We start from the raw sequence: 55,308 nt of genomic DNA, 5'->3' as shown, positions 1-55,308 counted from the left end.
GGATCAGCAGCGTGCACCTTTTCGCGGCTCGTCGGTGCGACAACGCCGCGGGCCTGTTGGCGTTGGCGGGCTTCGACGACGCCGCGTCCCGTGCCCGCCGTGTCCGCGACGCCGTGCTGCGCGCCGACGGTACCGCGCACGCGTCGCAGCAGCTGCGTCGGTTGACGCGGATGGCGCGACGCTCGTGGCTATTGCGATGGTCCATGCGACGTCTCGGTCCCCTCACCGAGCAGGACCTGGCGCGGTGGCACCTTCCCGAGCACCTTCGCGGTGATACTCGGGACCGGCTGCTGAGCATGCTGGATCGCGCCGCCCAGGGACTAGCCCAGGCGGACGGTCAACCAGCGCACGAGCGGCCGGCGGTGCTGATCGAGGCGGTAGCCGATCTCGTGCGGGGCTGGGACCTCGCCACCGCGCGGCTCATCGTCGCCAGTCTCGACCTGGACGCGTTGACGGCGGACCGCGAGGTGAGCCGTGTCTGACCCGTCCGTGACGGTCGTAGCCCCGCTCTGGGCGCTGGCAGCGGCCGGTCTCCTGGGTCTGCTCATGCTCGCCGCCGCGGTCCTCAACGGTGCTCTGTCCGCCCGAGCCGCCGGCGCTGATGTCCGTACCGGCCTGACCCGCCCAATCGGCGAGGTGGCCCGGCTGATGCGGCAGCGGCGCCGTGTCACCGTCGCCGCGGATACCCTGCTGTGGCGCATCGGTGGCGCCGGCCTACTGGTGATGGCCATGATGATCATCACCGTCGTGCCGTTAGGCGATTGGACCTTGTTCGACCTCGACGTCGGGGTGGTGTGGTTCAACGCCATGGACGTCCTGGCGTGGGCGTTTGTGTGGCTGACCGGTTGGGGCGCCAACTCGGCGCACTCACTGGTCGGCGGTTACCGCTTCCTGGCTCACGGACTCGGCTACGAGCTGCCGCTGATGTTCGCGCTGGTAGCGCCGGCGGTGGCCGCGTCGAGCCTGAATGTCGGCACGATCGCGGCCGCCCAACAAGGTCTGTGGTTCGTGGTGTGGATGCCGGTGGCATTCCTCGTCTTTTGTATGGGCGTGTTGGCCATAGCCGTCTGGGGGCCATTCTCCCCGGCCTTGGGCCCTGACGTAGCCGGTGGGGTTGGCGTGGAGTTGTCGGGTGTTGACCGGCTGCTGTTCCTCAGCGGCCGGTATGCCCTGCTGGCCGCCGGTGCGGCGTTCGCGGTGCCGATGTTCCTCGGCGGCGGCGCCGGTCCGCTGCTGCCCGCCTGGATGTGGGTGCTGGTCAAAACCCTCGCCCTGCTCGCCGCGTTCGTGTGGCTGCGCCGCCACCTCCCGGCGGCGCGACCGGACCTGTTCATGGAAGTCGGCTGGGTCGTGTTACTGCCCGCCGTGCTGCTGCAGGACCTACTCGTCGCCGGCATCGCCCTCGGTAGGAGCTGACCATGATCACCCACGTGGCGTTCTGGGCACTGGCGGTTATCGCTGTGCTCGCCGGGGCGGCCGTGTTCATCGTGAACTCGATGGCCCGAGCGAGCTACTCCCTCGCCGTCTCCTTCATCTGCGTCGGCCTGCAGGTACTGCTCCTACAGCAGAACTACGTCGGTGTGGTGACGATCCTCATGATGATCATGGAGATGGCCATCATGGCCGTCTACATGGTCATGTTCATGGGCATGAACCCGGCGCTGATGCCGATGAGCATGGTCCACGACAAACGCCACGCCCTGGCTGTGTCGATCGCAGTGTTCGTCCTGCTGGCTACGGGGGTTCTCCTCGAGCCCTGGCCGGCGCGCCGCGGAACTGCGCCGGACGACGTCACGGCGGCGTTGGGGGAGGAGTTGATGAGCCCCAAGATGCTGGTCATGGCCGCTGTTGGCATGGTCATGGCAGTCACCATCGTCGCCGGTGTCGTGCTGGCCGCCCATCGCGGCCGCTACGACCGGTTCGGCGACGACCTGCGCCGTCGGCCCGCCCGCGACCCGCAGCCGGGAGGTGTCGGGCGGTGACCCTGCAGACCGTGTTGCTCGTAGCCGCAGCGCTGTTCAGCGTCGGCCTCTACGGCGCCCTGTCCCAGCAGGTGGTGGTCATGGTCATGATGGGCCTCGAGTTGATGCTCAACGGGCTCATCCTCGCCGCCGCCGGCTTCTGGTGGTTCCTCGCCCCGGACCCGTCCGGACAGGTGCTGTTGCTGGTCATCATCGTCGCGATGACCGTGGAGATGGCGATGGGTTTCGCTGTGGCGACCGCGTTGCACCGGGTACGACGCGTGGACATGACCGACATGGCTGCGGACCTGTCCCGATGACCACCCTCGGCCAGGCGGCGCTGTGGTCGCTTGTCGCCGTGCCGGCGGTGGCGGGGACACTGCTGGCCCTGGCCAGGCGAGCCGAGCGGGCCGCCGCGCCGGCCTCGCTTGCCGTCACCTCGGCGTCGGTGGTGCTGTCGCTGGTAGTTGCGGTCACGAGGCCCGCCGTGTCGGTGCCGTTCCTGGCCGGCGCCCGTTTCGGGCTCACCGTCGATGGGCTTGCCGCCGTGGTGCTGCCGATGCTGACGGTAGTCACCCTGCTCGTGCTGCTCGCCGCTGCCGGCGAGATCCACCGCTCCCAAGCCCGTTTCCACGGACTGATGCTGCTGTTCGCCGCATCCGTGGCACTTACCGTCACCGCAGGCACATTGCCGACGCTGCTGTTCGCCTGGGAGATCATGGGTGCCGCTTCATACGCCCTGATCGGCTTCTGGTGGCGCGACGCCGACCGGGTGTCGGCCGGCCTGACCGCGTTCGTCACCACCCGCGCCGCGGACCTGGGCGTCTACCTCGCCGCTGGGGCGGCCCTCGCGGGCGGCGCCGGTCTGGCCCTGGCCGACCTACCCGCCAGCAGCCCCGGCTGGCGGCACCTGGCCGCCGCGGGGATCATGGCCGCGGCGCTCGGTAAGGCCGCGCAGCTGCCGGTGTCGTTCTGGCTGTCCCGGGCGATGGCCGGCCCAAGCCCGGTCAGCGCCCTGCTGCACTCGGCGGCGATGGTGGCCATGGGTGGCTACCTGCTGCTGCGAGTGCAACCGCTGCTCGCCGTCACCGGCTGGGCTGCTCCGACGACCATGTGGGTGGGCGCGGCTACCGCGCTGCTGCTCGGTGCGGTAGCGGTCGCCCAACGCGACCTCAAGCAACTCCTCGCCGCCTCGACCGCGGCCCAACTCGGATTCGTGGTGTTGGCCGCCGGTGCTGGCGCGGTTGCCGGTGGCGCCGCCCACCTGGTCGCTCACGCCGCCACCAAGGCGCTGCTGTTCCTCGCCGCCGGCGCGTGGCTGAGCGCGCTTGGCACCAAGCAACTCGCCGGCCTACGGGCAGTCGTGGCGCGGTGGCGGGTGGTCGGCTGGTCGGCCACCGTCGGCGCGCTCGCGCTGGCCGGGATCCCGCCGCTGTCGCTGTGGGCGACCAAGGACGTCATCCTCGCCCGGACCCTCGATCAATCGCCGTGGCTCTACGCCGTGGGCCTGGCCGCGTCGGCGCTGTCGGCGGCCTACGCCGGGAAGATGCTTGTCATCATCTGGCAGCGGGTGCCCGCCGACGAGCAGGCCGACGTTGACGCGCACCAGCACGGGGAGCAGAAGGGCAGCGGCCGGATCAGCGGCCTTGAGCAGGTGCCGCTGGTCGTGCTCGCGGTCGGCGCTGCCTACTCCGGGCTGCTGGCTCTCCCACCGCTTGGCGCGACGGTCGCGGCAGCAGTTGGGCGTCCAGGAGCCTTCCATATCTCGCTACTCGAGCTGGCGGTGTCGGGGGCGATCGCCCTCGCCATCGTCCTAGCGGTCGCCCGCCGCCCGGTTCCTGAGCCGCGGTGGGCGCTGCGCTGGCTCGGGATGGAGACCGCGGCACGGGTCCTGGTCGTCCGGCCGACGCTGCGCTGCGCCGAGGCGCTGGCCCGTTTCGACGACCGGGTGCTGGACCGGGCCGTGACGGGCCTAGCCGGGGCGGTGCTGAAGCTGTCCCGCCACGCCGGTCCGTTCGACGACCGGATCCTTGACCGGGGCGTCGAGCTCGCCTCGACCGGGGTGGTACACGTCGCCCAGCGTGCCGGCCGGGTCGACGACCGTTGGCTCGACGGTGCGGTGGAGGCGCTCGCCTCCGCAATGCGCCGGCTGGGGCAGCTCGCGCGTCGGCCGCAGAGCGGCCAGCTGCACCAGTACTACCGGCAGGCCGTAGTCGTGCTCGTCGTCGCTGTCGTCGTCGTCGTGGTGTTGGGGTAACTGGTGCTCAGTGTGATCGTCTTCTTGCCCCTGGCCGCTGCGGCGGCGCTGGTCGCCGTGCCCCGCCTGGGTGACACGCTCGCACGCTGGGCCTGGGTCGCGGTGACCGCCGTCGACCTCGCCCTGATCGTGATCCTCTGGGCGCGATACGACACCCCACCGGCCGGCGGGCTGGCCTTCGCCCAACAGGTGGATTGGATCCCGGGCGTGAACAGCAGCTACCACATCGGGGTGGACGGCCTGTCACTGCCGCTGGTGGCGATGACCGCGGTGATCTTCCTGGCCTGCGCGGTATACGCGCTGCGCGAGCGGCACCGGCCGCGAGGGCAGGCCGCGTTGTTTCTGTTCCTGCAGTCCGTCAGCCTCGGCCTGTTCGTGTCCGCCGACCTGATCCTGTTCTTCGTCTTTTTCGACCTGTCCATCGTCGGCATGTACTTCGTCATCGCCGGCTGGGGACACGGCAACCGCGCCCACTCGGCGCTGAAGTTCTTCCTGTACACCTTCCTCGGGTCGCTCGCATTGCTGGTCGGTTTCATCGGCCTCTACGTCGCCGCCGACCCGCACACCTTCGACATGCCGACGCTCGCCGCCGCCACCCCGCTGGCCGCCCGGCCCCTCGCCGGCGGGCTGGTGCTCGCCGCGATCCTGCTCGGCCTGGCGGTCAAGACACCCACCGTGCCGTTTCACACCTGGCTACCGCCCGCGCACACCGACGCACCGGCCGTCGGCTCCGCGATCCTCGCCGGCGTGCTGCTGAAGATGGGCACCTACGGCTTCGTCCGCATCGCCATGCCGATGCTGCCCCAGGCGTGGCGCGCCTGGGCCTGGGTGATCATCGCCGTCGGGGTGGTCTCGGTCATCTACGGCGCCCTCGTGGCCCTCGCCCAGACCAACCTGAAACGGATGGTCGCCTACACGTCGGTCAATCACATGGGCTACATCGTCCTCGCCGTCGGTGTCGCCGGCCTGGTGGCCGGCGACACCACGCAGGCCCGGACGGTGGCGGTCACCGGCGCGGTCACCCAGATGGTCAGCCACGGATTGATCACCGCCGCGCTGTTCCTGCTCGCCGGGGTCCTGCGCGAGCGGGCGGGCACCTACGACATGCACGACTACGGCGGCCTCGCCGCTCCCGCACCGGTCTTCGCGACCCTCTTCGCCGTCGGTGCCTTCGCCGCCCTCGGCCTGCCCGCCTTCTCCGGGTTCATCGCCGAGTTTCAAATCTTCACCGGCAGCATCGCCGCCGCCCCCGCCACCGCCGTCGCCCTGCTCGGCATCCTCATCACCGCGGCGCTGTTCCTGCGCGCGCTGCAACGCGTCTTCACCGGCGAGACCCGCGGAAAGTCGATTGGTTTCACCGACCTGCGTGCGGGCGAGCGGTGGTCCATCGGGCCGCTGCTGCTGCTCTCACTCGTGATCGGCGTCCTGCCCCGACCCCTGCTCCAGGTCATCGAACCTGCGGCACGCACGGTCATCGGCCTGCTTGGGCGCTGAACCATGGAAACGGAGATGATGCGCCCGGCGCTGCTGCTACCCGAGATGCTGCTCGCCGCAGGCGCCCTCGCGGCACTGATCGGGGGCTCCTTCGTTGCCCGTGACCGGCAGTGGTTCATCCGCGCCGTCACCATCGCCGTGCTGGTGGCCACGATCGTGGCCGCGGCGATACAGCTGCGCGAACCGGCGACGAGCGCGTTCGACGACTCGTTCGCCGTCGACACCGCCACCGGATTCGCCCGCATCCTTGCCGCGACCGGCACCCTGCTCATCCTCGCGATCGCCGCCGACGAGATCTCCGGCAGCCCGAGGGAGAGCGAGATGTACGCCCTGCTGCTCTTCTCCACCGTCGGCGCGGTGCTCCTCGCCGGCGCCAACGACCTGCTCGTTCTGGCCGTCGGCTCCCTGCTCGCCAGCATCCCGCTCTACGCGCTGATAGGTCTCGCCGCCACTGCCGCGGGCGCCGAGGCGGCTATGAAGACGTACCTGATGGGCGCGCTCTTCGGCATCCTGCTCCTGCTCGGCGTGACCATCCTGTCTGGGCTGGCCGGCACCACCGGATACACCGAGCTCGCCGAGCGGCTGCCCGACGCGCCGCGGGCCGGCGCCACCGTCGCAGTCCTCGCCCTGATCGCCGGCCTGATGTTCAAGGCCGGCGGCGTACCGGCCCACTTTTGGGTGCCCGACGCCGCCCAGGGGGCCACGGCCACGGCGGCGACGTTCCTGACCACCGTGCCCAAGATCGGTGCACTGGTCGCCGTCTACCGGCTCGCCACTGTGCTGCCGACGTCGACCTCGTGGCCGATTGTGGTGGCCGCCATCGCGGTGGCCAGCATGACCCTGGGCAACCTCGCCGCCTACTGGCAGTCCGACCCCCGCCGGCTGCTTGGCTGGTCGACGGTCAGCCAGGTCGGCTTCGTCCTCGTCCCTGTCGTGGCCGTCGACCGCAGTAATCTCGCGCTGCCCTCACTGCTGGTGTACCTCGCCGGTTACACGGTGACCAACATTGCCGCGTTCGCTGTCAGCGCGGCCCTGCCGCAGCATCGCGACCTCACCCACTACCGCGGCCTGGCCGCCCGGCGCGGCGGCCTTGCCGCGGCCCTGCTGGTGGCGCTGCTCGGTCTCGTCGGCACCCCGCCCACGGCGGTGTTCGTCGGCAAGCTCACCACCGCGAGCGCCGCCTGGGACGGCGGGTACGCCTGGCTCGCCGTCGTGGTGTTCGTCAACACCGTGATCAGTCTCTTCTACTACCTGCGCTGGATCGTCCCGGCCTACCGCGACCCCGCGCTGGCGTCATCCGGCGGCGATCACCGCGCCCCGTGGCCCGATCATCCGACGCGGCGGTGGTCGGCGAGGCTCGCGGTGACAGCTGCCGCGCTCAGCCTCGTGGTGGGTCTCGCCGCAGGCCTGCTCTGGAACGTGGCGGCTGGCATCTGAGCATCGAACGTCGGTCCGGCAAACAGCAGGGGAACCGGCCATGATCACAATTTCTTAACCGGCGACAGATACGGGCGAATCCGCTGATCTGCCACGGGTGCACCCCAAGCGGGGGAATCCGACATCACCCGAAAGGGCGAGTTAGTGGATCACCTGACGAGGGGTGTCCGCGCGCGCCGTTCGTGCCCTGCGCTAGCGGGCGGCAGCGGGACGGGCGGTATGCCCGGATGGCGTAAATCACTACCGGCGCCGCCGGACTGGCGTGGAGGATCCCGTTGCGCAGGGGCGAAGTGTGAGCACCGCCACCCGATCACCGTGGGTGACCATGGTTTCTCCTGCCTAGCCTCGGCGGATGCGTAACGACGGCAACCTCGACCACCCGCGCGGCCTCGGCGGCCCGGCTGACCGTTCGGACGATATCCCCTCCACCGAACAGCCGGCTAGCACGTCCCAGCCGCGACTCTCCACCGCATGGTGGCGTACCCGCCTCGGCGGCCTCGGTAACCCCTTCGCCGCCCGGCCGGGCCGGACCCGCATGGCGGTGGCCACCGGGGCCGTGTGCTGCCTCGGTCTCGTGGGCGCCACCTTCATCGGCGCCAACCCCGCCGGGGAGTCACTCAGCCCCAACCAGCGTGCCGAGATCGCCCAGCGGGCCGAGGCCGACCCGGCCTCCCGCGGGCAGGCCCGCCAGCCCGCCGCCCCGGTCACCGAAGCCCCCACCCCGGAAAGCTCCCCGTCAACGACAATGCCCGCACCCAAGCCGACGGCGAAGCCCAAGCCCAAGCGGATCGTTCCGGTCGCTGGGCTGGACCAGGCGCAGATGGACAACGCCAAGACGATCGTGCGTACCGGCCGGGAGATGGGCGTGCCGCGCCGCGGGCTGGTGATCGCGGTGGCCACCGCGATGCAGGAGAGCACCCTCTACAACTACGCCAGTGGCGTGCTGCCGGAGTCGCAGAACTACCCGCACCAGGCGATCGGCTGGGACCACGACTCGGTCGGGCTCTTCCAGCAGCGGCCCAGCACCGGTTGGGGCAGCGTGCGCGACCTGATGAAGCCGGAGTTCGCGACACGCCAGTTCCTCACCGCCCTGCAGGCGATCCCCGGCTGGCAGGACCTTCCCCTGACCGTCGCGGCCCAGGCCGTGCAGGTGTCGGCGTTCGGTTGGCTGTACGCCCAGCACGAGTGGCGGGCTACCGAGGTCGTGAACGCCGTCCTCTCCTGACCACGAGCAACCGACGCCGCGCTCCTCGGGCCGCCTCCGGAGGGCTCGCCGTCGGCCTGCTTGTCTGTGGCCGGTTGGTAAGGCTTCGTCGGTCGTCTCTTGCCCGTTCCCGCCTTGTCAACTGCCGTCAGTGGACGAACGCTCGCCGCGGCGGAGTGCCTCAGGCGCGGTAGGCGAGCGTGGCCATCATGCCCGTCTCCGCGTGGTAGGCGTTGTGGCAGTGCACCATCCAAAGGCCGGGATTGCCGGCGTCGAAATCAACGCTCACGCTCTGGTGGGGAACGACCACGACGGTGTCCTTGCGGGCACCACCGCCGGTCAGAGCGAAGGTGTGCCCGTGCAGGTGCATCGGATGGAACATCTCGCTGCGGTTGACGAATTCCAGCCGCACGCGCTCGCCCTGCTCCACCGGCAGTGGGTCAGCGTCGTGGAAGGTCGCGCCGTTGATGGTCCACCGGTAGGGGTTCATCGATCCGCCGAGCTCCAACCGGTGCACCCGGTCCGGACGTCGGTCGACCAGCGTCACGCTGCTGGCTGCGTGCAGCGTTGCGGTGTCGAGCACCCGTCCTTCCAGTTCGGTCAGACGGACATCGGCAGGTGGTGTGGCGCCGGAACCCGTTCGTACCAGAGCCAGACCGCGTCCGGTCTTGCCCTCCGCGTCGGCGATCAGCGGAAAGACCCCATCGCCTAGCTCGACCATGACGTCGACGCGCTCACCCATACCGAGCAGGAGGGCGTCCGTGTCCACCGGGTGGACCGGGAATCCGTCGGTGTGCGTGACCGTGAGCCGGTGTCCCGCGAGCGCCACCCGGTACGCAGTATCCGAGCCGGCGTTGATGATCCTCACCCGCGCCCGCTCACCGGACCGCGCACGGAATACCCTCGGGGCCGCCGGGACTCGACCGTTGACCAGATGGTGCGGGTACGAAACATCGCCAGCGCCGCCGAGCAGGGGAGAGGTCATCATCTCCATTCCGCCCATGTCCCCGTGACCAGCGGAAGCCGGGCCGCCGTCGCCACTCGTGTCGGGCCCCTCGTCGTGGTGCGAGTCGGGCTCGCCGCCCTCCCCGTGCGCGCCCGCCGGATCCATACCCTGCATGTCTGCATGGCCGCCCGTCTCGCGCAGGGCGGCGAGCACGTCATCGGGAGTGCGGCCGGTACCGTCGATCCAATCGTCGAGCACCACGATCCACTCGTGGTCGTACCGGCCGGCCTCCTGCGGGTCATCGACAATGAGGACGCCGTACAGCGCCCGGTCGAGCTGAACACCGGAGTGCGGGTGGTAGAAGTACGTGCCAGGGTGGGGCAGGGTGAACTCGTAGGTGTACCGGCAGCCCGGACGGATGGGTGGTTGAGTCAGGCCGGGAACCCCGTCCATGTTGTTGGGCAGCGCGATCCCGTGCCAGTGAACGCTGGTATGCGTCGGCAAGCCGTTGACCAACTCCACCCGCAGCATGTCGCCGGCGCGGGCCCGGATAATTGGGCCGGGCAGATCGTCGGCGTATCCCCAGGTGGTCACCTGCGGCCCACCTAAGTCGACTGTGACGGGACGGGGGCGAAGCGTGGCCGTCACCCGGCTACGGGTGCCGCCTGTGTCTCCGCCACGGACGCGGTTCGTGCCCACCGCTCTCAATCCCGCTGGGAATGCCAGCCCACCCGAGACGTCGCTGGTGCCGACGAGGCCCACCGCGCCCGCGACGCCGGCCAGCAACCGGCGGCGACTGATCTCCGGTTTCATGGCTGCTCCTCGAAGGGTCCGCTTGTCGACGGCCGTGCTATCCGCCGCCCTTCGTGGATTTTGTTCGCAAAACGTGCCGCATGGGGGCTTCTTCGTGCACTGTTGCCCCTTCGAGTGGCCCAAGTGGCGCCCTGCACGCTTGCCGGCCGGGGCCGCCGGTCTGCGGTGGTGGCTTGCCGGCCATTGCGCGGACGCATACCCATCAGGGGTATTTGCCTTCGTACCCCCGGGGGGTATATGGTGCTCGGCGGAGGTGGACGGCATGACTCGAGAACACATGGCGCATCACGACGCGGCCAACATCGATGAGCTCGGACGTGGCCAGCACAGCCACGGCCACGTGGACGCGACGCAGCACAGCACGCGAACACCGCACCCGCGAGGCGCGCACCACGAACACGACTCGCCCCACTCCGCGTCATCCCAACCACAGGGCGCCAGCGGCGCCCATGGGCACCACGGCGGGCATGGGGGGCACGGAGGGCATGACAAGCACGCCGGTCACGACCCGGAGCAGTTCCGCCGGAAGTTCTGGCTGAGCCTCGCGCTGACTCTGCCGATCGTGATCACCAGTCACATGGTGATGGACTGGTTCGGCTACTCCCTGGACTTTCCCGGCATGACTCTGGTCGGTCCGGTCCTCGGGTCGGTGGTCTTCCTCTACGGCGGGTGGCCGTTCCTGGTCGGTGGTTTCCGCGAGGTCCGGGACCGGGCCCCGGGGATGATGCTGCTGATCACGATGGCGATCACGGTGGCGTACGTGGCGTCGCTGGCCACCAGCCTCGGCACATTCGACCTGGACTTCTGGTGGGAGCTCGCCGCGCTGGTGACGATCATGCTGCTGGGCCACTGGCAGGAGATGAAGGCGATCGGCCAGGCGCAGGGCGCGCTCACGGCGCTGGCCGCGCTCCTGCCCGACGACGCCGAGCGGATCGACGACAACGGTGAGCTGCACCGCGTGCAGGCCGCCGAGCTGCGGGTGGGCGACCTGGTCCTGGTGCGCTCCGGTAGCCGGGTGCCGGCCGATGGCCGGATCATCGACGGCTCGGCCGAGCTGGACGAGTCGATGATCACGGGGGAGTCCCGACCGGTCCCGCGTGGGGTCGGAGACCGGGTGGTGGCCGGCACCGTGGCGACAGATTCCGCCCTGCGGGTACGCGTCGACGCGGTCGGCGAGGACACGGCTTTGGCCGGCATCGGACGGCTCGTCGCCCAGGCGCAGGCGTCCAACGGCCGCGCCCAGGCGCTCGCCGACCGGTTCGCCGCAATGCTGTTCTACGTCGCCGCCGCCGCCGCGCTGGTCACCTTCGGCGCCTGGTGGGCGCTGGGTGACCTCGACCAGGCGGTCGTCCGCACCGTGACGGTCCTCGTGATCGCCTGCCCGCACGCCCTCGGGCTGGCCATCCCGCTGGTGATCGCGCTGTCCACCGCCGTGTCGGCCAAGGCGGGCATCCTGGTCAAGGACCGCCTCGCCCTGGAGCGAATGCGTACCGTCGACGCGGTGCTGTTCGACAAGACCGGCACCTTGACCAAGGGAGCGCACACCGTCACCGCCACGGCCGCCGCGACCGGCGTCACCGAAGATGAGGTGCTGCGCATCGCCGGCGCGGTCGAGGCCGACAGTGAGCACCCCCTCGCTAAGGCGCTGGTGGGCGTCGCACAGGAGCGGGGACTGCGGGCGAGCGCCAGCGACTTCCGGTCGCTGACCGGCCGAGGTGTGCAGGCCGTGGTCGACGGCACCACCTATGCGGTGGGCGGTCCGGCTCTGCTGCGGGAACTGGCGGCCAGGGTGCCCGACGAGCTGGTTCGGGTCGCGCAGGTCTGGTCGGCGCGCGGGGCTGCCGTGCTGCACCTGGTCCGACTACCCGACGGCGGTCAGGCGGAGGCGGTGGGGGCGTTCGCCCTGGAGGACGAGATCCGTCCCGAAGCCCGCGAGGCCATCGCGGAGCTGCGCGAGCAGGGCGTGCGGAAGATCGTGATGATCACCGGAGACGCTCGGCCGGTCGCCGAGGCCGTCGCCGTGGACCTGGGATTCCGCCCCGGCGTCGACGAGGTCTTCGCCGAGGTGCTGCCCGCCGACAAGGACCGGGCGGTCGCCGACCTGCAGTCCCGAGGGCTGACGGTGGCGATGGTCGGGGACGGCGTGAATGACGCGCCCGCCCTGGCTCGCGCCGACGTCGGACTCGCCATCGGCGCCGGAACCGACGTCGCGATCGAGTCCGCTGGCGTCATCCTCGCCTCGTCCGATCCGCGCGGCGTCACCGGTGTGATCCGCCTGTCCCGGGTGTCGTACCGGAAGATGATCCAGAACCTGGTTTGGGCGGCCGGTTACAACGTCGTGGCGATCCCGCTCGCCGCCGGCGTCCTCGCCTGGGCCGGGGTCAGCCTCAGCCCGGCCGTCGGCGCGGTGCTGATGTCCGTCTCCACGATCGTGGTGGCGCTCAACGCCCAGCTGCTGAGGCGAGTCCGCCTGACTCCGCAGGGGCGATAGGGATGTGGTGGCGGCCCGCGATGGGCCGCCACCACATCGCTGCCGGCCTCATCATGGACCGGACTTCGACCGCGATACCCGGTCGGCGGGGAATGGCAGGGGACGGGCGAAGATCACGACATCGATGTCTGCATGGGTTGCCATGTCGCACCCGCGTCCCCGCTGCGAAGGACTCGACCATCACGGGTGGCGACGAAGAGCAGATCACCGTGGGCGGTGACGGCGGCCGGCGCATCGGGAACGTGACCGCCGGTACCCGACCACGTCACGGCTGCGTCAGGGGACACGAGGATCTGGCCGTCTGCCGTAATTCCCAGCAGCCGGTCGCGGCCGGCCCAGTGCAACAGCACGAAGGGCGGTCCTGCGGCGGGCGCCCAGGTGCGGCCGCCGTCGGCCGAACGTTGCAGGCCCTGCGCTGTTGTGGCCAGAAGGCTGTCAGGCTGTCCTGGTTCGACCGCCAGGTCGTACGCCTCGATTCTTGACCGGGCCTGCCAGGTGACCCGGTCGGTGCTTGCCAGCAGGGAACCAGTGGTGGAGTCGACACCGTAGGTGACCCCGTCGGCGCTTCGAAGGGCGTGGAAGTCTGCCTTCCCGGCGAGCGACACCGATCGCCAGGTGCGCCCACCATCGGTGCTTTCGATCAGGCCCAGATGCGTCGGCCCGGCTTCCCCGGGCGCGGGATGTCCCGAGGCGAGGAAGTGGTCCGGTCCGATCACCGTGAAGCCCATCGTGTCCTGTCGACCGTCACCCACGTGGGCGGCCCCGCTGTCGAAGACCCGAACGACTCCGTGGTGTGTGGCGACGTAGAGCTGTTGGTCCGACGGGTTCACGGCCATGCCGTGCACGTGACTCAGGGCGCTTGCGGTGGAGACGTCAGAGCTGCGAGATTCGTCACGCCAGTTCGCGAAGGCGATGACGGCCGCGATCAGCAGAGCGACACCAAGCGCCGTGCCCGCCCACGTCATTCGGTTGGACCGTTCGCCGGGCACCTGGCCTCCTCCTGTGTGACCCCACGAACCGGGGCTCTGTCACCGATGGCGCCAATCTACTATGAGGTGTTAGTAGTATTGGCGGTCAGCCCGTCGCCGCCGCTACCGAGCGAGAAGGATCTCTACCTCATGAAGCGCACCACTCTGCGGCGCACCGCTCGGGCCGGAGCGGCACTGTCCGCCCTGCTCGTCACCGCGGCCTGCGGCGGCAACGACATGGCGGGCATGGACCACGGCAGCGGCAGCCCGGCGGTCAGCTCCTCGGCCTCCGACAGCGCCGCCTTCAACGACGCGGATGTCATGTTCGCGCAGATGATGATCCCGCACCACGAGCAGGCGGTGGGGATGGCGGATCTGGCGTCCACGCGGGCCAGCGACCCGGAGCTGAAGGACCTGGCCGCCAAGATCAAGGCGGCACAGGACCCGGAGATCAGCACCATGAAGGGCTGGCTGACGGCCTGGGGTAAGCCGACCTCGGCTCCGGCCGACCACAGCATGCCGGGGATGAGTTCCGCTCCCGGGCACAACATGTCCGATATGAGCTCTCCCACGCCCGGCGAGTCTGGCATGCCGGGCATGATGTCTGACCAGGAAATGGCGGACCTCAAGGCGACTCAAGGCACCGAGTTCGACAAGATGTTCGCCCAGATGATGATCGCCCACCACAACGGCGCGATCGACATGGCCAAGACCGAGCAGGCCCAGGGCAGCAACGCCGACGCCAAGGTCCTGGCAACGCAGATCGCCTCGGACCAGGCAGCCGAGGTGCAGACCCTGCAGAAGATCCTCAACCGCCTGTAATCACACACCCAGTAGCGCTGGCCGGGCCCGACTGATCGGGCCCGGCCAGCGCGTGCTGCCGCGCAACCGAGGTCACAGGTCTTCGGTGTCCGCGCCGAACCAGACCGCCCGGGATGCCCGAGCCTTCAGCCGCAGTTGTGTTTCCCAACGCCGGAGCCCGACGCCCGGCGTTGGCGTTCTCCGGCGCGCAAGCGCGTGCCAACCCGAACCCCGAGACGAACAGAGGCAGCCATCGGTCGCTCTGTTCACCCCGAGGAAAGGCGAAGCAATGAACAACCTCGCACGGTGCCTTCCCGCCATCACCAACACCGTTTCCTACGTTCGCGGAACCGTTGCCAGGACCGCGCTCGGCGTCGCCGGTCTCGCGTGCCTCAGCGGTGTCGCGGTCGGCCCCGCCGCCGCTGCACAGGCCGTCCCCGCCTCGGCAGCAGGATCCACCGCTGCCGCACAACAGGCTGACCAGCGCTCCACGAAGAGCCTGGAGGACTACACCTTCCAGGCGCAGCCGAACATCTACTACTGCGGACCGGCGTCGACCCGGATCGCCCTGAGCGCCAAGGGCGAGATTAAGAGCCAGGACGAACTGGCGGGCAAGCTCGGCACGACCGTTGCTGGCACCGCCTCCGCGTTCGACGTCACCCGCGTTCTCAACAGTGAGCTGGGCAAGGACGTTTACAAGACCGATGAGATGCCGACCGACACGGCCCGCCCCGACGAGGTGCAGCGGCTGAAGACCGACCTGCGCAAGGCGATCGACGAGGACCGTATCCCGGTGGTGAACGTCATCGGTTCCGCGGTTGACGCCGACGGCGTCCAGCGGTCGTTCCCCGTCGGGCAATACCTCACAGTCGTCGGTTACGAAGACGACGGCGACATGGTGAAGCTCGCCGACCCGTGGCAGCCGGTGGGCGACGGCTACCGGATCCAGGTCGACGAACTAGCGAACTGGGCCGCTTCCCGCGGCTACTCCGCCTGACCATTTCACGACAGGCGGCCCTCGACGTTCAGTCGAGGGCCGCCTGTCGCCAAACCAGACAGTCCACGGCCAACGCCGTCAGTCCTGGCGAGGGGACGGATTGAAGGTGCTTCCGCACAGCCGCGGTGCTGGATGTTCGGAGCTAGTTTCGCCAAGCGATGATGGTGGGATCGCTGCCGGCAGCCGCAGCGCTTCGCGGCGTGGGCGTAGGCTGGCGCGGACGTGGGAGGCGGTGTTCGGTGAACGGGTTGGGCGAGCTGGAAGCCACCGTCATGGACGTGCTGTGGCAGTCAGGCGAGCCGTTGCGGGTGCGGGAAGTCCTTGATCGGCTGACCGGCCGAACCCTGGCTTACACCACAGTGATGACGGTGCTGGACAACCTGCACCGCAAGCAGTGGGTCCTGCGTGACAAGAGTGGCAAGGCCTATGAGTACCGGCCGGCCGGCAGCCGGGAGGAGCTTGTCGCACGCACACTGCGCCGCGTGCTGGAAACCAGCCGCCAGCCGGACGTCGTGCTATTGCACTTCGCTCGTTCCGCGTCCGAGCGGGAGCTGGCGGTGCTGCAGCAGGTTATCGATGAAAGGTCGAAGAGGCGGTGAGCGAGGGTGTCGCGCTCCTCGTCGGGTCGCTCGTCGTTGCCTGGCTGGCGCCGCCGCTGCTGGAACGTGTCACCGGTCGCCAGGATCCCTTCGCGGTGCTTCTGTCCTGGGGTGGTGCGATTGTCGCCGTCCTCGTCTCCTTCGCCCTCGGCGTGGTGCTGCTCTTCGTACCCCGCGCAGGTGCGCACGGATGGACCGAGACCCTCGCGCATCACTGCTGGATTGCCATGCGTCACGGGCATCTGCCCGCACAGCATGAGCTGGTAGGGGCCCTTGGCGCCCTGACAGCCGGTGTGCTCATCACGCGCACGGTCGTCTCCGCGGTGCGTCAGCGCCGCGCCCAGCGCGCGTCCCATCAGGCTCATCGAGATCTTATGGCTCTACTGGGTGGTCCGCCGACGGCGCTTGCGCGATCCGTGCTGAGCGTGCCGCAGACCACCCCCATCGCCTACAGCATCGGCGGCCGCGACGGTCTGGTCGTGCTTTCCACCGGTGTCCAGCAGCTACCACCAGCGCAACGTGCGGCGGTGCTGTCTCACGAGCGGGCTCACCTTCGTGGACGCCACCACGCGCTCGTCGCCGCCGCTGAGATCCTTGCGGCAGCCATGCCGTGGGTGCCGATCACCCGTCAGGCGCCCCGTGCGGTCCGGGTCCTGGTGGAACTGTGCGCCGACGCGGCCGCGGTTCGCGCGTGCGGCGCCTCCGCTGTCCGTGGTGCCCTGATCGCCCTCGCGGGATCACCCAGTCCCGCGCGCACCCTGTCGATGGCGGGCGGTGATGTTCCGCTGCGGCTACACCACCTGCGGGACGGCCGTCGCACTCACAAAGTGTCGTCGCGCCTGCTGCTCCCACTCGTGGCGACCGCCGCGCCGGCCTTCGTCGGTCTCCTCGCGGTCCTCACGTTCTGCCCCTGAGCGTTGCCGGGACGCGTCACCGGGTCGGTCTCGCAGGTACCCCCGGACGTCCCCACAAGCGCCACGATGCAGGGACCTGCGGATCCCGGATATGTGTTCAGCCAGCCAACATCAGGCGCGTGACCGTGTGGTTGTCCTGGCCCAGTTCGGGATGTAGGTCCCTACCGCGTGCCTGTTCACACCGCGGACACGCTCACCCCGGCTCGGGCTCGCGTTGCCGGCGAGCCCAGATTCGGCGCCAGAGGGTTGAAGCGCCGTGGGGCGGCCGCGCCCGCTCCGTTTTGCCGGGCGGGCGCGGCCGACCCTGCGGTCAGCTCACAAGTTGGTAGCCGGCCTTCTCGACGGCCGCGCGGACGTCGGCGATCGCCAATGGGGCGTGACTGGTGACCGTAACGCCGCCGGTGGCCGCGTCGATCTCGACGCTGGTGACGCCCTCGACGGTGCTCACCTCCTGGCGCACGTTGCTGGCGCAGCCGGTGCACGTCATCCCCGACACCGTGTAGGTGACCCGCACGCCGTCGACGGTGTCAACGGTGGCCGGTGCGTTGTCGGCGGTCGCGGTGGCGCAGCCGCAACTGGATCCACTGGTGCACATGGCTTTCTCCTGTCCGAGAAGGTGGGGCGCCGGCTTGCCGCCGTTCGATGCGGGCAACTGGCAACCGTTGAGCCGCGAAAACGGCGCCCCCTGACGAACGATCAATATACCCATAGGGGGTACAGGGATCAATCGGATGCGCGGGAGGCGGTAAAACACGAGTTCGTGGACGGCCGCCGCTTGACATCTCATACCCCCTGGGGGTACACATTCACCACTTACCCATACCCCCTAGGGGCATAAGGAGTGGTGGAGATGTCACACGGATCCAAGCGTTGGTGGGGCCTCGGGCTCATCGCGCTCGCCCAGTTCATGGTCATCATGGACACCTCGATCATCGGCGTCGCCTTACCGCGCATGCAGGACGATCTCGGCTTCTCGCCGGAGAACCTGTCGTGGGTGTTCAACGCCTACGTCGTAGCCTTCGGTGGCCTGCTGCTGCTCGGCGGCCGGCTGTCGGACCTGTTCGGCGCGCGGCGCATGTTCACAGCCGGCTGGCTGATCCTGCTGGTCGGGTCGGCGGCCGCAGGGCTGGCCGACAGCGTCGCAGTGGAACTGGCCGCCCGTGCCACCCAGGGTGTTGGCGCCGCCCTGATCGCACCGTCGGCGCTGACGATGCTGATGATGCTCTTCGGCGCCCAGCCCCGAGAACTCACCAAGGCGCTTGCGCTCTACGGCGCGGCCGCGCCGGCGGGCGGCACCGCGGGCGTCTTCCTCGGCGGGGTCATCACCGAGTACCTCAGCTGGCAGTGGGTGTTCTACATCAACATTCCGATCGCCCTGATCGCGGTGCTCGCCACCCCGGCGCTCATGCCCGCCGGTGGCGCCCGCCGCGGCTCGCTTGACATCGCTGGGGCGCTCACCGTCACCGCTGGTCTCGGCGCCACGGTGTATACGATCGTCCGGGCGCCCGAGGTCGGGTGGACCTCCGGGCAAACCTGGCTGGCCCTCGCCGGCGCGGTCGCCTCGCTGGTGGCGTTCGTGGCCATCCAGGCCGCCCGCCGGCAGCCGCTGATGCGGCTGTCAATCTTCCGCGTCCCGAACCTCGCCGCCGCAAATGTGGCGCAACTCCTGCTGGGCGCGGCGTGGATTCCGATGTGGTTCTATCTCAACCTCTACCTGCAGCAGGTCCTCGGCTACAGCGCCTTCCCCAGCGGTGCGGCGCTGCTTCCCATGACCATCCTCATCATGGTCGGGATGGTCGCTGTGGCACCGCGGGCCATCAACCGGTTCGGCCCGAAGCCGATGGTGATTGCAGGCCTGGCGGTACTGGCCATCGGGCTCGGGTGGCTCGCCCTCGTTCGCGCGGACGGCAGCTATGCGGTGGACGTTCTGCCCGCCTCACTGGTCGCGGCGTTGGGTATGTCGTTGGCGTTCATCCCGTCGCTCGGCACGGCGATCTCCAGCGCGCCGCCCCAGGAGGGTGGCCTCGCCTCAGGGATCGTCAACACCAGTTACCAGGTCGGCTCGGCTCTCGGTCTGGCCGCGATGACGGCGGTCGCCGCGTCCTACGGCGCGGACCGGGTGGGTGACCTGTCGGCTCTCACCGACGGGTACTCGGCCGCCTTCGCCGGCGCCGGTGTCATCGCCCTCGTCGGAGCCGTTGTCGCGGCGGTCACCCTGCGGACCCGCGCTGCTCGTCCCCAGCCTGTCGCCGAAACCGAGACCGCGCAGGTCCGCTGAGCCGAGTGGCGCGGACCCGACATGTCAAAGTCACACCCATCGAGCGGAGATCATCATGACGACCTGGAAGCCACCGTGATGGCAACGAGTGCGGTCGGGGCGTGACGAGGCCTGACAAGAGACGCGATCTGGTGCATCTCGCAACAGTGGGCGGCCGGCGGGGCAGCCGGCCGCCCCTGTTGCTCGCGAGCAGCACTGCCAGCCAATGCATGGTCGGCCGGCATCTCGTCGTTTGGGCAGTGCCCGGGGGCAACGTGCTGGTGCATTTGCGCCGACTGCCTCGGCCAACGGAACGGCGGAGCTTCTCCGGTGGTCTAATGGCCGGCTTGTCACGCCGATCCGAGCTGGGGTCACCGATCGCTAGAGATCAGCCGCGCTTCATGAGCCGGCCAACGGCGGCCATCATCTCGGTGGCCATTTCGTCGGCACGGCCGTCGGCGGCGCCCTCGTGCATGCAGTGCCGGGCGTGCCCGTCCAGCAGGCCGAGGGCGACCTTGTCGAGGGCAGCTTGGATCGCGGAGATCTGCGTGAGCACGTCGATGCAGTAGCGGTCGTCGTCGACCATCTTCTCGATGCCCCGGACCTGCCCCTCGACGCGGCGGAGCCGCGCGAGCAGCTGATCCTTGCTGGCGGTGTATCCGCGGATCGGAGTGGGTGTGGTCATGGAACCCAGGATACCTTACCCCTCGGGGGTATGCTACGGTGCGTAGAGGGCCATACCCCCTCTAGGTATCCCGGCGGTCGGCGCCCCAAGCCCAACTGTGAGGCGCTACTACCCCCCGGGGGTATCGTGTGAGGGTGTTGAGAGGAGCGTTCTGATGACCACCGCCACGTACCAGGTAAACGGCATGACCTGCGGGCACTGCGTCAACTCGGTCAGCACCGAGATCAGCGCCATCGCCGGCGTCCGCGACGTCCAGGTCGACCTCGCCTCCGGGCAGGTCACCGTCGCCAGCGAGGCGCCCCTGGACCCAGCGGCCGTCCGGGCCGCGGTCGACGAGGCCGGCTACGACCTCGTCGACGCCTGACAGTCCCTAACCGAGAGAACCCGAGGTGCCAGTCATGAACACGGCGACGAAGCTGAGCGGTTTCGCGCTCGGTCTCGCGGCGGTGTTCGGCGCGGCGTACGGGGTCGGCCAACTGGCCGATCCCGTCGCCCCGGCCGCCGAAACCCGCCACGACACCACCGCCGAGCACGGCAGTGCGGGCCATGACGAAGCTGGGACCGAAGCCGCCGCGCAGATCCCCGGTGGCCTGCTGGTCTCCGACCGCGGGTACACCCTGACCCCGGTTCCCGCCTCAAGCGGTGAGTTCGCCTTCCGGATCACCGGTCCGGGCGGTCGGACCGTCACGACCTTCGACGAAGCGCACGACAAGCGGATGCACCTCATCGTCACCCGCCGGGACCTGTCCGGCTTCCGGCACGTGCACCCCGACATGGCCCCCGACGGCACCTGGCAGGTGGCCTCACCCTTCGGGGACCCCGGAAGTTGGCGCGCCTTCGCCGATTTCACCCCCACCGGTGGCCAGCCACTCACCCTCGGCACGGACGTCGCCCTACCCGGCGCGTTCACCCCACGTCCGGTACCCGCACCCGCACGCACCACCACCGTCGACGGTTACACCGTCGCCCTCGACGGTGACCTGCGGCCGGGCAGTACCGCGAAGCTGACCCTGACCATCAACCGGAACGGCGCACCGGTCACCGACCTGCAGCCCTACCTCGGCGCGTACGGCCACCTGGTCGCCCTGCGCCAGGGCGATCTGGCCTACCTGCACGTGCACCCCGACGGAGAACCCGGTGACGGGCGCACCCAGCCCGGCCCGCAGGTCACCTTCTACGCCGAGGTTCCCTCGGCCGGCACGTACCGCCTCTACCTCGACTTCCAGCACACCGGAACCGTGCGGACCGCCGAATTCACCCTCGTCGCCGGCACCTCCGCCGAGCCCGGCCCAGCGACGCCGTCAACGCCGTCGACGCCGAACAGCCCGACCCCAGCCGCCACCGATGGGCACGGCGAACCCGGCCACGGCCACAACTGATTGGCGGATGCGATGACGTCCACTGCGAAACCCCTGCAGCTCGCCCCGAACCAGATCGAGCTGTCCATCGGGGGGATGACCTGCGCCTCCTGCGCCGCCCGGATCGAGAAGAAGCTCAACCGGATGGACGGTGTGTCCGCCACGGTCAACTACGCCACCGAGAAGGCCACCGTCCGGTACGCCGGCGAGGTCACCCCGGACGACCTGATCGCCACCGTGGAGAAGACCGGCTACACCGCCGCCCTGCCACCCCCAGCCTCCGCCGCGACAGCCGAGCCGTCAGAGCCAGTCGATGAGCTGCGCAGCCTGCGCACCCGGCTGTGGGTCTCGGTTGCATTGAGCGTGCCGGTGGTCCTGTTGGCGATGGTGCCGGCCATGCAGTTCGAGTACTGGCAATGGCTGTCGCTGACCCTCGCCGCCCCGGTCGTGGTCTGGGGTGCCCTGCCGTTCCACCGTGCCGCTTTGATCAACCTGCGGCACGGCGCTGCGACCATGGACACCCTGATCTCGCTGGGCACCCTCGCCGCGTTCGGCTGGTCGCTGTGGGCGCTGTTCCTCGGCGACGCAGGCATGCCGGGCATGACCCACCCGTTCAGCTTCGACATCACCCGCTCCGACGGCGCCGGCAACATTTACCTGGAAGCCGCAGCCGGCGTCACGACATTCCTCCTCACCGGCCGGTACTTCGAGGCCCGCTCCAAGCGCACCGCCGGAGCGGCCCTACGCGCCCTGCTGGAACTCGGCGCGAAGGACGTCGCCGTCCTCCGGGACGGCGCCGAAACTCGCATCCCTATCGACCAGCTCGCGGTCGGGGACCGATTCGTGGTCCGGCCCGGGGAGAAGATCGCCACCGACGGGGTGGTCGACGAGGGCACCTCGGCGGTCGACGCCAGCATGCTGACCGGCGAGTCCGTCCCGGTCGAGGTCAGCCCGGGCGACGCCGTGGTCGGCGCCACCGTCAACGCAGGCGGTCGGCTCGTCGTCACTGCCACACGCATCGGCGGAGACACGCAGCTCGCCCAGATGGCGAAGCTCGTCGAGCAGGCGCAGACCGGTAAGGCCGCGGTGCAGCGGCTGGCCGACCGGATCTCCGGCGTCTTCGTCCCCATCGTGATCGCCCTCGCGGTCGGCACGCTCGGCTTCTGGATCGGCAACGGCAGCGGCCTGGCGGCCGCGTTCACCGCCACGGTCGCCGTACTGATCATCGCCTGCCCCTGCGCCCTCGGGCTGGCCACCCCAACAGCGCTGCTGGTCGGCACCGGCCGCGGCGCCCAGCTCGGCATCCTCATCAAGGGACCCGAGGTGCTCGAGTCCACCCGGCGGGTCGACACGGTCGTGCTGGACAAGACCGGCACCGTGACCACCGGAAAGATGACACTGGTCGACGTGCTGCCGGCCGACGGCCAGGACGCCGATGACCTGCTTCGGCTCGCCGGAGCGCTTGAGGTCGCCAGCGAACACCCGATCGCCCAAGCGATCGCCACCGGCGCCGCCGCCGCCGGGACGCTACCGACGGTCAATGACTTCGCCAACGTCGAAGGGCTCGGCGTCACCGGCACCGTCGAGGGCCGCGACCTCATGGTCGGCCGGGCCCGCCTGCTGCGCGAACGTGGCCTGCAGGTATCCGCCGAGGTCGAGCGGGCGGCCAGCGAGGCCGAAACCGCCGGCCGGACGGCCGTGCTGGCCGGCTGGGACGGACAGGCCCGCGGCGTCCTCGCCGTGGCCGACGTGGTCAAACCAACCAGCCGAACCGCAGTCGACCAGCTGCGGGCACTGGGCCTGAACCCGGTGCTGCTCACCGGCGACAACACCACCGTCGCGAACGCCGTCGCCGCCGAGGTCGGCATCGACCAGGTGATCGCTGAGGTGCTGCCCGCCGACAAGGTCGACGTGGTCAAGCGCCTGCAGGCCGACGGAAAGGTCGTGGCCATGGTCGGCGACGGGATCAACGACGCCGCCGCGCTCGCCCAAGCCGACCTCGGCCTGGCTATGGGCACCGGCACCGACGTGGCCATCGAGGCCTCGGACCTGACACTCGTCCGCGGCGACCTGACCGCCGCCGTGGACGCCATTCGCCTGTCCCGGCGAACCCTGAGGATCATCAAAAGCAACCTGTTCTGGGCCTTCGCCTACAACCTGGCTGCCCTGCCGCTGGCCGCGGCGGGAATGCTCAATCCGATGATCGCCGGCGCAGCGATGGCGTTCTCCTCGGTGTTCGTGGTCGCTAACAGCCTCCGCCTGCGCCGCTTCCACGCCACCAACGCGTAGCGGTGCGCAGGCCGCACCCGAAGGGACCCCTCACGGTCATGACATACGTCTTACGAGCAGAAACGCCATCGGTCGAGGTCTACCGACACCTGCGGGTCGCCGCCGGTCTGAGCGCCAAGTCAGCCGCCGCAGCGGCCGCGGGTTTGGACGGCACATGGCACGCCGTCGTCGCCTATCAGGGTGACCAACCCATAGGCATGGGCCGCGTCATCGGTGACGGCGGCACCGCCTTCCAGATCATTGACATGTGCGTATTGCCCGAGCATCAGGGCCGAGGAGTCGGCAAGAGGATCATGGCTGCACTGATGGAGCGACTCCTGGATCGCGCGCCTAGCACCGCCTACATCTCACTCATCGCGGACGGTGCCGCGCGCCACCTCTACGCACAGTACGGCTTCGCGGAGACCGCGCCAGAGTCGGTCGGCATGGCCCGCCGACTCTGACGCCTGCATGCTGATCCTCGTGGGGGCCGCGTCTCCACTGCCGTTCGGCAACACGAGAGCGGTGTCGGCCGAGCCGTTCTGGGCGGATGGTTCGGACGTCAGTCTGTGGCGGTGGGCTTGAGTGCGGTGAGGGTGAGAGTGACCAGGCGCTGGAGCCCGTCGTCCGAGGCCACCGTGCTCGAGGCGGTCAGGGCGTGCAGGCAGAAGGCCACCAGTTCATCGGCGGGAACGTCGACACGAGCCTGACCGACTTCGGCAGCGTCTGTGATCAGCTCCCGCACAAGCGTGTGCAGTCGCGCGTGGGCCTCGGTGGTGTGGTCGCTTTGATGCAGTGCGGCAGCGAGGTCACCACCGTGGCGGTGCTGTGAGAGCCGCGCGTAGGCGACGAGCACGGCGCGCAACCGCGTCGACGGGGTGTCGGCTTGCTCGCGGATGGCGCTGAGGTGATCTAGGTGCTGGGCGAGTTGGCGCTCGTGCCAGGCAAGCAAGATCGCGTCGACGTCCGGGAAGTACTTGTAGAGGGTGGCGCGGCCGATGCCGGTGAGTTCGGCGATCCGGGACATGGTCACGCCGGTCAGCCCGTGACTGGCGACGAGGGTTGCTGCGGCGTCAAGAACTGCCTCGCGCACCGCCGCTCGGTGCGCCTCAATCGTGTCGTTCCACAGCCTCGGCACCGTCATATGATACATGCCGCCACACCGCAGACACTCTGACTTGACGGAGACACAGTGTCTCGTAAAAATTTGGCAGTCGTTGCTGGATCGGTTGGGAGGGTCAGATGGCGGGTCAAGCAGGCGGACCGGGGACTCCGACGGGCGTGCCGCGGTGGGTGAAGGTCATTGGCCTGGTTGTAGCGGCCCTGCTGGTCGTGTTCGTCGTCATCCAGGTGAGTGGCGTGGCCGGTGAGCATGGTCCTGGCCGGCACCTGCCGGGCGGACGGTAAGCCGTGTTGCGGCAACGCTGGCGTAAGGCGGCGTTGACTGCGCACGTCGTTGCATCCTTGGGGTGGCTCGGCGCGGTCGTCGTCTTCCTGGTCCTGGCCTTGGCGGCGCTGCGCAGTGACGATGCGATGGTGACGGCGGCCGGATATGTGGCAATGGACATGTCAGTCCGGTTCGCCATCGCTCCGCTCGCAGTCGCGTCGCTGCTCAGTGGCGTGGTGTCATCGCTGGCGTCGCCCTGGGGGTTGGTGCGTCACTGGTGGGTGCTGATCAAGTTGGCGTTGGTTGCGGTGGCCACGGTGGTGCTGCTGCTCCAACTGGAGCCGATTGCTGCGCTTGCCGACGTAGGGATGGCCTCCGCGCCTGTAGCGAGCGGGAAGCAGTGGCGTGAGGCAGTCGTTTCGCTGGTCGTGCATGCGATCGGCGGCCTGGTCATTCTGCTCGCGGCGACGGTGTTGGCCGTCTACAAGCCGAGGGGTCTGACGGGATTCGGCCGGGCACCATCGCCGGCAAGGGTCACCGCCCGTCACGGTGAAAGGCCTGGCAGGGCGTGATGGATGTTGTTGCGTCTGTCCTGCCGAGCCACCTGAGCTTGATCCACTTCCGCAACGCGCCACAGGTCGTCGCCGTCGCTGCTTAATCAGGGTCTGCTCGATGAGCGGTGGTGCCAGGTCACGAGGGGGCGGGGGCTACGCCGGGTGAGGGGGTCGTCGCCGGTGGGTTCGAAGCCAGTAGCGCGGGCAACGGCGACGCTGGCGATGTTGTCGGGGTCGATGCGCAGGATCATCCGCTGCACGCCGAGATGCTGGTAGGCGTAGGTGGTCATCAGTCGCACGGCGCGGCCGGTGAGTCCTTGTCGGCGGTGTGCTGCGCCGACGGCGTAGGCCAGCTCGGCGTCGCGGCCGCGAGGATTGCGGCCGGCGGGGTCGGTGGGGAAGAGAAGGATTTCGCCGAAAGGGGGGTGTCCATCAGTGGTGATGGCGAGTTGGATGCTGTGGCCTTCGGCGCGGCGGGTGCGGGCTTGGTTGAGGTAGTTTCGCGCGGCTGTCAGGTCGAATGGAGAGGCCAGCGGCGTCCATTGAGCTACGTCGGGGTCGTCGAAGAGTTCGACCATGACGGGCAAGTCGTCATCGGTCCATTCCCGCAGGTCGAGCCCGAGGCCGGATATGCGGATGGTCACTGCTGCCCTCCCGCTGCTCGTGCGCCTGCTGCCTGCCGCCAGGCGGAGCGGCCAAGCAGGCGGAGTCCGTTGAGGCCGACGATGACGGTGGAGCCTTCGTGTCCGGCGACGCCGAGTGGGAGCGGCAGGGTGCCGATGATGTCCCACGCGGCGAGGACGGCGATGAACGTGGCGGCGATGGCGAGGTTCGCGATGACGAGCCGGCGAGCGCGGCGGGCCAGTTGTACGACGGCGGGCAGGGTGGCGAGTTCGTCGCGGGTGATGACGATGTCGGCGGTGTCGAGGGCGAGGTCGGAGCCGGCGCGTCCCATGGCGATGCCGACGTGGGCGGCGGCCAGGGCTGGGGCGTCGTTGACGCCGTCGCCGACCAGGACCACACGGTCTCCGTGGCCTTCCAGTTCGCGTACCGCGGTGACCTTTTCCTGAGGTAGCAGGCCAGCGCGGACGTCGGTGATGCCGATCTTGGTGGCGAGGCGTCGGGCGGCGCGTTCGTTGTCGCCGGTCAGCAGCACCGGGCGCGCTCCGGTGACAGCGGTGAGTTGGGTGACCGTGGCGGCGGCGTCGGGGCGGAGCGTGTCGGCCAGGCCCAACACGCCGACGGGTTCGCCGTCGACCTGGACCGCGACCGCTGTTCGGCCTGTCTGCTCCAGCTCGTCGACGAGGGCGCGTAGCGCGCCGTCCTGGCCGGCGTCGAGTCCGGTGGGGCTGCCGACGTCGACCTGGTGGCCGTCCACCTGGGCGGTGACGCCGCGCCCGGGCGTCGAGGTGAAGGCGTCCGGCGCGGGTAGCGGAATCTGCGCTCTGCGGGCGGCGGTGACCACGGCGCGGGCGAGCGGGTGTTCGGAGGAGCTTTCGGCGGCGGCGGCCAGGGCGAGCACCTGATTTTCGGTGAGGCTGGCGTGGGGCAGGAGCCGGATGTCGGTCAGGTGTGGGGTGCCGTCGGTGAGGGTGCCGGTCTTGTCGAAGGCGATCCGGGTGGTGGTGGCGAGGGATTCCATCACCACGGCGGATTTGACCAGCACGCCGTGCCGGCCGGCGTTGGCGATCGCGGACAGCAGCGGCGGCATGGTGGCCAGCACCACCGCGCAGGGTGAGGCGACGATCATGAAGGTCATCGCCCGCAGCAGCGTCGGTTGCAGCTCGGCACCCAGCGCCAGGGGGATCACGAACAGGGCAACGGTGGCGGCGACCATGCCGACGGAGTAGCGCTGTTCGATTTTCTCGATGAACAACTGCACGCGGGCCTTCGTGGCGCTGGCTTCGGCGACCATAGCGACGATCCGGGCGATGACCGTGTCGCTGGCCGGTCGGGTCACGCGGATGCGGAGCGCGCCGGTGCCGTTGAGGGTGCCGGCGAACACCTCGTCGCCGGGGTGTTTGTCGACGGGCAGTGGCTCGCCGGTGATGGTGGCCTGGTCGACCTCGCTCGCGCCGTGGGTGACCTCACCGTCGGCGCCGATCCGCTCGCCGGGGCGGACAAGGATGATGTCTCCCACCTGCAGCTCGGCGGCGTCGACGGTCTCCTCGCCACTTGCGGTGAGGCGGGTGGCCGTGTCGGGTGCGAGGTCGAGAAGGCCACCGACGGAGTCCTCGGTGCGTTTGGTGGCGATGGCTTCCAGCGCGCCGGAGGTGGCGAAGATGACGATGAGCAGCGCCCCGTCGAGGACCTGGCCGATGGACGCCGCGCCGATCGCCGCCAGGACCATCAGCAGGTCAACGTCGAGTTTGCGCTCGCGCAGCGCCTGCAGGCCGGCCCAGCCTGGCTCCCACCCGCCAGCGACGTAGCAGGCGACGTACAGCGTCCACCACAGCCAGTCCGGGGCGGAGGACAGGTGGGTTAGCAGGCCCAGGACGAACAGGCCGGTCGCCGCTGCGGCCCAGCGGACCTCGGGCAGCGACCCCAGAGCAGTCCGCCGCTGATCAGCTCGGCGCTTGGGGACCGGCGGTGAGGGTTGGGCGGTGGACGGGTTCTCGACGCTTGTCGTCACCCAGGCATCTTATATGCGCAGTCACGCAGATACGCAAGCAATGGGATGGCCGGTATGCTCAGGCCATGCACACGTCGCTGCCCGACTTCGACATGCCCAACGAGGAGCAGGTGCATCTGGCGGCCGAAACCTTCCGACTCCTGGCCGACCCCACCCGGATCAAGGTCCTGTGGGCGCTGTTGCAAGGCGAATCATCCGTCGCCTGCCTCGCTGAGCTCGCCGGAGCCGCACCCACGGCAGTCAGTCAACACCTGGCCAAGCTCCGGCTTGCTGGACTGGTTAAGGGGCGTCGCGAGGGAACCTTCGTGTACTACTCCGCGGCCGACGAGCACGTCCGGCGACTGCTTCGGCAAGCCCTGTTCCACGCCGACCACATCGACCGCAACCTGTCCGAAACGCCGACGGCGTAGCCGAGTCGGCGAGTAGCCACGCGAGTAGTCGAGGTGGCGGTTTCCTCCAAGCTGAGGCTCCGCGGGGGGAAGACGATTCCCGCCGCCCGGGCACCGTTGTTGCTTTGCCATTCTGGCCTTCTTCCGGGTCCGCATGCCGCCGGTCTCGCTATGACCCAAGCGGCCGTCGTGGCGTCGCGTCAGTGGCAGCCGGCTGACCTGGGTCGGGCTCGACCACCTTGCCGACGGCTTCTGGGCTAGGGCGGAGATCACCGCCCCACATACCCCCGGGGGTATGTGTTACCGTGGGGTGCGGAGGTAGATGAGATGAAGTTGCGTCCAGAGATGACTGGCGAGGCGCTGACCCGCCTGAAGCGGGCCCGAGGGCAGCTCAACGCGGTCATCGAGATGATGGAGAACGGCGAGGACTGCCGTCAGGCGCTGACCCAGCTCGCTGCGGTGTCCAAGGCGATCGACCGGGCGGGCTTCAAAATCATCGCCTCTGGTATGCGGCACTGCTCCGCTGCCCGTGATCGCGGCGATCAGCCGGAGATGACCGAAGAGGAACTGGAGAAGCTCTTCCTGGCCTTGGCGTGAGCCGCCGGGGCTGACTCTGGTACGCCCAGGCGGCGTGTGGCCCGCCCGGGCGGCTAAACGCGTGTTCGATTTCGACCAAGGGTGACGACTAATCCCCGGATACCCCGGGGGGTATAAGTGGAAGGAGTGGACGGATGGCGATGCAGGTGTCGGTCATCGCGACCTCGTCCCTGGGTGACCGCAGCTACCTGGCGACAGACGGCCGGGTGGCGGTGGTGGTGGACCCACAGCGGGACATTGACCGGATCGTGTATCTCGCGGGGGAGAAGGGCGTGCGGATCACGCACGTGGTGGAAACGCACATCCACAACGACTACCTCTCTGGTGGCCTGCAACTGGCCCGGCTCACCGGCGCGGAGTACCTGGTCTCCGCCCACGACGAGGTGAGCTTCGACCGCATGCCGGTGTCCGACGGCGACCAGGTGACCGTGTCCGATGGGCTGCGGCTGCGGGTGGTCGCCACTCCCGGGCATACCTTCCACCACCTTTCCTACGTGCTGGACGAGCCCGGCGACGGTGGCTGGTCTCCGGTAGGGGTGTTCACCGGCGGCTCGCTGCTGTTCGGCACGACAGGCCGCAGCGACCTGCTCGGGCAGCAGCACGCTCACACGCTGGCCCACCAACAGCACACCTCGGCGAAACGGCTGGCTGACCTGCTGCCCGACGGGGCCCAGGTATGGCCGACGCACGGGTTCGGCAGCTTCTGCTCGGCCAGCCAGGCCGACGCCTCCGAGTCGACCATCGGCCGTGAGAAGCAGGCCAACCCGGCGCTGCGGCTGGCGGCCGACCAGTTCGTCACCGAAACCCTGGCCGGGCTGGACGCCTACCCGGCGTACTACGCCCACATGGGCGTAGCCAACACCGCCGGACCGGCTCCCGTCGACCTCGGCCCCGTGACCCGCGCCGACGCCGGTCAGCTGCGGGAACGGATCGCCGCCGGCGAGTGGGTCGTCGACCTGCGACACCGCAAGGCGTACGCCGCCTCGCACCTCGCCGGCACGATCGGCCTCGGCCTGGACGGGCCCATGTCGACCTGGCTCGGCTGGCTGATCCAGTGGGGCGTGCCGATCACCCTCCTGGCGGAGACCCCGGAGCAGGTCGCGGGCGCCCAACGGGAGCTCGTCCGCATCGGTATTGACCGTCCGGCGGCGCAGGCCACCGGAACCCCCGAGCAGTGGGCGACCGACCTGACCGACCTGCGGGAGCTGACCGTCGCCGACTTCGCGGCCCTCGCGGCCGCGCAGGCGGGCAACATCCCCGACGGCCTGCCCGCCCCGCGGGTGCTCCTGGACGTCCGGATGACCAACGAGTGGAACGCCGGCCACATCGACGGCGCGGTGCACATTCCACTGCCCGACCTGCCCAAGCGCCTTCGCGACGTGCCGGCCGGAACCGTCTGGGTGCACTGCGGCTCCGGCTACCGCGCCACCGCCGCCGCGTCGCTGCTGGCCAACGCCGGCCACGACGTCGTTCTGATCGACGACATGTTCGGCCGGGCCGAGCAGGCCGGCGTGCGCATGGCCGCCTCGGTCTGACGATCGCCGCCCTCGTGCCGCGCCGACCACTCGACAGTGGCATCGCCGGTGTTCTGCACGCCACCACACCCCTGTGGTCCCTGCTGGTCGCCTCGCCCTCGGCGCGGAACACCGACCTCACCTGGCACGCCTCGCCGGGCTGCCGGACTTCACCGTCGCCGCCCTGCTCGGCAACGCCCTGCCGTTCCTACTCACCAACATCAGGCAGCAGAGCGTCGCACGCGGGCACCCCGACCACGTGGGCCCTACGCCCCACCAGCGGCCCGCGCCCCGAACCGACTCCAATCGAAAGGAAGCGCATGAGCACGACCCCGACGAGCCCCGCGACGCTTGACACGGCCACCCTGCGCGCGCTGATCGCCGCCGGGCAGGCACCCCGGCTGCTCGACGTCCGCACCCCCGGTGAGTTCGAGACCTCGCACATCCCCGGCTCCTACAACGTGCCGTTGGACCTGCTCAAGGAACACCGCGAGGAACTGCGCCACCACCTCGACGAGGACGTTGTCCTGGTCTGCCGCTCCGGCGCCCGCGCCGCCCAGGCCGAACAGGCCCTCGCCGGCGTGGGCCTGCCCAACCTGCGCGTCCTCAACGGCGGCATCATGGCATGGCAGGCGGCCCACGCGCCGATCAGTCAAGGCAAACCCCGCTGGAACCTGGAGCGCCAGGTACGCCTTGCCGCCGGCTCCATCGTCCTGGCCAGCGTCCTCGCCTCGGTGTTCGTACCCGGCCTGAAGTGGATCGCTGGCTTCATCGGCGCCGGCCTCACCTTCGCCGCGCTGACCAACACCTGCGCCATGGGCATGCTGCTCGGCAAACTCCCCTACAACCGCGGCGCCACCTGCGACCTGGACAGCGTCGTCGCCCAACTGCAGCGGGAGCCTACGACCGGGCGGCAGGAATGACTGGCAGCATCGCCCTGACCGCCGGGTTGGCCGTACTGATCGGGATCAGCCTCGGTCTGCTCGGCGGCGGCGGTTCGATCCTGGCCGTACCGCTGCTGATCTACGTCGCCGACCTGCCGGCCAAGGAAGCCATCGCCACCTCGCTGCTCGTCGTCGGCGTCACCAGCGCTGTCGGCGTGCTGCCGCACGCGCGGGCCGGGCGCATCCGGTGGCGCACCGGGCTGCTCTTCGGCGTCGCCGGCATGGCCGGTGCCTACGCCGGCGGCCGCCTGGCCCAGTTCATCCCGGCCGGAGTGCTGCTGACCGGGTTCGCCCTGATGATGCTCGCCACCGCCATCGCGATGATCCGCGGCCGGCGTGCCGCAGAGGCTCGGCCGGTGCCGCACGAGCTTTCCGTCCTGCGGGTCGCTCTCGACGGCGTCGTGGTCGGCCTGGTCACCGGCCTCGTCGGCGCTGGCGGCGGCTTTCTGGTGGTCCCGGCACTGGCCCTGCTCGGCGGCCTGCCGATGCCCGTCGCCGTCGGCACCTCGCTGGTCGTCATCGCGATGAAGTCCGTCGCTGGCCTCGCCGGATACCTCTCCAGCGTCAGCATCGACTGGGGCCTGGCCGGCGCCGTCACCACCGCCGCCGTGATCGGCAGCCTGCTCGGCGGCCGGCTCGCCAGCCGTGTTTCCGAGAACGCGCTGCGCAAGGCATTCGGTTGGTTCGTCGTGGTGATGGGCGTGTTCGTCCTAGCCCAACAGATGCCCGGCCAGGTAAGGGCCAACCCCCTGCCATGGGCCACCCTCGGCCTGACCGCTGTGGTGGCAGTCGGCATCATCGTCCGGCAAAACCGACGGCGTGGCCGGCAAACCGCCCCTGAGGTCGTGGCGGCCGCACGCCGCTGAGACTCGGGGGGGTCCGAGATCGCCTCACCACCGTGGGCGAGCATCAACGTGAGATCCCCGCGAGCCGTGCCCGGGTCGTGCACACCACGTCGCCGCCGCAACCCTGCAAGGGTGTCGCCGCATGCACCGGTCAGCCCGGTCGCGTCAGCGACGTCAGCCAGCAGCGGAGCGTTGGCATGCACGAACCAAGCCACGCCCGTCGGCGCTCACGAATGACCTTGGGCGAATGATGAGGACCTCCTGTCATGAAGTGGAGCTGCTGAAGGCGACCACGTCACAAACCAGGACATCCTCGTGTCCTCACCCAACGCAGCGCTGAGTCCACGTGCCCAGCTGCGTCTGGCCAAGTTCATGGTGAATGAGGGCTGGCCGGTCGCCCGCCATTGCGACCTGTGCCGATGCGGCGGCGGCACGGCCGGCCAGGCGAATGGTGCGTACAGCCTCACAACGGGTCACGGCGGGTCTCCAGGTCTCAGGCGTGGCAGCGGACGCACTGACATGCCGATGAGCGTGCGTCGGCGACCGAGGTGGAAGCAGGTGCAACATGCTGGGTGCGCCGATCAACATCGAGTGGGCACGGGAGTGGCGGGAGACCGTCGCTGATCAGGGCTCGCGGGCGCCGTACACGCGCAGGATGCTGTGGCGCAGCGCTGCCGCCGTCTGCGCGGTGGTCATGCGGCCAGCGGCAACTTCGCCGCCGGCCGCGTGCCCGAGCGCCATGGTCGCGGAGACCAACCAGGCCGGGCTGACGGTGCTGTCGAACTCGCCGGTGACCTGGCCACGCCTGATCAGCCGCTCCAGGCGCTCGATGACTGCGGCATGCTGACGGTCGGAGTCCGCCTGGTCGGCGGCGGTCACCGAGGGGTGCAGGAGCAGCGGGTACCGGTCGAACAGCCGCCAGGTGACGTCCAACCAGCGCAGCAGCGCCTCGGTGACGGTGCCGCTGTCCACGTCGGCGGCGTCGAGGGCGGCGACGGCTTCGGCGGTGATGCGGTCGATGACCGCGGCCACCAGCAGCGGCCGGGACGGGTAGTGGGCGTACACGGTTTGGCGGGTGACGCCAGCTGTGGCGGCGACCTGTTCCACCTTCGCCGCCGGATGCCGACCGAGCACCTGGACGGCGGCGTCGAGTACCGCGGCGGCGCTGCGCTCGGCGTCGGAACGCCGCCGGCGGCGCCGACCATCTGTTATCTCTGACACGTTGTCTAATCTACCGCCTTGCATTAACGTAGACACCGTGTCAAAGATAACTCGATTCAGGGAGATCAAATGACGCCCCGTACCGACCTGACCGGCTACCTGGCCCGCTATCCGCAGGAGGCAGGGCTGGGCGACGAGGATCCGGCAACCGTGCTGGACCGCTACCACACGCCGGACTATGAGCTGGTCAACGACGGCGTGCTGCTGGACCGGAAGCGGCTGCTGGATCACATCCGTCCGGCCCGCAAACGGGCCATTGGTCTCCGTGTCGAGGTGGAGCAGGCGCTGGTGGACGGCGACCAGGTGGCCGCCCGGTACCGGCTCATCGCGGAACTGCGCAAAGGCGGCACCATCACCACGGAGATCTACATGTTCGGGGAGTTGGCTGCCGACGGTCGACTGCGCCGCGCCATCCAAGCCACGCGGGCGATCCCATCAGAATAGTTCCAAAAGTTTGCCAAGCGGCGCCTCGACGGTGATGACCACAGTGAGGTTCGCGCCCGCCCGATTGGGCTGCGCGCTGGCCGGCTGAACCGCGTACGACCCGGTCGGATTTTGTGTCCCAGCGGTGGCTAGGGGTCGGGGATCACGGTGGGAGCAGCCGGGTGCACTGAACGGCGTTGAACTGCATCCGACGGGGGCGCCGACACCGCCGCGCGTTGCACCTCGGCGGCCAGGCCGCCGGGCCCGACACCGACCCGCTGGTGGTACTGCCCGACTCCACTGCCCAGGCGTTCGCGGTTCCGGGCCGGCCCGGCCGTGTTGTCGTGACCACCGGCATGCGCCGGCTGCTCACCGACCGCCAGTTCGACGCGCTCCTCGCACACGAATACGCGCACCTGAGTTCGGGTCATCACCGGCTGGTCCAGTCGGCCGAGCTCGCCGCCGCGATGCATCCGGCCCTCTGGTGGGTCGCACGTCACGTCGACTATCTCGTCGAACGAGCCGCCGACGAGCAGGCCGCCGTGGAGGTGGGCAACCGCCACACCGTCGCACACGCGATCGGCGTGGTCGCACTGGCTTCGCGGGTTGAGATGGATGTCCCGCGAGGCCTGTACGCCGCATCGCCGGGGGGAGTCGTTCCTCGCCGGGTGGCCCAGCTGCTGCGACCGCACGCCACCCTCCGCTCACCCGCGCTGCACGGGCTGCCGGTGGCGCTGGCGCTGTCGTCGCTGATCTGGTCCGGCGAGGCGGTCTACGACTTCGTTCAACTGATCGGCGCGGCCCGGCCAGGCTGATTAGCGGCCGACGGCTAGCCCGATTTTCCGGAGCACACTTCGGCAGCTACTGCTCCCTGTTCGACGCTCCCGCCGGACAGGGGCATCATTCGAGCGCGCCGGCATGTCCGTCACAACCGCCGGGACCGGCGGCCCCTGCACCCCTGGCCGGGCGGAGCGGGAAACTGATGGCATGTCCTCGACGATGCTCGTGGTTGGCCCGAAGCTCGGCGTTGCGCTGGTCGTGCTGACCCTCGTGGCGGCGGCCGTCGTGACCCTCGGGAAACTGGGCCACGGCCGGCAGGTGACGGTCGCCGCCGTCCGTGCCGCGATTCAACTGGGTGCCGTGTCGGTGCTGATCGCCGGCATTGTGGTGTCGCTGTGGGCCACGGCCGCGTTTGTCGTCCTGATGTGCGCGGTGGCGGCGGGCACCTCCGGTCGGCGGATTACGGGCGGCAGTCGGGGGTGGTGGGCCGGTGTGCCGATCGTGGCGGGCAGCATGGCCGTGGTGGCGGGGCTGTTGTTGGCGGGCCTGGTGCCAATGCGGGGTATCGCGATCATCCCGGTCGCGGGGATCCTGATCGGTGGGGCGATGACCGCGACGTCGTTGGCCGGGCGGCGTGCGCTCGACGAGTTGACCAGCAGGCGCGGTGAGGTGGAGGCCGGCCTGGCCTTGGGTCTACTTCCCCGTGACGCCGTGCTGCTGGTGTGCCGTCCGGCGGCCGGACAGGCGTTGGTCCCGGCACTCGACCAGACCCGGACGGTCGGCCTGGTGACCCTGCCCGGCGCGTTCGTCGGCGTGCTGCTCGGCGGAGCGAGCCCACTTGCCGCCGGAGTGACGCAGTTGGTCGTCCTCGTCGGGCTCCTCGCCGTGGAGGCCGTCGCCGTCGTTCTCACCGTCGAGCTGGTGGCCAGTGGCCGTCTCCAACCCGCCGGGCCGAACCCCGACCAGGCCACTGGCGCAATTCGATGTCGCAACGGCCGCAACGTCTTGCCTGATGGCAGTCGTCCGCTTCCATTCATTGCGGTCGGTCGTCGAACGTGCAAGCACCGGCCTAGGTCGGCAGCTCGTGGGCTCGGGATGCCTGGCCGATCACAGGCCGTTTCGCCTGCCCGGCCGGCGTCCGCGACGGCGGGAGACCACTGGGACGGAGCATTGTCTTCGGCTGGCCGCCGTCCGGATCGCGGCGCGGGCTGTTCAGATTCTGACCTGCCTGGGAACGGGCGGTGCGGCCGGTGGGCACGACGGTGCGGCGACCGCGCTCGGTCGCAGATTCGAAAGGTGACGCAACCATGTCGCGGTGGCTTTGATCATTCCGTCCTCGAACGCGAGGCGGGCACTCATCGCCGGGGATCCCTCGGCGGTGGCATCCGTCAGATTCCGCTGGCGTAGATGGGCCGCCGCCAGGCTGGTGCTGATGAACGCCTCGAACGTAGCCAGGTCTGCGCTATCGACGGCCAGTATGCCCTTGGTGTAGATCTCCTCGAGGCTGGCGTGCTCTGTCACGTCGGTCAGCCACGACTGTTGCCGGTGCTGGCACGCTGCCGTCAGCACACACCTAGGCCGGTTCTGGTTCTTATTGTGCGGTGAGATCACGCGTTCCAACCGCACGTGCCCGGAGCGTGCAAGTCGGTTCACCGTCGTGGTGAACCGCCGAATGTCGACCGCCTGCTCGGGGCCGAGAAGCAGGGTGTGGCGTTGGTGCAGGTCGAAGGCGTTGGACGGCTGCCCGTTCAGCAGGACCAGCAGGACGTCGCCCAACGCCACGGGCGCGGACATCAGCGTCCTCCCCAACTCGTACTTATCCAGCCCTCGGCTCGTGGGCAGCAGCGACGACGGTGGCGAAACCGACTCGTGGGTGCCCTGCTGCGCGGCCTGCGGCCAACTGAGCCGAGGGCGATGAACTTTTACACAAGATGTAGAAGCAAGCAAGCGGAGGCTTGTCCGGATCGGTTCGCCTCCGGCCGCGTACTCGAACGTCACAAGGCGAGACGTGTCGGACCTGGATACCGGGGCCCTGCTCGGGTGACGGCACCTCAGCATCGGGGTAGCAGGCATGCCCCGCCCCTTCGCGCGCGATGATCGGAGGTGACGCGGACCCTGCCGGGTCCGCCGGGACTGCGGGCGGGAAGGAACGAACGGCGTGCGTGTGCTGGTCGTCGAGGACGAGACCGCCCTGGCGGAGGTGATCCGTACCGGCCTGACCGACGAGGGATTCGCTGTCGATGTGCAGCACACCGGGACCGACGGGCTGTGGGCGGCCACCGAGAACCCGTACGACGTGGTGGTGCTCGACATCATGCTGCCCGGCCTCAACGGCTATGAGGTGTGCCGGCAACTGCGGTCGCGGGACGTGTGGACGCCGGTGCTGATGTTGACCGCGAAGGACGGCGATTACGACCAGGCCGACGCGTTCGACCTCGGCGCGGACGACTATTTGATCAAGCCGTTCTCGTTCGTGGTGCTGGTGGCCCGCCTGCGGGCCCTGATCCGCCGCGGCGCCCCGGCCCGACCGGTGATCCTGACCGCCGGTGACCTGGCAGTGGACCCGGCCCGGCGGCAGGTGACCCGCGCTGGGCAACCGATCCGGGTGACCGCCCGGGAGTTCGCGCTGCTGGAGTTCCTCATGCGTCATTGTGGCGACGTGGTGTCCAAGCGGCAGATCATCGACAACGTTTGGGACGCGCACTTCGACGGCGACCCCAACATCGTCGAGGTGTATGTCGGCTACCTGCGCCGCAAGATCGACCAGCCGTTCGGCCGGCGGGCCATCCAGACTCAACGGGGCATGGGCTACCGGCTGGCCGCCGACGGCGGTTGACAGTGCCCCAAGTGGTGTCAGGCCTCAGCTCACAAAATGCGGGTGTGGTCGGTGAACCGATCCGCTCGGGAACGCAACAGTAGTGGCGATGGACAACGAGGATCTGATCGCTGCCATGGCCGGTGGTGACGAGAGCGCCCTGCGGGAACTGTTCTCGCGGCACGCCCCGTGGCTGGCGGGTCGGCTGCGCGCGGCGCTGCCGCCCCCCGACGTGGAGGACGTCCTGCAGGAGACCTTCCTGGCCGCCTGGCGGGGCGCTGCTACGTACCGAGGTGGGGGTGCCGGCGGTTGGTTGTGGGGCATAGCCCGCCGCCAGGGCGCGCTGTGGCTGCGCCGGCGCGGGCAACCCGCGCTGCTGCTGGCCGCCCTGGCCGAGACCGGTGACCACAACTGCGCAGACCCGGCTGAGACGGCGCTGTCCAGGGCCGAGCTTGCCGACGCCGTGAAGGTGCTAGGGCCGGAGGGCAGCCTGCAGCGCGAGACCTGGCGGCTGATGTACGTCGAGGACAAGTCCGTGGCTGAGGTGGCCGAATTGATGGGTGTTCCCGCGGGAACGGTGAAGAGCCGCGCGTACCAGATTCGCCGGCTGATGCGTGCTGCCCTACGGCGCCACGAGCCGGCGCGCGATGGAGGTGGGCAGTGACCAACGGTGATGTGACGCGCCGGGTCGAGGAGCCCGACGGGCGGGGCCCCGCACCGGAAGGTGTCGATCTTGATCGGGTCTGGGTCGGGGTGGCCGCCCAGGTGTGGCGTCGCCGCCCCGGGGCGGTGGAGCGGCTGGCTGGGCATCTGCTCCGCTCGCCGGGCCTGGCCCGGGCTTTGGTCACGACGCCGTCGCTGCTGCTTGGTTGGGTCATCGCCACCGCGGTGGTGCTGCTCGCCGGGCTCCTCGCCACGCTGAGCACCGGAACGCCGTACGTGGCGCTTCTTGCCCCTGCGGTCGCCGCGGCGGGCATCGCGTTCGCCTACGGCCCGGGCATCGACCCCGCCTGGGAGCTGTCGTGCAGCGTGGCCGTCAGCGACCGCATGGTGCTGCTGGTCCGGGCGCTGGCGCTGTTCGGTGTGAACGCGGCGTTCGGGCTGGGCGCTTCGGCCGCGTCGGGAACCGCCACGGCCGTCACGATCGGTTGGCTGGTCCCGATGACCGCGGTGTGCGCGCTGGCCCTGGCCGCCGCGACTGTCGCCCGGTCGGCGAACGTGGGCGTGGCCGCGGGCCTGCTCGGCTGGACGATCACCGTCCTGTCCGGGCAGGTAGCCGCCGGTCGGCTCACCGCCGCGGTCACCGACACCGCGCTCTGGCCTGCCTACCTGGCGTTCGCCGCCTGCTGTGCGGCGATCGTCCTCTACTCGACCCGGACACCGAGAGGAACGTCATGAACGTCGAGATCAGCGATCTCACCCGGCGCTTCGGCCGCACCGAGGCCGTGGCCGGGGTGACGATGGAGACCGGCCCAGGGGTGTTCGGTCTGTTGGGCCCGAACGGGGCGGGCAAGACATCGCTGTTGCGGATGTTGGCCACGGTGATCCCACCGACCTCGGGTCGGATCCGACTGCTGGGCCGCGACCCCGGCCAGTACGGACAGCGCCGGCAGATCCGGCGCCGGCTCGGCTATGTGCCGCAGAACCTCGGCTACTACCCGCGGTTCACCGTCGTGGAGTTCGTGGAGTACTTCGCGCTGCTCAAGGAGATGCCGCCCGCGCGGGTGCACCACGCGGTCGCCGCCGCGGTCGAGCGCGTGGGCCTGGGCGACAAGGCGACGGCGAAGCTACGCACTCTCTCCGGTGGGATGCTGCGCCGGGTCGGGATCGCGCAGGCCATCGTCAACGAACCTGAACTGCTCCTGCTGGATGAGCCGACCGCCGGGCTGGATCCCGAGCAACGGGTGGCGTTCCGTGCTCTGCTGCGCGACCTCGGCCAGCGCGCCACCGTCATGGTCAGCACGCACCTCGTCGAGGACGTCGGTGCCGCCTGCACCCAGGTCGCCCTCATGGACCAGGGGAAAATCGTCTTCCAGGGGACGCCGGAGGAGTTGACATCGCGCGCCGAGGGAACCACGGCGGCCGGCGATGCTCCACTGGAGCGCGGATACAGCGCGGTGTTAGCGCAGGCGCGGTCATGACCGCCGCCCCAGTGATCTCCGCGCTGGACGAAACGGCCCGTCGTACACGCGTGGCGATCACGGCGGCGGGAGGGCTGCTTCGCCTGGAGATGCGCCGCAGCGTGATGGTGTGGATGCTGCCACTGGTCGCCGCGCTGTTCTGGTTCATCACCTACCGGCCGAACATGGCGTACCCACCGCTGTGGAACGTCCGTGCGATGGCCATGCAGACGACAGCTCTGGCGGTCTTCGCGCCGACGGTGGTCGGCGCCTCCGCATGGCTGGGCTGGCGGGAGCGCCGTCACGGCATGGCCGACCTGGTCATCGGTACGGCCCGGCCGCGGTGGACTCGACAGCTCGCCACCTGGACCGCGACCACCTGCTGGGCGATCGTCGCCTACCTGGGATGCGTGAGCGTCTTGTACGCGGTGACCGCGTGGCAGGGCGCCTGGGGTGGGCCGCTGTGGTGGCCGGTCGCGGTGGGCGCCGCGAGTATGCCGGCGTTCTCCGCGCTCGGATTCGTAGCCGGGGTGCTGCGCCCCAGCCGGTTCACCGGACCGCTGGTCGCGATCGGTGTGTTCCTCGCGCTGCAGATCAGCCTGCAGTTCATTCACGGCGATGACTCGTACTGGCAAATCTCGCCGTTGGTTGCCGGCCCCTGGGAGATCGGGCCTGACCCGGGTGTGGCGACCTTCTACCGCTACCTGCCCGACCTTCCCGTCGCGCAGGTGTTGTTCCTCGCCGGCCTGACCGCGGCGTTGCTGGGCGTTCTCGGCCTACCCGCCGACGCCGGCGGGCGGTGGCTGCGCCGGTGCGCGGCGGCTATCACCGCGGCCGGGCTGCTGGCGGCCGGAACCGCGGTTGCGTTGGCCGGCACCGGCCGCCTCGACGCCCACGGCATGATCGCGATCCCGCTGCTGCACACCGCGGGCAACGATCGTCCAGTGCGCTACACGCCCGTCTGCAGCCACACCCCAATCCCGGTCTGCCTGCACCCCGCCTACACCGGCTACCTGCCCGCGGTGACGGACGCCCTCGAACCGGTGCTCACCGAGGTAGCGGGCCTGCCCGGCGCGCCAACGCGGATCAGCCAGGCCGCTGCGAGATATGAACAGGGGCCAGACAATCGCGTCAGCATCGGTCGGGCTGGCCCCCCTACGAGCGGCACGCCGCCGATATTCCACCTGCTCCTGCCCCATCAACTGACCACCGACGAGTTTGTTGCCGAGCTACGCGTGGACGCCGCGCCCAGCATCGTGAACAGCGTCGTAGGCGGTGGCCGCAACGCGAGTCCCGCGCAACAGGCGGTCGCGGAGGCCATCCTGGGCACATCCACCCTGACGCCCGCTAGTCCCGCCGCCGCAGCGGCGCAGCGATTAGCCGCGCTGCCGGCTGCTACCCGCCACGCCTGGCTCGTGGAACACGTGGCGGCGCTGCGCGCGGGCCAGCTCACCCTGGCGCAGCTGCCGTGACCGCCAGCGAAACTCGCAATCGCGGGTACGCGATGGCACCCGGCGGCCCGGTGCGGGCCGGGCTCCGGCTGGCTCGTCTGCACCTGGCCAGCCGCCGCGTCCCGGCGGCCCTGGCGGCGGTGGCGGCCTGCGCCGTCGGACTGCGGGTCGCGCTGCGGTGGCAGTGGGAGGCCTACGGAGCGCTGCAGTTGCCGCTGATCTTCGAAACCGGTTGCGCCGTGGCCATCGCTGTCACCGCCACGAGCCTGCTCGGCGAGCCGGAACGCGTCACCGGCCGGTGGCTGCCCTTCCTGCGACTGGCCACCGCGCTGGCGCTGACCCTCGCCGCCGTCGGTGCGCTGGCCGCCGCTGGAGCCGGTACGCACCTGCCCGGCGGCGCCGTGGAGGTGCTGCGCAACCTGGCCGGGCTGGTCGGCGTCGCCCTGCTGTGCGCAGCCCTGTTCGGCGGCGCGCTGGCCTGGGCCGGCCCTACCGCCTATCTCATAATCGCCCTCTACGCGCTGTACACGCAGTGGCACGGCCCAGCGGTGACCACGCCCTGGATGTGGCCAGCCCGACCACCACACGACCTCGGCGGCGCACTGTGCGCCGGTGTGGTGTTCGTCGCCGGAGTGACGCTCATCGCGGTGCGCGGAGCCCGAGACACCGGCCCGGAGACCCCACGCAGCGGATGACCGGAAGAGACGTCGGGGGAGTCGCATCACCTCGCCGTCTCTCAGCGCCCTCTCAGCCCCGAGGACCCTAGGCTGCGGGTATGGCCGCCATGCTCACCCTGTTACAGGCCCCGGCCCGCTGGGCACGCCGCCGCCTGGGTGTACGGCTGCGCTCAGCGCTGGCCGCCACCATGGTGGTGGCAGTGACCTTCGGGATCGGCGCAGCGGCCTTCATCTACCTGGCCCGGGCCAACCTGGTCCGCGACGTGGATGCGACTGCCAGACAACGCGCCGCTGAGGTGGCCACCGCGGTGACGGGCGGAGACTCCGACGCCATCGCCCAGACGCTAAAGCCCAGCCCGGGGGAGCAGAACCTGGTGCAGGTCCTGGCGCCCTCGGGTGAGGTGGAGGCGGCGTCGCCGACCCTCGGCGGGGCAGAGCCTCTGTCCCCACTGCGCCCCTCCGCCGGTCAGACCCTGCGGGAACAGCGGACGCTGCCCTTTGCCGTCGAAGACCCCTACCGGGTGGTCGCGATCGGTGTCGGCACCACCTCGGGCACCCGGACCGTGCTGGTGGCCCAGTCACTACGACCAGTGCACGAGAGCACCGAGGTGATCGCCGCGATCCTGGTCGTCGGGTTACCGACGATGCTGCTGCTGATCGGCGCGGCCGTGTTCCTGTTCGTCGGCCGGTCGCTGCGTCCGGTGGAGACGATTCGCCGTCGGGTCGCGGGCATCACCGCCCGCGACCTGCATGCCCGGGTGCCGGTGCCGCAAGCCCACGACGAGGTGGCGGCACTCGCTGAGACGATGAACAGCATGCTCGACCGCCTACAGACGGCGGCGACCAGGCAACGCCGTTTCGTCGCCGATGCCAGCCACGAACTGCGCAGCCCACTGGCAACCCTGCAGGCCGGCCTCGACCGCCTGACGATGACACCCCTGCCCGGCGCGAACGACGACCTGGTCCGACTGATGCGCCGCGAGTCGCAGCGACTGGGCCGGCTGATCGCCGACCTGCTGCTGCTCGCCCGTATCGACGAGCACGGCCTCACGATGCGCCGTGAGGACGTCGACCTCGACGACCTCGCCTACATCGAACGGGACCACCTCACCGCCCGCCGACCCGACCTGACCGTCCGAACCCACCTCACCCCGGTCCGCGTGACGGGCGACGCCCACGACCTCGGGCGCGCGCTGCGGAACCTCGCCGACAACGCCGCCCGCCACGCGCGCCACGAGGTGCTCCTACGGGTCCGCGTCGACGACGGGTGGGGGTGCCTGGAGGTCACCGACGACGGGCCGGGCATTCCGCTGGGGCAGCGGCAGCGAATCTTCGAACGGTTCGTCCGGCTCGACGAGAGCAGGGCCCGCGCCGACGGCGGAAGCGGCCTTGGCCTGCCAATTACCCGCGAGATCGTCGCAGCGCACGGCGGGACCGTACGGGTGCTGCCCGGCCCAGGAACGACGATCCAGATCCGACTGCCGCTGACCAGCGACAACGAACCCGGCGACTGACCCGCACTGCGCAGGGCCGCCGACCCCTTCAGGCTCCTCTCAGCTGTGACCAGATTGGCTGGGCTCAGCCGGCCGAGGAGCCGGGTCGACCACGGGATCGGATGCCCGGTGAACTACCACCTGTTTCATCTCATCAACGCCGCCGCCGGACACAACGACCCGCTCGACGACGTGCTGGAGTGGTGCGCCGTCTGGCTGATCTACCTGCTCGGCGCTCTGGCCGCCGTCACGGTGCTGCTCGGACTGAAGTCCGGCGGCGGGTCGGTGGTCGTACGCGTCGGCGCGTCGTTGGCCCTGGCGTTCGCCGCCGGCCAGGTGGTCGCCGTGGCCAGCACCGAGGTCCGCCCGTTCCAGACGCACCCCGTGCACCAGTTGATCCCGCACGACCCGGGCGGGTCGCTGCCCAGCGACCACGCCACGGCGGCCTTCGCGGTGGCGTTCGCCGTCGGCGTGTTTCTGTCCTGGCGCTGGGGATTACTGCTCTCGGCGCTGGCCACCGTCATCGGATTCGCCCGAGTCTGGTCGGGCGTGCACTACCCGGCGGACATCCTCGCCGGCGCGGTCATCGGCGCGGGAGCCGTGCTGATCATCGCGCTCGCCGTACGCGTCCTCGACCGGCGCGCCCACCAAGACCGTCCCCGCGCGGCTGCCAGCCGCCGCTAGCCTCCTCGGCTTGCCCGCCCGCGTCACCCGTCACGCCCTCTCGGAGGTCTTCTCGTGTCAACGTCCCTCGCCCCGGTGGCCGTGGGTCCCAGTCTCCTCAACCCAGAGTGGTTGATCTCCACCTTCGGGCTGATCGGCATCCTCGCCATCGTCTTCGCTGAGTCCGGGCTGCTGATCGGGTTCTTCCTGCCCGGCGACTCGCTGCTGTTCACCGCCGGGCTGCTCGTCGCCGACGGCCACTACCTGCACCAACCGCTCTGGCTGCTCTGCCTGCTGGTGGCCGTCGCCGCGATCACCGGAGACCAGGTGGGGTACCTGTTCGGCAAGCGCGTCGGCCCGAACCTGTTCCGCCGACCCAACTCCCGCCTGTTCAAGCAGGACAACGTGCATCGCGCGAACGACTTTTTCGCCCGCTACGGAGCCCGGTCCGTGGTCCTGGCCCGGTTCGTGCCGATCGTGCGGACGTTCACCCCGATCATCGCCGGTGTCAGCCGGATGCACTACCGGACGTTCCTCATCTACAACGTCATCGGCGGGACCCTCTGGGGCGTCGGCGTCACCGTCCTGGGCTACTTCCTCGGCCAGGTCGCCTTCGTCAAGGCGAACATCGAGGTCATCCTGATCGGCATCGTCGTGGTCTCCGTACTGCCAATCGGAATCCAACTACTCCGATCCCGCCGCGCTGCCGGCACACCCGCAGCGGATGCCGCGGCAGCGGCAGAAGCAGCGCCCCGAATCGATTGACTCGCCGCACTAACGAGCCACTGACGGCTCTCGCATGCCACCGTCCTCTGCGGCGTCGAGGCGGACAGTGGTCGACGCTTGATGCGCGATTGGGGTCGGTAGCTGCCCGACCGCGACGGTTGCCGCCCAAAGTCCCTGAAGGAACGCCGAACTTGAGGCTGCTGACATGTACGAAGTCGACGACTGCCAGGTGCGTGCCCGTCTGGCTCGCCTCGGGCATCCGCGGGTGGATCTACGCCGACGCCACCGCCGGGTGGGCGGCGGGTCGTCGCCGGACCGGCCAGGGGCGTCGCCGATCTCGGGGACGCTGAGGTGAAATCCGTGGGTGGATGTCGTCGTCAGGGTCACTGGAGGACCTGGTTGCTTCTGTTCCGTGCTGCCCTGTCGTGTGGTTCTGGGTGTGGCTGGCTGTTATCGCGGGCTGGGTACACGCGGGTTTCGGTTGCTTTCACCGAGGCCCACAGCGGCTGTCCTGGGACGAGTCGTAGGTGCGCGGCGGCGGTCGGGGTGATGTCGGCGACTACGTCGATCGGACCGTCGAGTTGGATCCTCAGGTTGTCGCCGTGGCGTTGGATGCCGGCGATGGTGGCCGGCCCGCATGATGTCCGGGAGGTCTCCGTCGATGACCACGTCATCGTCTGCGCCCCTGACGCCGTCCACGACTGGGCAGACCTGGTGCAACACAACACCTGGGCGCACGAGTGCGTCCGCCTCGACTTCGCGGGGCCCAACAACTGGTCCGGAGACTGGCCGCTGGGTGACGCGTCCCGTTGGACACCGAACCGTGAGGATGTCCCGTCCTGGTTCGAGCCCGGTGACAACTTGATCTCGTGGGGGTGCTCCGTCAACGGCGACTTCCTCTTCTGGCACGTCAGGCCCGGCACGGCGCCTGACGACTGGCCTGTGGTGCTGAAGGAAAGAGGGCCGTACTGGGAGCAGTACTGCGTCGGATTCTCCGCGGCACTGGTCGGCCTACTCACCGGCGACGTTCAATCCGAATATCTCAGCCGTTGGCTTGGCGGACCGCACTCCTACGCTCTCTGACGAGGTGATCTTGGCATACGGCCTCCGCCGCAATCATTTGCTCGGATCTGCCGCGAACCGCGCGGCACGCAGCGTGACGGCTGGAGCTGCCGCTCGCCATCCGGAACTGCCGATTACCGAGCGTTCAAGGCACCGCTGGCGCTTCGATGATCGATTCGTCCATATCGCGGTGTTGCCGCCCGTTGGCGATGCGGTCGCGGTGGGCGGGCCACTGGTCGGCGAGCATGGCGAAGTCGAGTTCGGTGCTGCATTCGCCTTTGAAAAGCTCGTTGTGGACCAGGCGGGCCTCCTGTCGCATCCCGAGCCGGCGCGCCACCTTCGCTGAGGGACCGTTGCGCTCATCGAGGCGGGCGACGATGCGGTGCAGGCCCAGCTCGTCGAAGCCGAGTCGAAGTAGCGCGTGTGCCGCTTCGGTGGCGTAGCCATGGCCGGCGAAGTCGGGGTTCAGGATGTATCCGATTTCCCCGCCGCGGTGCTCCCGGCTGTGCCAGAACAGGACCACGTCGCCGACGAGTCCGCCGGTTCGGGCGAGCTCGATGCCGAGCGTCAAGGCCTGGCCCTCGTCGGTGAGTGCGATAGTGGCCCACTGCGCCGCGAGTCGTTCGCCGATCAGCTGACGGTCCATCGGCTCGAAGGGCACGTAGCGGCAGACATCGGGCCGGCTTCGGTAGGCCAGCAGGGCGTCGACGTCGATGACGGTCAACGGACGTAGCAACAGACGCTCGGTCCGGATCGGATAGGCGGGACGCAACTCGGGCTGTCGGTTGGGTGACACGCCGAGCATCGTGCCACCCGACGGTGTCCCGCACCTCCGTTTTCTAGGTGCGCGCGAACTCCGCGCCGGTGACCGTGCTCATCTGCCGCCGACCGGGCGCTACGTTCTGTCACCTTGCCCGGCGGGCTGCGCCGCCCGCTCGTGCCGATGTGAGTGCACCAGCTGACGGAGCAGGCGGGCGACCCGCGACCGCCGCTGCGGACCCAACGCCAAGTCCCAGTGGACGGGATGAGAATTACCGTCGCCGAACCTCACCGAATTCTCGCCGTGCAGCTCCACGACCATGCCCCGGCCACCAAATGGGAAGATCAGCCAGGCGCCGCTGGTGAAAGGCGCGCACGCGCCGGGTCGGCTGGCCGCACTGCGGACACGCCCCCGCCGCTGCCAGCGTACGAGCGCGAACCCGCAGGACCTCTTGTGATGGATCACCCCATCGATCACAGCTGCGGAGGCAACATCTTCATCGGGTCAGAGCGACACCGGCATTAGACTGCCGCATCGCCAACAAACAACGCGGACCGGGCATCACTGCTTTTGTGTCAGAGCCAGATGATCGACGCAGATCGCCGCGTTCGGGTTCAGCGGCGTGGCCGCACCAGCCCCGCGTCGAACGCCGCGATCACGAGCTGTGCCCGATCTCGCACGGCCAGCTTCGCCATCAGGTGCGTGATGTGCGTCTTCACCGTCTTCACCGAGATCGCCAGGGCAGTTGCGATCTCGTCGTTCGACAAGCCGCCGCCGATCAGTGTCAGCACCTCGACCTCACGGCCGGTCAGCCGCCGCAGTGCCGGCGTCGGCCGATCCGGTCGGGGCGCCGTGACGTAGTGCGCGACGAGCCGGGTGAGGATCGACGGCGCGAACAGCGATTCACCACGGTGGGTGCGGCGGATCGCCTCGATCAGCTCGTCGGGGCGGGCGTCCTTGAGCAGGAAACCGGACGCGCCCGCGTGCAGCGCCTCGTAGACGTACTCGTCGAGCTCGAACATGCTCAGGACCAGGACGCGGGCAGTGGACAGCGCTGGGTCGGTGCAGATGCGACGGGTGGCCTCGAGGCCGTCGAGGTGCGGCATCCGGACGTCCATCAGGATGACGTCGGGGCGGGTGGTGCGGGCGCACGCCACGGCGTGCGCGCCGTCGCCGGCCTCGCCGACGACGGCCAAGTCCGGCTCGTTGTTGATAATCACGGCGAGGCTGTGTCGGAGCAGCGCCTGGTCGTCCACCAGAAGCACGCGGATGCCGCTCACGCCGCCTCGTCCCGGATCCGCGCGGTGAGGCGGAAGCCCGCGTCGACGTGCTCCGCCGACAGCGTGCCGCCGAGACTGCCGACCCGCTCCCGTAACCCGGCCAGCCCGTGTCCGGCGCCCGGCGATGCCCGCCATCCGTCGACTGACGGGCCGGTGTCCGCCACCGTGACCACCACGTATGTTTCGTCCCGATACACCCGCACCCGCACGTCCGTCGGTCCCGCGTACCGCGCCGCGTTGCTGAGCGCCTCCCGCACGGTCTTGCAGACGGCGACTTGTACACCCTGCGATACCGGGCCGAGCGGCTCGACCGTCAGCCGTGTCCGAAGCCCTGCGAGCGACGCCCCGTGCACGATGCCGGGCAAGTCGTCGAGGTTGTCCACCGGCGCACGGCGGCTGGCGGCCGACGGCTCACGCAGGACCGTGAGCATGCGGCGTAGCTCGGCTGTCGCGTGCCGGCTCGCGTCCTCGATATCGGTGAGCGCCACCTCCACCTCGGCAGGCTTGGGTAGATGCCGGGTGGCCGCGGCGCGGACCGTGATCAGACCCAAGCCATGCGAGACGATGTCGTGCAGGTCGCGGGCAATCCGCAACCGCTCGGCGAGCACCGCCTCGGATGCGGCCCAGGCGGTCAGCCGCGATTCGTAGGCGGTTCGGTCGGCGCGTGACCGCCGCACCGCCCATACCGCAGCCGCGACAGCGCCGCCGACTATCAGCGGCGGCAGTACGACCGCGAACGGGCCCTGCGCGCCGACCGTACACATGGCCATCACCAGCACGCTGATCACCACGGCAACCACCGGCACGGCCCTGGACCGCCCGGAGGGGCGCGGATGGGCGTTCACCACCCCGACTGTAGTTCTCAGACCAAGGTCTGACGGTCCGTGGACCGACTCGGCCGTCAGGATCCGAGAACGGTCCGATGTGTGAGGGCCGGAACACCGGTTGACTCGGCTTATGATCACGATCGATCGCGTCAGCAAGACCAAGAGCAGGACGCAGATCCTGTACGACGTCACCTTCGAGGCCCGACCCGGCCGGGTCACCGGCTTCCTCGGGCCGAACGGAGCCGGCAAGACGTCGACGCTACGTATCCTGCTCGGCCTGGACCGCCCGCAGAGCGGGACCGCGCTGATCTGCGGGCGCCCGTATCGGAAACTGGACCGTCCGCTCACGACGGTCGGCGCGCTACTCGACGGCAGCGGCGCGCACCGAGCCCGCACGGCCCGCGCCCACCTGCGCTGGGTAGCCGCCAGCAACGGCCTGCCGGACTCCCGCGCCGACGAGGTCCTCGAGGTCGTGGGCCTGACCGGCGACGCGCGGAAGCGCGCCGGCCGCTTCTCCCTCGGCATGAGCCGCCGGCTCGGGCTCGCCACCGCGCTGCTCGGCGACCCTGAGGTGCTGGTCCTGGACGAACCGGTCAACGGCCTCGACCCGGCCGGGATTCGCTGGATGCGCGAGTTCCTCCGAGACAGCGCCGCGCAGGGCCGCACGGTCCTACTCTCCAGCCACCTGATGGGCGAATTGGCCGAGATCGCCGACGACGTCATCGTGATCGACAAGGGCCGGATCGTGATCCAAGGCAGACTCGCCGACGTCACCGGCGGTCATCGCACGCTCGAGGACGCCTTCTTCGCGCTGACCGCTACCGAGGCGGGTGGCCCGTGGTGAGCCTGGTCAGCGCCGAACTCCGTAAGCTGCTCGGCCTGCCCACCGCCTGGGTCGGCCTGGTGTTGGGCACGCTGATAGCACCCGTGGTCGTCCTGCTGAACGCGCCGTACACCCGCCGCGCGATCGCCGCCGGTACCCTCACCGACACGTCCGACCTGGGCCTACGCGACCTGGGTATCGGCCTGATCGGTCCGATGGTCCTCGGCGTGATCGTGGTGAGCAGCGAATACACGTCCACCGGTCAGGACGCCCCCGGCGCCCGCCAGCTCACCGCGACGCTCGCCGCAGTTCCCGACCGGCTGCGTCTGCTGGTGGCGAAGACCACCGCGCTCGTGCTGGTCGTCGCGGCACAGGCAGCGGTGACCGCAGCCGCCACACTCACCCTCACCCAGGTGCTGCACGGCGAACACGCGCCGGCACCCGCCCCGGCCCGAGTGGCCGCCGCGATCCTCTACTGGACGCTGACCGCACTACTGGCGTGCGCGATCGCGCTGATCACTCGCAACGGCATCGTGCCGCTGACGCTGCTGATCATCAACAGCTCCGTCGTCTCAGTGTCGTACTTGCTGACGAAGGTCACCGACCTCGCCTCCTACCTGCCGGACATCGTCGGAGCGCAGATGTTCATCCGCAGCGCGGACTTCCCCGTCGAGATCGCCCCGGTGACCGCCGGCCTGGTGATGACGGCCTGGGTCGTCGCGTTACTCGCGGTCGGCGCCGTCCTGTTTCAGCGGCGAGACGTATGAACACCGCCCGCGCTGAGCTGCGCAAACTGCTGACCCTGCCGTCGCTGCGCCTGACCGCACTGCTGACCTGGACCGCCAACCTGCTGCTGACGTACGCGTACGCATCCGCCGAGTCCCGCGGTGAGCCGCTCGGCGACGACGCCGCCCTGGCCCCGCTCGGCTACACCCAGGCCGGCTTCCTGGTGCTCGGCGTGCTAGCGGCCGCGTCCGAGTACCAGGAGGGCGGCCAGATCCGCACCACACTGCTCGCGATGCCCCGGCGCCTGCCACTGCAGGCGGCGAAAGCCCTCGCGCTGGCTGCTCTGACGCTCCCGGTGGCCGCCGCGACGGCGGCCACCAGCACCCTGCCGGCCTATGGGGCCACCTGGACGCCCGCCGCGACCGCGTACCTGACGCTCACCACGCTGCTGGGGGCGGCAGTCGCCGGCGTCGTCCGCCGCGCAGTGCCCGCCGTGGTTCTGCTGCTCGGTCTGTACTTCATCGCAGGCCCGCTGCTTCGGGCCCGGACCGGCACCAGCGCCGCCTACCTGCCAGACACCGCCGCCCTCGACCCGTCCCGCGGCGCCGCCGCCACGATCACTTGGACACTCTCCGCCCTAACGCTCGCCGCTCTCACTTTCCACCGCCGCGATGCTTAACACTCCAGTCGGGTCAGCGAATCCGCGGTTTCCGGGCCGGCTCACCGGAGTCGGCGGAAGGCGTCGCAGCCGTTACGAACGGTAGTCGACCGATTGCAGTCGGCCCGAGGAATCAACGTACAGGCCGAGAAGCGCGCAGAGCCATGGGCATTTCTACTCAAAGCGGGCGCGACTGGTTCACTCACATGCCGCCGATCGGCGCGCCGACAACCTGCGAGGCGGCTGGGCCTGGTGCGGGCACGTGCGGACGCGGTGGCGAGACGTCGACCGAGCCGGCGGGCTGTCGACCGCCGAAGCTGCAGGTTCGGCGACCGGGGTCTAGCTCGGGCCACGGCCGACGCACGGTCAGCCCAAGGGGTGAGAGCAGATCAAGGTCGCTCCCCGTGGCCGTTCGCGTTACGGCGCAGTTGTCGTGGCGCGAACGAGCGCAGTCCGGGATAGCCTTGGTGTATATGGCTACCTATCGCAGCGCCTCAGTGCTTCTATCGTCGGACGGCACCAGGACCCCCGGCACCGCCGCGCTCTTCGCCGAGCCCGCCCGCAAGGGTGGGACCCCGCCGTGGGCAGGCGACTTCCGACCCGCCAACAGCGCCGGCAATGGCCCCAAGAACGCGGTCGGGAAGACCTTTACGTTGGAGCTGCCCGACGGCAGCACCGGCAAGGTCGTGGTCCAGAGCCTCAAGAGCGGGAAGGGAGGCGTCGTGCTGGCGTTGATGGGCGAGGACGCACCCCCCTTCTGATCAGGAAACTGATCGCCGCCGACGCCACCAGCTCGAGACGACCGGTATGCGGCCCTGCCGATCTCAATGCGTTCGGATAGCTGCCGGGCGCTTTACCTCACCCGTCGCTGGGCGTCGACGAAGGTCAGGTTTACCGATCTGCCGCAGACCGAGCGGTTGAGGTGCGCGGCTGGATCGCCGGGCGTCGCCAGCTCCTACGGCGTCCGGCCGCCACCGTGGATGGCGCTGGCGATTGTCAGAGACCCGTGGTCGTGGACGACGCTCGCCGTACGTGCACGAGGAGTCTGACATGCCGGCCCGACGTCGAGATCGTCCTGAGCATCGAGGTCCTGCCCCCGACGGTCCGCCGAGCGACCGGCGCGCCGGCAGCCCGGCGAGTCGGGCTGGCCCACAGGCAGAGGCTGCGGCCACGGTGCAGCGGTTAGCCTGCCGTCATGGCGAGCGCAGAGCTGGATGAGTTGATCGTCGCGGACGCCGACGCGCTGCGCGCGTGGTTGTCGGCCAACCACGCCACGTCGCCCGGTGTCTGGCTCGCCCTGACCAAGAAGGGCGGCACAGTCACGACGCTGACCTGGCAGCAGGCGGTCGACGAGGCCCTGTGTTTCGGCTGGATCGACGGGCAGGCCCGTAAACGGGATCAGGAAACCTCCTGGATCCGGTTCACCCCTCGCAGGCCCCGCAGTTCCTGGTCACAACGCAACGTCGCCCACGTGGCCCGGCTGGAGGCGCAGGGGCGAATGCTGCCCCCAGGCCGCGTCGCGGTAGAAGCCGCGAAGGCGGACGGGCGGTGGGCGGCCGCCTACGCCCCACCGTCGGAAGCCGAGGTACCGGCCGACCTACTCGCCGCCATCGCTGCCGACCCTGCCGCCCAGGCCATGTTCGACGTACTCACCAAAACCAACCGGTTCGCTCTCATCCACCGCGTCAATGCCGTCAAGCGGGCGCAGACCCGCGAGCGGAAGATCGGCGAGTTCGTTGCCATGCTGGCCCGTCACGAGACGATTTACCCGCAGAAGGCCAAGCCTCCGAACTCGCCGTAATCGGCGGGCCACGGGTTCACGTCCGCGATGACCTGGGCCGAACTGCTCGCCGCGGCGGCGCTGCCGGACGAGCGGCTGACCTGGGCGCAGCGGCTCATCCTGATGCTGCCGATGCTCGGTCCGCAGGAACTGTCCGAGGACGCCGAGGAGGTTATGCACAGGGCGCTGGACGGGATTGGTGCGACAAACCGGTTGGCCGTGGCAGCAGCCCTGCTCGACGCCCTGGACTGGCGTACTCACTAGTGGGAGCCCGGCTCGTCGGATCACGTGTTGGGCCGGCTTCGATCCCGGCGAGAGAGCATGTCTGCCGAGCAGCGGCCGTCGCCGCTGAGGAATGTCTTGGTCTAGTGGTGGGGGAACAACGCCGCGTCGCAAATTTCGTGTAGGAGTTGGCGGGCGGTCGCGATGTCGCTGGCGAGGATGCGGTCTGCCGCGCCGAGCAGGGCTGCGGCGGTCGCCGAGTCCATGGGCGGTTTGTCGTAGACCAGGCTTTCGAGGACCTGCCGCCCAGCTGACCGGTCGGAAGCGATCTGGTGGCGTCCGCGTCGGACATGTTCATCGACCAGGTCGACGTCGGCTTGGTCGGTGAGGTCCCGCCCGGCTGGCCTGGACGCCTGCAGCAGGTCCCACGCTTTTAGCGGTAGGGATGGCCGAGGAGGCCGTCAGCGTCACTACGCGCGTGTAGGTAATCGGCGAACGTGACCGTGCCGCGGTCACCATCGGTGAGCAGGTGGCCACCCAAGCCGAACCCCGCGCCCAGCCTTCCCCCCAAGGGGATCCTGATGACTGGGCGGCGGCGCTGTGCATCGGCGAGATAGGCGCGCATCAGGTCCGCCATCGACTCGACCTTCGGCCCGCCGAGCTCGCGAACGCGGCCTGCCGCAGGCCCCATGACGAGTTCGGCCATTCGCTCGGCGACATCGCCCACGTCGACTGGCTGGAACAGTGACTTCCGCGGCACCACGGCGGCCGGACCTTTGGAGAGTCGCATCAAGAACATCAGCATCAGATCATGGAACTCGGTGGCCCGCAGGATCGTCCATGGCAGGCCGGAGGCTTCGACGAGCCGCTCGGTGTCTAGCTTGGCCTGGAAGAACCCGAACCGAACCCGCTCCACTCCGACGATCGAGACATACACCAGGTGCGGCCGCGCTCCACCTGTCGCGTCGAGGAGCTGCCGGAGCTGGGTCACGTCCCGCTGCGGTCGCCGGTAGTCGGCCGCACTCGCGCAGTGGGCGATGGCATCCACATCCTCGACCGCTGCGGCCAGGCCCGCGCCGGTCTCGAGATCACCCTGGACGAATCCAGGTCCCTGAGATGGGCGACGGCTCAACACCCGCACCTCGGTTCGATCCTGTAGCCGACGTACCAGCTCGCGACCCAGCACGCCGGTACCACCAGTGACGAGCACCCTTTCTGGACGTGTCATATCCCCCTCCTCACCCTGGAACGGCCCGGGCCAGTTTCTCAAGGAAGCTCAGTGTGCGTGAAAGTCGATCGGCCGCCGGTACATCTGAACAGGAGCGCAGCGCCGACACCCGGTGCCGTAGGGCAAGCCCGGATCACGCACTCGACGGGCGTAGGCGCTGAAACTTACGCTGACGAGGTTGACCAGCCACCGCGACTCCGTCATGGCCGGTAAGCCGTCATGGCCAGCTAGCTCCTCACCAACTGGCCGCACATGAGGATGTTCCACTGGCCGCTAACACGGCCGGGTGAAGGCGGTGATGCGGTGGCCGCGGCGAAATCCTAGGTTGAGGATGTGGCGACCGGTGCGGCCCGTCGAGCCGAACACAGTGATGTTCATTGGCGTCTCCACCCAGTTGGCGTCAGGTATGGGGTTCGGCCGCGGTGGAGCGATGCGTGAGGCCGCGTTCGCCTTGTTCACCGCCCTTGGACAGGCCGCGGTCCAACACGAACACCAACGCGTACGCCTCGGCGAAGGCGCATACCGCCCACATCGCCCAGGCCAGGACGCTGAGGCTCAGGGGCTGGTGCAGCACGTTGAATGAGCCCATGAACTCGGCAAACACGGTGCCCAGCCACACGATGAGGCCGAGCCGCCATGCCCTGCTGTGCAGGCCCGTCGTCCATGCGGGAGCGATGGACCGGTAGACGAAGGCGTAGCCGATCCCGAACGCGAGCATCCCGCCGAGGATGATCAGCGGATTCTCCAGAATCCGTGGAAGTGGCTCCAGTTCCTTCCACACGGTGATGACCTTGGGATGCTGGGTGTCGGGGTCGAACAACAACCCTTCCGCGCCTAGGCGTGAACCGCCGAGCAGGCGGAATGTGACGAACGTGCCCAGCAGGAACGCGATGCCTCCGGCGAGGCCGGCAGCGAGTGTTCGCCAGATCGAGATGGTGTGTCGCATCGTTCTCCTTCCTGAGTTGGGGTGCCGTGAAGGAAGCAGCTACCAAGTGCCACGCAGCGCTGCGTGACTGAATGCCTGCTGAATGCGCGCTCGCCGGTAAGTCTGCGGCTGAGGGCAGTTATCCGAGCATGAGGCTGGGACGGACGCGTACGGCGCGCTGGAACTTGGCGCGGCGGTCGTCAGGCAGAACCGAACGGCGCTCGTATTCCCTGCGGTCAGCCGGTCAGCCGGTCAGCCGGTCAGCCGGTCAGCCGGTCAGCCGGTCAGCCGGTCAGCCGGTCAGCCGGTCAGCCGGTCAGCCGGTCAGCCGGTCAG

General features: G+C 69.6%; 57 protein-coding genes and 2 pseudogenes (1 of these 59 cut by a window edge). 43 read left to right on the top strand and 16 right to left on the bottom strand.

The window, feature by feature from the left end:
* From ACWD5O_RS26370 to ACWD5O_RS26335, 8 genes are all read left to right on the top strand, one after another.
* Positions 1-482, top strand: the 3' portion of a protein-coding gene (locus tag ACWD5O_RS26370; protein WP_450086867.1) for a hypothetical protein. 205 nt of this gene lie to the left of the window's left edge; the window shows 482 of its 687 coding nt (coding positions 206-687); its start codon lies off the left edge, out of view; it ends in the stop codon at positions 480-482.
* 64 nt (positions 483-546) lie between these two features.
* Complete coding sequence (locus ACWD5O_RS26365) at positions 547-1,416, top strand: complex I subunit 1 family protein (protein WP_450086882.1); 870 nt, start codon at positions 547-549, stop codon at positions 1,414-1,416.
* Positions 1,417-1,418: 2 nt separating this feature from the next.
* Entirely contained in the window at positions 1,419-1,982 is a 564-nt protein-coding gene (locus tag ACWD5O_RS26360; protein ID WP_450086866.1) for an NADH-quinone oxidoreductase subunit J, read from the top strand.
* Positions 1,979-2,281: an NADH-quinone oxidoreductase subunit NuoK gene (locus tag ACWD5O_RS26355; RefSeq protein ID WP_450086865.1), complete on the top strand. Its 303-nt coding sequence runs from the start codon at positions 1,979-1,981 to the stop codon at positions 2,279-2,281. Before ACWD5O_RS26360 ends, ACWD5O_RS26355 begins: the two co-directional genes overlap by 4 nt.
* Positions 2,278-4,218: a proton-conducting transporter transmembrane domain-containing protein gene (locus ACWD5O_RS26350; protein ID WP_450086864.1), complete on the top strand. Its 1,941-nt coding sequence runs from the start codon at positions 2,278-2,280 to the stop codon at positions 4,216-4,218. The genes ACWD5O_RS26355 and ACWD5O_RS26350 overlap by 4 nt, the downstream gene beginning before the upstream one ends.
* Before the next feature lie 3 nt (positions 4,219-4,221).
* The gene (locus ACWD5O_RS26345; protein WP_450086863.1) at positions 4,222-5,712 is read left to right on the top strand and encodes a complex I subunit 4 family protein; all 1,491 of its coding nucleotides are present in this window, start codon (positions 4,222-4,224) and stop codon (positions 5,710-5,712) included.
* Between the two features lie 3 nt (positions 5,713-5,715).
* Positions 5,716-7,149, top strand: a complete 1,434-nt coding sequence (locus ACWD5O_RS26340; RefSeq protein WP_450086862.1) for an NADH-quinone oxidoreductase subunit N — start codon at positions 5,716-5,718, stop codon at positions 7,147-7,149.
* A 352-nt stretch (positions 7,150-7,501) separates the two neighbouring features.
* On the top strand, positions 7,502-8,374 hold the full coding sequence (locus ACWD5O_RS26335; RefSeq protein WP_450086861.1) for a peptidase M23: 873 nt from the start codon (positions 7,502-7,504) through the stop codon (positions 8,372-8,374).
* 160 nt (positions 8,375-8,534) lie between these two features.
* Here the strand turns inward: ACWD5O_RS26335 and ACWD5O_RS26330 are convergent, their stop codons facing one another.
* Positions 8,535-10,112, bottom strand: coding sequence for a multicopper oxidase family protein (locus ACWD5O_RS26330; protein ID WP_450086881.1), 1,578 nt, complete (start codon positions 10,110-10,112; stop codon positions 8,535-8,537).
* A gap of 262 nt (positions 10,113-10,374) precedes the next feature.
* Between ACWD5O_RS26330 and ACWD5O_RS26325 the strand changes: the two genes are divergently transcribed.
* On the top strand, positions 10,375-12,603 hold the full coding sequence (locus ACWD5O_RS26325; RefSeq protein WP_450086860.1) for a heavy metal translocating P-type ATPase: 2,229 nt from the start codon (positions 10,375-10,377) through the stop codon (positions 12,601-12,603).
* A gap of 113 nt (positions 12,604-12,716) precedes the next feature.
* Here the strand turns inward: ACWD5O_RS26325 and ACWD5O_RS26320 are convergent, their stop codons facing one another.
* The gene (locus tag ACWD5O_RS26320; RefSeq protein ID WP_450086859.1) at positions 12,717-13,592 is read right to left on the bottom strand and encodes a F510_1955 family glycosylhydrolase; all 876 of its coding nucleotides are present in this window, start codon (positions 13,590-13,592) and stop codon (positions 12,717-12,719) included.
* Between the two features lie 129 nt (positions 13,593-13,721).
* Between ACWD5O_RS26320 and ACWD5O_RS26315 the strand changes: the two genes are divergently transcribed.
* The 4 genes from ACWD5O_RS26315 to ACWD5O_RS26300 all read left to right on the top strand — a co-directional run bounded on the left by ACWD5O_RS26315 (position 13,722) and on the right by ACWD5O_RS26300 (position 16,882).
* Positions 13,722-14,393, top strand: a complete 672-nt coding sequence (locus tag ACWD5O_RS26315; protein ID WP_450086858.1) for a DUF305 domain-containing protein — start codon at positions 13,722-13,724, stop codon at positions 14,391-14,393.
* An 85-nt stretch (positions 14,394-14,478) separates the two neighbouring features.
* Complete coding sequence (locus ACWD5O_RS26310; protein WP_450086857.1) at positions 14,479-15,369, top strand: C39 family peptidase; 891 nt, start codon at positions 14,479-14,481, stop codon at positions 15,367-15,369.
* Positions 15,370-15,608: 239 nt separating this feature from the next.
* Positions 15,609-15,968, top strand: a complete 360-nt coding sequence (locus ACWD5O_RS26305) for a BlaI/MecI/CopY family transcriptional regulator (RefSeq protein WP_450086856.1) — start codon at positions 15,609-15,611, stop codon at positions 15,966-15,968.
* The gene (locus ACWD5O_RS26300) at positions 15,965-16,882 is read left to right on the top strand and encodes a M56 family metallopeptidase (RefSeq protein WP_450086855.1); all 918 of its coding nucleotides are present in this window, start codon (positions 15,965-15,967) and stop codon (positions 16,880-16,882) included. Before ACWD5O_RS26305 ends, ACWD5O_RS26300 begins: the two co-directional genes overlap by 4 nt.
* Before the next feature lie 310 nt (positions 16,883-17,192).
* On the opposite strand, the gene ACWD5O_RS26295 is transcribed toward ACWD5O_RS26300, so the two are convergent.
* Positions 17,193-17,477, bottom strand: a complete 285-nt coding sequence (locus tag ACWD5O_RS26295) for a heavy-metal-associated domain-containing protein (RefSeq protein WP_450086854.1) — start codon at positions 17,475-17,477, stop codon at positions 17,193-17,195.
* A gap of 255 nt (positions 17,478-17,732) precedes the next feature.
* Between ACWD5O_RS26295 and ACWD5O_RS26290 the strand changes: the two genes are divergently transcribed.
* Positions 17,733-19,160 carry an MFS transporter gene (locus tag ACWD5O_RS26290; protein WP_450086853.1) on the top strand — a complete coding sequence of 476 codons (1,428 nt, stop codon included), beginning with the start codon at positions 17,733-17,735 and terminating at the stop codon, positions 19,158-19,160.
* A 367-nt stretch (positions 19,161-19,527) separates the two neighbouring features.
* Here the strand turns inward: ACWD5O_RS26290 and ACWD5O_RS26285 are convergent, their stop codons facing one another.
* Entirely contained in the window at positions 19,528-19,824 is a 297-nt protein-coding gene (locus ACWD5O_RS26285) for a metal-sensitive transcriptional regulator (protein WP_238671415.1), read from the bottom strand.
* Positions 19,825-19,978: 154 nt separating this feature from the next.
* Here ACWD5O_RS26285 and ACWD5O_RS26280 point away from each other — a divergent pair, with 154 nt between their 5' ends.
* The 4 genes from ACWD5O_RS26280 to ACWD5O_RS26265 are packed head-to-tail and all read left to right on the top strand — an operon-like array spanning position 19,979 to position 23,914.
* Positions 19,979-20,188, top strand: a complete 210-nt coding sequence (locus ACWD5O_RS26280; protein ID WP_354968558.1) for a heavy-metal-associated domain-containing protein — start codon at positions 19,979-19,981, stop codon at positions 20,186-20,188.
* A 34-nt stretch (positions 20,189-20,222) separates the two neighbouring features.
* Positions 20,223-21,203 (top strand): hypothetical protein, encoded by a 981-nt coding sequence (locus ACWD5O_RS26275; protein ID WP_450086852.1) that lies wholly within the window; start codon positions 20,223-20,225, stop codon positions 21,201-21,203.
* Between the two features lie 12 nt (positions 21,204-21,215).
* Positions 21,216-23,471, top strand: a complete 2,256-nt coding sequence (locus tag ACWD5O_RS26270; protein ID WP_450086851.1) for a heavy metal translocating P-type ATPase — start codon at positions 21,216-21,218, stop codon at positions 23,469-23,471.
* 38 nt (positions 23,472-23,509) lie between these two features.
* Positions 23,510-23,914, top strand: coding sequence for a GNAT family N-acetyltransferase (locus ACWD5O_RS26265; RefSeq protein ID WP_354968561.1), 405 nt, complete (start codon positions 23,510-23,512; stop codon positions 23,912-23,914).
* Between the two features lie 98 nt (positions 23,915-24,012).
* Here ACWD5O_RS26265 and ACWD5O_RS26260 read toward each other — a convergent pair whose 3' ends face one another.
* Positions 24,013-24,588, bottom strand: a complete 576-nt coding sequence (locus tag ACWD5O_RS26260; protein ID WP_450086850.1) for a TetR/AcrR family transcriptional regulator — start codon at positions 24,586-24,588, stop codon at positions 24,013-24,015.
* 275 nt (positions 24,589-24,863) lie between these two features.
* On the opposite strand from ACWD5O_RS26260, the gene ACWD5O_RS26255 reads away from it, so the two are divergent.
* Positions 24,864-25,409, top strand: coding sequence for a DUF2269 domain-containing protein (locus tag ACWD5O_RS26255; protein ID WP_450086849.1), 546 nt, complete (start codon positions 24,864-24,866; stop codon positions 25,407-25,409).
* An 86-nt stretch (positions 25,410-25,495) separates the two neighbouring features.
* Here ACWD5O_RS26255 and ACWD5O_RS26250 read toward each other — a convergent pair whose 3' ends face one another.
* Positions 25,496-26,035, bottom strand: a complete 540-nt coding sequence (locus tag ACWD5O_RS26250) for a GNAT family N-acetyltransferase (RefSeq protein ID WP_450086848.1) — start codon at positions 26,033-26,035, stop codon at positions 25,496-25,498.
* Complete coding sequence (locus ACWD5O_RS26245) at positions 26,032-28,023, bottom strand: heavy metal translocating P-type ATPase (protein WP_450086847.1); 1,992 nt, start codon at positions 28,021-28,023, stop codon at positions 26,032-26,034. Before ACWD5O_RS26245 ends, ACWD5O_RS26250 begins: the two co-directional genes overlap by 4 nt.
* A 65-nt stretch (positions 28,024-28,088) precedes the next feature.
* On the opposite strand from ACWD5O_RS26245, the gene ACWD5O_RS26240 reads away from it, so the two are divergent.
* The 5 genes from ACWD5O_RS26240 to ACWD5O_RS26220 all read left to right on the top strand — a co-directional run bounded on the left by ACWD5O_RS26240 (position 28,089) and on the right by ACWD5O_RS26220 (position 32,333).
* Positions 28,089-28,433, top strand: a complete 345-nt coding sequence (locus ACWD5O_RS26240; protein WP_450086846.1) for an ArsR/SmtB family transcription factor — start codon at positions 28,089-28,091, stop codon at positions 28,431-28,433.
* 306 nt (positions 28,434-28,739) lie between these two features.
* A complete protein-coding gene (locus tag ACWD5O_RS26235) occupies positions 28,740-29,009 on the top strand; it encodes a metal-sensitive transcriptional regulator (RefSeq protein ID WP_450086845.1) in 270 nt (89 codons plus the stop codon).
* 134 nt (positions 29,010-29,143) lie between these two features.
* Complete coding sequence (locus ACWD5O_RS26230; RefSeq protein ID WP_450086844.1) at positions 29,144-30,544, top strand: MBL fold metallo-hydrolase; 1,401 nt, start codon at positions 29,144-29,146, stop codon at positions 30,542-30,544.
* A 299-nt stretch (positions 30,545-30,843) separates the two neighbouring features.
* Positions 30,844-31,446, top strand: a complete 603-nt coding sequence (locus ACWD5O_RS26225; protein WP_450086843.1) for a rhodanese-like domain-containing protein — start codon at positions 30,844-30,846, stop codon at positions 31,444-31,446.
* Positions 31,443-32,333, top strand: coding sequence for a sulfite exporter TauE/SafE family protein (locus tag ACWD5O_RS26220; protein ID WP_354968329.1), 891 nt, complete (start codon positions 31,443-31,445; stop codon positions 32,331-32,333). The genes ACWD5O_RS26225 and ACWD5O_RS26220 overlap by 4 nt, the downstream gene beginning before the upstream one ends.
* Before the next feature lie 603 nt (positions 32,334-32,936).
* Here the strand turns inward: ACWD5O_RS26220 and ACWD5O_RS26215 are convergent.
* Entirely contained in the window at positions 32,937-33,533 is a 597-nt protein-coding gene (locus ACWD5O_RS26215; protein ID WP_450086842.1) for a TetR/AcrR family transcriptional regulator, read from the bottom strand.
* 69 nt (positions 33,534-33,602) lie between these two features.
* On the opposite strand from ACWD5O_RS26215, the gene ACWD5O_RS26210 reads away from it, so the two are divergent.
* From ACWD5O_RS26210 to ACWD5O_RS26200, 3 genes and pseudogenes are all read left to right on the top strand, one after another.
* Positions 33,603-33,977, top strand: coding sequence for a nuclear transport factor 2 family protein (locus tag ACWD5O_RS26210; protein WP_387330052.1), 375 nt, complete (start codon positions 33,603-33,605; stop codon positions 33,975-33,977).
* Between the two features lie 176 nt (positions 33,978-34,153).
* Entirely contained in the window at positions 34,154-34,771 is a 618-nt protein-coding gene (locus ACWD5O_RS26205) for a M56 family metallopeptidase (protein WP_450086841.1), read from the top strand.
* Positions 34,772-34,874: 103 nt separating this feature from the next.
* Positions 34,875-35,600 (top strand): annotated as a pseudogene (locus tag ACWD5O_RS26200) (ABC transporter permease); the annotation flags it as partial.
* A gap of 348 nt (positions 35,601-35,948) precedes the next feature.
* Here ACWD5O_RS26200 and ACWD5O_RS26195 read toward each other — a convergent pair.
* On the bottom strand, positions 35,949-36,530 hold the full coding sequence (locus ACWD5O_RS26195; protein WP_387330088.1) for a hypothetical protein: 582 nt from the start codon (positions 36,528-36,530) through the stop codon (positions 35,949-35,951).
* A 364-nt stretch (positions 36,531-36,894) separates the two neighbouring features.
* Between ACWD5O_RS26195 and ACWD5O_RS26190 the strand changes: the two genes are divergently transcribed.
* From ACWD5O_RS26190 to ACWD5O_RS26150, 9 genes are all read left to right on the top strand, one after another.
* Positions 36,895-37,572, top strand: coding sequence for a response regulator transcription factor (locus ACWD5O_RS26190; protein WP_354968333.1), 678 nt, complete (start codon positions 36,895-36,897; stop codon positions 37,570-37,572).
* A gap of 88 nt (positions 37,573-37,660) precedes the next feature.
* The gene (locus ACWD5O_RS26185; RefSeq protein ID WP_354968334.1) at positions 37,661-38,215 is read left to right on the top strand and encodes an RNA polymerase sigma factor; all 555 of its coding nucleotides are present in this window, start codon (positions 37,661-37,663) and stop codon (positions 38,213-38,215) included.
* Positions 38,212-38,949: a hypothetical protein gene (locus tag ACWD5O_RS26180; protein WP_387330061.1), complete on the top strand. Its 738-nt coding sequence runs from the start codon at positions 38,212-38,214 to the stop codon at positions 38,947-38,949. The genes ACWD5O_RS26185 and ACWD5O_RS26180 overlap by 4 nt, the downstream gene beginning before the upstream one ends.
* Positions 38,946-39,692 (top strand): ABC transporter ATP-binding protein, encoded by a 747-nt coding sequence (locus ACWD5O_RS26175; protein ID WP_354968336.1) that lies wholly within the window; start codon positions 38,946-38,948, stop codon positions 39,690-39,692. Before ACWD5O_RS26180 ends, ACWD5O_RS26175 begins: the two co-directional genes overlap by 4 nt.
* Positions 39,689-41,143, top strand: coding sequence for a hypothetical protein (locus tag ACWD5O_RS26170; protein WP_450086840.1), 1,455 nt, complete (start codon positions 39,689-39,691; stop codon positions 41,141-41,143). The genes ACWD5O_RS26175 and ACWD5O_RS26170 overlap by 4 nt, the downstream gene beginning before the upstream one ends.
* Positions 41,140-41,817 carry a hypothetical protein gene (locus ACWD5O_RS26165; RefSeq protein WP_354968338.1) on the top strand — a complete coding sequence of 226 codons (678 nt, stop codon included), beginning with the start codon at positions 41,140-41,142 and terminating at the stop codon, positions 41,815-41,817. The genes ACWD5O_RS26170 and ACWD5O_RS26165 overlap by 4 nt, the downstream gene beginning before the upstream one ends.
* A gap of 80 nt (positions 41,818-41,897) precedes the next feature.
* Positions 41,898-43,313 carry a sensor histidine kinase gene (locus ACWD5O_RS26160; RefSeq protein WP_354968339.1) on the top strand — a complete coding sequence of 472 codons (1,416 nt, stop codon included), beginning with the start codon at positions 41,898-41,900 and terminating at the stop codon, positions 43,311-43,313.
* A 108-nt stretch (positions 43,314-43,421) separates the two neighbouring features.
* Complete coding sequence (locus ACWD5O_RS26155) at positions 43,422-43,976, top strand: phosphatase PAP2 family protein (protein WP_354968340.1); 555 nt, start codon at positions 43,422-43,424, stop codon at positions 43,974-43,976.
* Between the two features lie 54 nt (positions 43,977-44,030).
* On the top strand, positions 44,031-44,720 hold the full coding sequence (locus ACWD5O_RS26150; protein ID WP_450005029.1) for a DedA family protein: 690 nt from the start codon (positions 44,031-44,033) through the stop codon (positions 44,718-44,720).
* Positions 44,721-45,064: 344 nt separating this feature from the next.
* Here the strand turns inward: ACWD5O_RS26150 and ACWD5O_RS26145 are convergent.
* Positions 45,065-45,313 (bottom strand): annotated as a pseudogene (locus tag ACWD5O_RS26145) (TOBE domain-containing protein); the annotation flags it as partial.
* Here ACWD5O_RS26145 and ACWD5O_RS26140 point away from each other — a divergent pair.
* Positions 45,294-45,764, top strand: coding sequence for a hypothetical protein (locus ACWD5O_RS26140; RefSeq protein WP_354968342.1), 471 nt, complete (start codon positions 45,294-45,296; stop codon positions 45,762-45,764). The pseudogene ACWD5O_RS26145 and the gene ACWD5O_RS26140 sit on opposite strands and share 20 nt — an antisense overlap.
* 124 nt (positions 45,765-45,888) lie before the next feature.
* On the opposite strand, the gene ACWD5O_RS26135 is transcribed toward ACWD5O_RS26140, so the two are convergent.
* The 3 genes from ACWD5O_RS26135 to ACWD5O_RS26125 form a co-directional block, all read right to left on the bottom strand.
* Entirely contained in the window at positions 45,889-46,539 is a 651-nt protein-coding gene (locus ACWD5O_RS26135; RefSeq protein ID WP_450086839.1) for a GNAT family N-acetyltransferase, read from the bottom strand.
* Positions 46,540-47,117: 578 nt separating this feature from the next.
* Positions 47,118-47,783, bottom strand: coding sequence for a response regulator transcription factor (locus ACWD5O_RS26130; RefSeq protein WP_354968697.1), 666 nt, complete (start codon positions 47,781-47,783; stop codon positions 47,118-47,120).
* Entirely contained in the window at positions 47,780-48,628 is an 849-nt protein-coding gene (locus ACWD5O_RS26125) for a sensor histidine kinase (protein WP_354968696.1), read from the bottom strand. The genes ACWD5O_RS26130 and ACWD5O_RS26125 overlap by 4 nt, the downstream gene beginning before the upstream one ends.
* Before the next feature lie 112 nt (positions 48,629-48,740).
* Between ACWD5O_RS26125 and ACWD5O_RS26120 the strand changes: the two genes are divergently transcribed.
* The 6 genes from ACWD5O_RS26120 (at position 48,741) to ACWD5O_RS26095 (ending at position 52,861) form a co-directional block, all read left to right on the top strand.
* Positions 48,741-49,454 carry an ABC transporter ATP-binding protein gene (locus ACWD5O_RS26120; RefSeq protein ID WP_387328984.1) on the top strand — a complete coding sequence of 238 codons (714 nt, stop codon included), beginning with the start codon at positions 48,741-48,743 and terminating at the stop codon, positions 49,452-49,454.
* Positions 49,451-50,200 (top strand): hypothetical protein, encoded by a 750-nt coding sequence (locus ACWD5O_RS26115; RefSeq protein ID WP_354968694.1) that lies wholly within the window; start codon positions 49,451-49,453, stop codon positions 50,198-50,200. Before ACWD5O_RS26120 ends, ACWD5O_RS26115 begins: the two co-directional genes overlap by 4 nt.
* Complete coding sequence (locus ACWD5O_RS26110) at positions 50,197-50,838, top strand: hypothetical protein (RefSeq protein ID WP_354968693.1); 642 nt, start codon at positions 50,197-50,199, stop codon at positions 50,836-50,838. Before ACWD5O_RS26115 ends, ACWD5O_RS26110 begins: the two co-directional genes overlap by 4 nt.
* A gap of 452 nt (positions 50,839-51,290) precedes the next feature.
* A complete protein-coding gene (locus ACWD5O_RS26105; protein WP_074310625.1) occupies positions 51,291-51,578 on the top strand; it encodes a hypothetical protein in 288 nt (95 codons plus the stop codon).
* A 434-nt stretch (positions 51,579-52,012) separates the two neighbouring features.
* Positions 52,013-52,618 (top strand): YdeI/OmpD-associated family protein, encoded by a 606-nt coding sequence (locus tag ACWD5O_RS26100; RefSeq protein ID WP_450086838.1) that lies wholly within the window; start codon positions 52,013-52,015, stop codon positions 52,616-52,618.
* Between the two features lie 27 nt (positions 52,619-52,645).
* Positions 52,646-52,861 (top strand): hypothetical protein, encoded by a 216-nt coding sequence (locus tag ACWD5O_RS26095; RefSeq protein WP_354968691.1) that lies wholly within the window; start codon positions 52,646-52,648, stop codon positions 52,859-52,861.
* 101 nt (positions 52,862-52,962) lie between these two features.
* Here ACWD5O_RS26095 and ACWD5O_RS26090 read toward each other — a convergent pair whose 3' ends face one another.
* The 3 genes from ACWD5O_RS26090 to ACWD5O_RS26080 all read right to left on the bottom strand — a co-directional run bounded on the left by ACWD5O_RS26090 (position 52,963) and on the right by ACWD5O_RS26080 (position 54,993).
* Positions 52,963-53,085, bottom strand: coding sequence for a hypothetical protein (locus ACWD5O_RS26090; RefSeq protein ID WP_387328975.1), 123 nt, complete (start codon positions 53,083-53,085; stop codon positions 52,963-52,965).
* A 167-nt stretch (positions 53,086-53,252) separates the two neighbouring features.
* A complete protein-coding gene (locus ACWD5O_RS26085) occupies positions 53,253-54,047 on the bottom strand; it encodes an SDR family oxidoreductase (protein WP_387328972.1) in 795 nt (264 codons plus the stop codon).
* Positions 54,048-54,447: 400 nt separating this feature from the next.
* On the bottom strand, positions 54,448-54,993 hold the full coding sequence (locus tag ACWD5O_RS26080) for a hypothetical protein (protein WP_354968689.1): 546 nt from the start codon (positions 54,991-54,993) through the stop codon (positions 54,448-54,450).
* Positions 54,994-55,308: the final 315 nt, after the last annotated feature.

It is taken from the genome of Micromonospora sp. NPDC005161, assembly GCF_053599855.1.
This window is presented reverse-complemented; position numbering and strand designations above follow the sequence as displayed.

Coding starts and splice junctions, on each gene's coding strand:
- ACWD5O_RS26235 (WP_450086845.1), top strand. CDS start 28,740: ATGAAGTTGCGTCCAGAGATGACTGGCGAGGCGCTGACCCGCCTGAAG.
- ACWD5O_RS26290 (WP_450086853.1), top strand. CDS start 17,733: ATGTCACACGGATCCAAGCGTTGGTGGGGCCTCGGGCTCATCGCGCTC.
- ACWD5O_RS26090 (WP_387328975.1), bottom strand. CDS start 53,085: ATGGACTCGGCGACCGCCGCAGCCCTGCTCGGCGCGGCAGACCGCATC.
- ACWD5O_RS26350 (WP_450086864.1), top strand. CDS start 2,278: ATGACCACCCTCGGCCAGGCGGCGCTGTGGTCGCTTGTCGCCGTGCCG.
- ACWD5O_RS26195 (WP_387330088.1), bottom strand. CDS start 36,530: ATGTCCGCGCCCGTGGCGTTGGGCGACGTCCTGCTGGTCCTGCTGAAC.
- ACWD5O_RS26120 (WP_387328984.1), top strand. CDS start 48,741: ATGATCACGATCGATCGCGTCAGCAAGACCAAGAGCAGGACGCAGATC.
- ACWD5O_RS26140 (WP_354968342.1), top strand. CDS start 45,294: ATGCCGGCGATGGTGGCCGGCCCGCATGATGTCCGGGAGGTCTCCGTC.
- ACWD5O_RS26185 (WP_354968334.1), top strand. CDS start 37,661: ATGGACAACGAGGATCTGATCGCTGCCATGGCCGGTGGTGACGAGAGC.
- ACWD5O_RS26210 (WP_387330052.1), top strand. CDS start 33,603: ATGACGCCCCGTACCGACCTGACCGGCTACCTGGCCCGCTATCCGCAG.
- ACWD5O_RS26240 (WP_450086846.1), top strand. CDS start 28,089: ATGCACACGTCGCTGCCCGACTTCGACATGCCCAACGAGGAGCAGGTG.
- ACWD5O_RS26105 (WP_074310625.1), top strand. CDS start 51,291: ATGGCTACCTATCGCAGCGCCTCAGTGCTTCTATCGTCGGACGGCACC.
- ACWD5O_RS26220 (WP_354968329.1), top strand. CDS start 31,443: ATGACTGGCAGCATCGCCCTGACCGCCGGGTTGGCCGTACTGATCGGG.
- ACWD5O_RS26085 (WP_387328972.1), bottom strand. CDS start 54,047: ATGACACGTCCAGAAAGGGTGCTCGTCACTGGTGGTACCGGCGTGCTG.
- ACWD5O_RS26280 (WP_354968558.1), top strand. CDS start 19,979: ATGACCACCGCCACGTACCAGGTAAACGGCATGACCTGCGGGCACTGC.
- ACWD5O_RS26295 (WP_450086854.1), bottom strand. CDS start 17,477: ATGTGCACCAGTGGATCCAGTTGCGGCTGCGCCACCGCGACCGCCGAC.
- ACWD5O_RS26265 (WP_354968561.1), top strand. CDS start 23,510: ATGACATACGTCTTACGAGCAGAAACGCCATCGGTCGAGGTCTACCGA.
- ACWD5O_RS26230 (WP_450086844.1), top strand. CDS start 29,144: ATGGCGATGCAGGTGTCGGTCATCGCGACCTCGTCCCTGGGTGACCGC.
- ACWD5O_RS26160 (WP_354968339.1), top strand. CDS start 41,898: ATGGCCGCCATGCTCACCCTGTTACAGGCCCCGGCCCGCTGGGCACGC.
- ACWD5O_RS26110 (WP_354968693.1), top strand. CDS start 50,197: ATGAACACCGCCCGCGCTGAGCTGCGCAAACTGCTGACCCTGCCGTCG.
- ACWD5O_RS26275 (WP_450086852.1), top strand. CDS start 20,223: ATGAACACGGCGACGAAGCTGAGCGGTTTCGCGCTCGGTCTCGCGGCG.
- ACWD5O_RS26335 (WP_450086861.1), top strand. CDS start 7,502: ATGCGTAACGACGGCAACCTCGACCACCCGCGCGGCCTCGGCGGCCCG.
- ACWD5O_RS26175 (WP_354968336.1), top strand. CDS start 38,946: ATGAACGTCGAGATCAGCGATCTCACCCGGCGCTTCGGCCGCACCGAG.
- ACWD5O_RS26100 (WP_450086838.1), top strand. CDS start 52,013: ATGGCGAGCGCAGAGCTGGATGAGTTGATCGTCGCGGACGCCGACGCG.
- ACWD5O_RS26315 (WP_450086858.1), top strand. CDS start 13,722: ATGAAGCGCACCACTCTGCGGCGCACCGCTCGGGCCGGAGCGGCACTG.
- ACWD5O_RS26330 (WP_450086881.1), bottom strand. CDS start 10,112: ATGAAACCGGAGATCAGTCGCCGCCGGTTGCTGGCCGGCGTCGCGGGC.
- ACWD5O_RS26325 (WP_450086860.1), top strand. CDS start 10,375: ATGACTCGAGAACACATGGCGCATCACGACGCGGCCAACATCGATGAG.
- ACWD5O_RS26360 (WP_450086866.1), top strand. CDS start 1,419: ATGATCACCCACGTGGCGTTCTGGGCACTGGCGGTTATCGCTGTGCTC.
- ACWD5O_RS26080 (WP_354968689.1), bottom strand. CDS start 54,993: ATGCGACACACCATCTCGATCTGGCGAACACTCGCTGCCGGCCTCGCC.
- ACWD5O_RS26365 (WP_450086882.1), top strand. CDS start 547: ATGCTCGCCGCCGCGGTCCTCAACGGTGCTCTGTCCGCCCGAGCCGCC.
- ACWD5O_RS26225 (WP_450086843.1), top strand. CDS start 30,844: ATGAGCACGACCCCGACGAGCCCCGCGACGCTTGACACGGCCACCCTG.
- ACWD5O_RS26095 (WP_354968691.1), top strand. CDS start 52,646: ATGACCTGGGCCGAACTGCTCGCCGCGGCGGCGCTGCCGGACGAGCGG.
- ACWD5O_RS26170 (WP_450086840.1), top strand. CDS start 39,689: ATGACCGCCGCCCCAGTGATCTCCGCGCTGGACGAAACGGCCCGTCGT.
- ACWD5O_RS26340 (WP_450086862.1), top strand. CDS start 5,716: ATGGAAACGGAGATGATGCGCCCGGCGCTGCTGCTACCCGAGATGCTG.
- ACWD5O_RS26285 (WP_238671415.1), bottom strand. CDS start 19,824: ATGACCACACCCACTCCGATCCGCGGATACACCGCCAGCAAGGATCAG.
- ACWD5O_RS26270 (WP_450086851.1), top strand. CDS start 21,216: ATGACGTCCACTGCGAAACCCCTGCAGCTCGCCCCGAACCAGATCGAG.